General features: G+C 31.4%; 41 protein-coding genes, 3 tRNA genes and 1 riboswitch. Of the genes, 37 read left to right on the forward strand and 7 right to left on the reverse strand.

Translation table 11 applies throughout. The features are described from left to right. Positions 1 to 163: 163 nt before the first annotated feature. Positions 164 to 418, forward strand: a complete 255-nt coding sequence (locus ACREVU_RS02290) for a hypothetical protein (protein ID WP_431550010.1) — start codon at positions 164 to 166, stop codon at positions 416 to 418. A gap of 423 nt (positions 419 to 841) precedes the next feature. Further along, positions 842 to 1303 (forward strand): hypothetical protein, encoded by a 462-nt coding sequence (locus ACREVU_RS02295; protein ID WP_431550011.1) that lies wholly within the window; start codon positions 842 to 844, stop codon positions 1301 to 1303. A gap of 304 nt (positions 1304 to 1607) precedes the next feature. Here ACREVU_RS02295 and ACREVU_RS02300 read toward each other — a convergent pair whose 3' ends face one another. Both ACREVU_RS02300 and ACREVU_RS02305 read right to left on the reverse strand, forming a co-directional pair. Then, on the reverse strand, positions 1608 to 1865 hold the full coding sequence (locus ACREVU_RS02300; protein ID WP_431550012.1) for a Txe/YoeB family addiction module toxin: 258 nt from the start codon (positions 1863 to 1865) through the stop codon (positions 1608 to 1610). After that, a complete protein-coding gene (locus tag ACREVU_RS02305; protein WP_431550013.1) occupies positions 1858 to 2112 on the reverse strand; it encodes a type II toxin-antitoxin system Phd/YefM family antitoxin in 255 nt (84 codons plus the stop codon). The genes ACREVU_RS02300 and ACREVU_RS02305 overlap by 8 nt, the downstream gene beginning before the upstream one ends. A 44-nt stretch (positions 2113 to 2156) precedes the next feature. Between ACREVU_RS02305 and ACREVU_RS02310 the strand changes: the two genes are divergently transcribed. From ACREVU_RS02310 to ligA, 27 genes are all read left to right on the forward strand, one after another. Beyond that, positions 2157 to 2423, forward strand: a complete 267-nt coding sequence (locus ACREVU_RS02310; protein WP_431550014.1) for a hypothetical protein — start codon at positions 2157 to 2159, stop codon at positions 2421 to 2423. A 363-nt stretch (positions 2424 to 2786) separates the two neighbouring features. After that, positions 2787 to 3029 (forward strand): type II toxin-antitoxin system prevent-host-death family antitoxin, encoded by a 243-nt coding sequence (locus ACREVU_RS02315; RefSeq protein ID WP_431550015.1) that lies wholly within the window; start codon positions 2787 to 2789, stop codon positions 3027 to 3029. Between the two features lie 262 nt (positions 3030 to 3291). Then, positions 3292 to 4806 carry a MutS-related protein gene (locus ACREVU_RS02320; protein ID WP_431550047.1) on the forward strand — a complete coding sequence of 505 codons (1515 nt, stop codon included), beginning with the start codon at positions 3292 to 3294 and terminating at the stop codon, positions 4804 to 4806. A 134-nt stretch (positions 4807 to 4940) separates the two neighbouring features. Continuing rightward, positions 4941 to 5408, forward strand: coding sequence for a tRNA (cytidine(34)-2'-O)-methyltransferase (locus ACREVU_RS02325; protein WP_431550016.1), 468 nt, complete (start codon positions 4941 to 4943; stop codon positions 5406 to 5408). Positions 5409 to 5786: 378 nt separating this feature from the next. Beyond that, positions 5787 to 5856: riboswitch (glycine riboswitch) on the forward strand. Positions 5857 to 5962: 106 nt separating this feature from the next. Continuing rightward, entirely contained in the window at positions 5963 to 6340 is a 378-nt protein-coding gene (locus ACREVU_RS02330) for a GrdX family protein (RefSeq protein ID WP_431550017.1), read from the forward strand. A gap of 45 nt (positions 6341 to 6385) precedes the next feature. Next, positions 6386 to 7312 carry a thioredoxin-disulfide reductase gene (trxB, locus tag ACREVU_RS02335; protein WP_431550018.1) on the forward strand — a complete coding sequence of 309 codons (927 nt, stop codon included), beginning with the start codon at positions 6386 to 6388 and terminating at the stop codon, positions 7310 to 7312. Positions 7313 to 7457: 145 nt separating this feature from the next. Then, the gene (locus tag ACREVU_RS02340) at positions 7458 to 7787 is read left to right on the forward strand and encodes a thioredoxin family protein (protein WP_431550019.1); all 330 of its coding nucleotides are present in this window, start codon (positions 7458 to 7460) and stop codon (positions 7785 to 7787) included. A 76-nt stretch (positions 7788 to 7863) separates the two neighbouring features. Next, the gene (locus tag ACREVU_RS02345; RefSeq protein WP_431550020.1) at positions 7864 to 9150 is read left to right on the forward strand and encodes a glycine/sarcosine/betaine reductase component B subunit; all 1287 of its coding nucleotides are present in this window, start codon (positions 7864 to 7866) and stop codon (positions 9148 to 9150) included. A gap of 94 nt (positions 9151 to 9244) precedes the next feature. Beyond that, on the forward strand, positions 9245 to 9721 hold the full coding sequence (gene grdA / locus ACREVU_RS02350; RefSeq protein ID WP_431550021.1) for a glycine/sarcosine/betaine reductase complex selenoprotein A: 477 nt from the start codon (positions 9245 to 9247) through the stop codon (positions 9719 to 9721). A gap of 126 nt (positions 9722 to 9847) precedes the next feature. Then, positions 9848 to 11155, forward strand: coding sequence for a glycine reductase complex selenoprotein B (grdB, locus tag ACREVU_RS02355; protein ID WP_431550022.1), 1308 nt, complete (start codon positions 9848 to 9850; stop codon positions 11153 to 11155). A 256-nt stretch (positions 11156 to 11411) separates the two neighbouring features. Then, a complete protein-coding gene (grdC, locus tag ACREVU_RS02360) occupies positions 11412 to 12950 on the forward strand; it encodes a glycine/sarcosine/betaine reductase complex component C subunit beta (RefSeq protein ID WP_431550023.1) in 1539 nt (512 codons plus the stop codon). A 93-nt stretch (positions 12951 to 13043) separates the two neighbouring features. Beyond that, the gene (grdD, locus tag ACREVU_RS02365; RefSeq protein ID WP_431550024.1) at positions 13044 to 14207 is read left to right on the forward strand and encodes a glycine/sarcosine/betaine reductase complex component C subunit alpha; all 1164 of its coding nucleotides are present in this window, start codon (positions 13044 to 13046) and stop codon (positions 14205 to 14207) included. 541 nt (positions 14208 to 14748) lie between these two features. Next, complete coding sequence (locus ACREVU_RS02370; RefSeq protein WP_431550025.1) at positions 14749 to 15849, forward strand: BMP family lipoprotein; 1101 nt, start codon at positions 14749 to 14751, stop codon at positions 15847 to 15849. A 150-nt stretch (positions 15850 to 15999) separates the two neighbouring features. Next, positions 16000 to 17541 (forward strand): ABC transporter ATP-binding protein, encoded by a 1542-nt coding sequence (locus ACREVU_RS02375; protein WP_431550026.1) that lies wholly within the window; start codon positions 16000 to 16002, stop codon positions 17539 to 17541. Further along, positions 17534 to 18640, forward strand: a complete 1107-nt coding sequence (locus ACREVU_RS02380; protein WP_431550027.1) for an ABC transporter permease — start codon at positions 17534 to 17536, stop codon at positions 18638 to 18640. Before ACREVU_RS02375 ends, ACREVU_RS02380 begins: the two co-directional genes overlap by 8 nt. Continuing rightward, positions 18633 to 19565, forward strand: coding sequence for an ABC transporter permease (locus ACREVU_RS02385; protein WP_431550028.1), 933 nt, complete (start codon positions 18633 to 18635; stop codon positions 19563 to 19565). The genes ACREVU_RS02380 and ACREVU_RS02385 overlap by 8 nt, the downstream gene beginning before the upstream one ends. Before the next feature lie 141 nt (positions 19566 to 19706). Next, the gene (gene rpoN / locus ACREVU_RS02390; RefSeq protein ID WP_431550048.1) at positions 19707 to 21077 is read left to right on the forward strand and encodes an RNA polymerase factor sigma-54; all 1371 of its coding nucleotides are present in this window, start codon (positions 19707 to 19709) and stop codon (positions 21075 to 21077) included. A gap of 147 nt (positions 21078 to 21224) precedes the next feature. Continuing rightward, positions 21225 to 22259 carry a sugar-binding transcriptional regulator gene (locus tag ACREVU_RS02395; RefSeq protein WP_431550029.1) on the forward strand — a complete coding sequence of 345 codons (1035 nt, stop codon included), beginning with the start codon at positions 21225 to 21227 and terminating at the stop codon, positions 22257 to 22259. Between the two features lie 79 nt (positions 22260 to 22338). Beyond that, entirely contained in the window at positions 22339 to 23346 is a 1008-nt protein-coding gene (gene gap, locus ACREVU_RS02400) for a type I glyceraldehyde-3-phosphate dehydrogenase (RefSeq protein WP_431550030.1), read from the forward strand. A 164-nt stretch (positions 23347 to 23510) separates the two neighbouring features. Further along, positions 23511 to 24707 (forward strand): phosphoglycerate kinase, encoded by a 1197-nt coding sequence (locus ACREVU_RS02405; protein WP_431550031.1) that lies wholly within the window; start codon positions 23511 to 23513, stop codon positions 24705 to 24707. 153 nt (positions 24708 to 24860) lie between these two features. Next, a complete protein-coding gene (gene tpiA / locus ACREVU_RS02410; protein WP_431550032.1) occupies positions 24861 to 25607 on the forward strand; it encodes a triose-phosphate isomerase in 747 nt (248 codons plus the stop codon). A 63-nt stretch (positions 25608 to 25670) separates the two neighbouring features. Next, the gene (gene gpmI, locus ACREVU_RS02415; RefSeq protein ID WP_431550033.1) at positions 25671 to 27203 is read left to right on the forward strand and encodes a 2,3-bisphosphoglycerate-independent phosphoglycerate mutase; all 1533 of its coding nucleotides are present in this window, start codon (positions 25671 to 25673) and stop codon (positions 27201 to 27203) included. An 83-nt stretch (positions 27204 to 27286) separates the two neighbouring features. After that, positions 27287 to 28582: a phosphopyruvate hydratase gene (gene eno / locus ACREVU_RS02420; RefSeq protein ID WP_431550034.1), complete on the forward strand. Its 1296-nt coding sequence runs from the start codon at positions 27287 to 27289 to the stop codon at positions 28580 to 28582. A 214-nt stretch (positions 28583 to 28796) separates the two neighbouring features. Further along, positions 28797 to 29027, forward strand: coding sequence for a preprotein translocase subunit SecG (gene secG / locus ACREVU_RS02425; protein WP_431550035.1), 231 nt, complete (start codon positions 28797 to 28799; stop codon positions 29025 to 29027). Positions 29028 to 29337: 310 nt separating this feature from the next. Further along, positions 29338 to 29640: a YerC/YecD family TrpR-related protein gene (locus tag ACREVU_RS02430; protein ID WP_431550049.1), complete on the forward strand. Its 303-nt coding sequence runs from the start codon at positions 29338 to 29340 to the stop codon at positions 29638 to 29640. 297 nt (positions 29641 to 29937) lie between these two features. Further along, entirely contained in the window at positions 29938 to 32205 is a 2268-nt protein-coding gene (gene pcrA / locus ACREVU_RS02435; RefSeq protein ID WP_431550036.1) for a DNA helicase PcrA, read from the forward strand. Positions 32206 to 32353: 148 nt separating this feature from the next. Next, on the forward strand, positions 32354 to 34348 hold the full coding sequence (gene ligA, locus ACREVU_RS02440; protein ID WP_431550050.1) for an NAD-dependent DNA ligase LigA: 1995 nt from the start codon (positions 32354 to 32356) through the stop codon (positions 34346 to 34348). Between the two features lie 34 nt (positions 34349 to 34382). Here ligA and ACREVU_RS02445 read toward each other — a convergent pair whose 3' ends face one another. Continuing rightward, the gene (locus ACREVU_RS02445) at positions 34383 to 34652 is read right to left on the reverse strand and encodes a hypothetical protein (RefSeq protein WP_431550037.1); all 270 of its coding nucleotides are present in this window, start codon (positions 34650 to 34652) and stop codon (positions 34383 to 34385) included. 352 nt (positions 34653 to 35004) lie between these two features. Here ACREVU_RS02445 and ACREVU_RS02450 point away from each other — a divergent pair, with 352 nt between their 5' ends. After that, the gene (locus ACREVU_RS02450) at positions 35005 to 36669 is read left to right on the forward strand and encodes a peptide ABC transporter substrate-binding protein (protein ID WP_431550038.1); all 1665 of its coding nucleotides are present in this window, start codon (positions 35005 to 35007) and stop codon (positions 36667 to 36669) included. 280 nt (positions 36670 to 36949) lie between these two features. On the opposite strand, the gene ACREVU_RS02455 is transcribed toward ACREVU_RS02450, so the two are convergent. The 3 genes from ACREVU_RS02455 to ACREVU_RS02465 all read right to left on the reverse strand — a co-directional run bounded on the left by ACREVU_RS02455 (position 36950) and on the right by ACREVU_RS02465 (position 38593). After that, on the reverse strand, positions 36950 to 37135 hold the full coding sequence (locus ACREVU_RS02455; protein ID WP_431550039.1) for a DUF6897 domain-containing protein: 186 nt from the start codon (positions 37133 to 37135) through the stop codon (positions 36950 to 36952). A 197-nt stretch (positions 37136 to 37332) separates the two neighbouring features. Then, on the reverse strand, positions 37333 to 37860 hold the full coding sequence (locus tag ACREVU_RS02460) for a flavodoxin domain-containing protein (protein ID WP_431550040.1): 528 nt from the start codon (positions 37858 to 37860) through the stop codon (positions 37333 to 37335). Between the two features lie 181 nt (positions 37861 to 38041). Then, the gene (locus tag ACREVU_RS02465; RefSeq protein ID WP_431550041.1) at positions 38042 to 38593 is read right to left on the reverse strand and encodes a Uma2 family endonuclease; all 552 of its coding nucleotides are present in this window, start codon (positions 38591 to 38593) and stop codon (positions 38042 to 38044) included. A gap of 266 nt (positions 38594 to 38859) precedes the next feature. Here ACREVU_RS02465 and ACREVU_RS02470 point away from each other — a divergent pair, with 266 nt between their 5' ends. Continuing rightward, positions 38860 to 39372, forward strand: a complete 513-nt coding sequence (locus tag ACREVU_RS02470; protein ID WP_431550042.1) for a hypothetical protein — start codon at positions 38860 to 38862, stop codon at positions 39370 to 39372. Between the two features lie 352 nt (positions 39373 to 39724). On the opposite strand, the gene ACREVU_RS02475 is transcribed toward ACREVU_RS02470, so the two are convergent. Continuing rightward, complete coding sequence (locus tag ACREVU_RS02475; RefSeq protein WP_431550043.1) at positions 39725 to 41104, reverse strand: hypothetical protein; 1380 nt, start codon at positions 41102 to 41104, stop codon at positions 39725 to 39727. Between the two features lie 93 nt (positions 41105 to 41197). Here ACREVU_RS02475 and ACREVU_RS02480 point away from each other — a divergent pair, with 93 nt between their 5' ends. The 6 genes from ACREVU_RS02480 to ACREVU_RS02505 all read left to right on the forward strand — a co-directional run bounded on the left by ACREVU_RS02480 (position 41198) and on the right by ACREVU_RS02505 (position 43865). Further along, on the forward strand, positions 41198 to 42172 hold the full coding sequence (locus ACREVU_RS02480; protein WP_431550044.1) for an AIR synthase family protein: 975 nt from the start codon (positions 41198 to 41200) through the stop codon (positions 42170 to 42172). A gap of 34 nt (positions 42173 to 42206) precedes the next feature. Then, positions 42207 to 42803 (forward strand): XTP/dITP diphosphatase, encoded by a 597-nt coding sequence (locus ACREVU_RS02485; protein WP_431550045.1) that lies wholly within the window; start codon positions 42207 to 42209, stop codon positions 42801 to 42803. A 95-nt stretch (positions 42804 to 42898) separates the two neighbouring features. Continuing rightward, entirely contained in the window at positions 42899 to 43369 is a 471-nt protein-coding gene (locus ACREVU_RS02490) for a metallophosphoesterase (protein ID WP_431550046.1), read from the forward strand. Between the two features lie 215 nt (positions 43370 to 43584). Next, positions 43585 to 43660, forward strand: a tRNA-Pro gene (locus tag ACREVU_RS02495). A gap of 19 nt (positions 43661 to 43679) precedes the next feature. After that, positions 43680 to 43753, forward strand: a tRNA-Gly gene (locus ACREVU_RS02500). Between the two features lie 35 nt (positions 43754 to 43788). Next, positions 43789 to 43865, forward strand: a tRNA-Arg gene (locus ACREVU_RS02505). Positions 43866 to 43915: the final 50 nt, after the last annotated feature.

Here is a 43915-nt window from a genome sequence, read left to right on the forward strand (position 1 = left end):
GGTAGTAAAAGTCTTAGAGAAGTTATTTAGTTCTTATATGTTGTAATTTATAGTTTTTATATAAATGAGAGTATAGGAGAAGATAATGTATTTAAGAACCCCATGCCTTTAGGCATGGGAGTATCAGGCCGTTAGCTGTATTAATAGCGGTTCAGGATGGGTTATGAACCATACTATGTTTTCAAATGTAGCCATATGTATTAATTTTGAAATAGAAGCTAAAGATGTAGGTAAATTATTAAAACGACTTAATACTAATGGACTTAGTCTGATTAAGGAAAGCATTGAACTAGCAGAAAATTTTCCGCAAAATATTGAAGAAAAATATAGAGAAAAAGAAATAATTGGAGCAATAAATATTACTTTTGTCCATAATGATCCAGATTTAATAATTAAAGCGCCTGCTGTTCCAGGGTAATAATATTTACGTAGATATTCATAAATGGAGTATACATTCCCTATGGCTATTAATGATACAAATATGCAATATTATTTTGTGTTAATAGGTGTTATAGTTATTCCAATAATGAAGAATTACATTTAAAAACACTATTTAATAAAGATGGAAGTAGAAAGAAATAAAATAATTCGTCTCTTTCGTATATGTTGACACAAGTAAACCCATATAATTAAATCTGGGTTTACTTTGTTAAGCTCGACCTGAAAGTAACACAATACCAATTGAGTTACTTTCACTTTGAGGCTATTAAACATTTTTAAACCATTGTAAATATATTCAATTTATAGTAATTATGTTATAGTTAAATATATATTATTAGTTGTAATTGTAATATAGGATGAATCAATATGAAAATAAGATTGAATGAAAGGGGGAATTATTTTGAAAAGACATTCTTTATTAATAATAGCTCTGATAATTAGTATCCTGTTTGGAACTTACACCTTTATTACTCAACAAATACAAAGAAAAAAATCAAATGAGATATTTATAAATTGTATTTATAAAGCTACTGGTCCCTTTGCGATTGATTACAGTAAAGTTAGTGAGGAAGATAAAATATCTTACTATATGGAGGCATCTGCATATTTGCATACAGCTATATCTATATTACCTTTTACGTCCTATGCTAACGTTGAAAATAAAACTGGTGCTTCAAATGCACTCTCTAAACTTTATCTGTCTATTTCACTATATGCTACACCCCAATCTAATAACAGAACGATAGCTTTTACTGAAAAAGAAAAAGCTATCAATAAGTATTTGTATTTTATAAGCATTAATCCTAATGATAAGGAGAATTGGGACTCACTTTCAAGAATTGCAGTGGATATAGGATATTAAAAGAGCGCAAAATAAAGTTATATCTTTAATCAATGGGGCAGTTAATACGTCATATTCTTATATGTCGTCGCAAGTAACCCCATATCTTTGGATGTGGGGTTTAATATATTTAGATTATATTAATATTCTGAAAGTAACACAATGGTAATTGTGTTACTTTCACATTGTGGCTATTGCCTATTCCTTAAAAATTTCGTTTTGAATGTACATAATTAGGTGACTCTTTACTTTAAATGTATTATAACGGTCAAATTTCATTCCATAAAAAAAAGAAGGCGATGACCCTCTTTTTTGTTTTTTAAAATTAATGATAATGTCCTTTGCAGCTTGCAACATAGATATTTTCATCATCAATACTATATATAAGTCTATGCACATCTGTTATTCTTCGACTCCAATAGCCGAACAACTCATGCTTTAGTGGTTCTGGCTTTCCTAGTCCTTCATTCCCGTTTCTTTCAATGTCTTTTATAAGTTCATTTATTTTTCTTAATATTTTTTTATCCTCTGACTGCCAATATAAATAATGCTCCCAGGATACCTCTGAAAAAATCTTATTCATCAAGAAGTTCCTTTCTAATTCCCTTTCCCATTTTTAATTGGTCAATAGATTTCAATAGCTCATTATAATAGGTAGGATCACTTCTAACATACAAATTTTCCAAAAGGTTATTATATGCTGATTCAGATAACATAACCACATTTTCGCCACGCTCACGAGTAATAATAATGGTTTCAAAATCTTTTGTAGTTTTGTCGCAGTAATTTTTAAAATTCTGCCTTACGTTTGAATAACCTATAGCGATCATAAAATCACCTCCATGCATATATTGTACACTACTTTGTACAATATATGCAACAAATACTAATTGGGAATATAATTTTTATAAAAGTAGTGCTTTCACATTCAAAAAAGAGATTGGTAGAGCTCCTTTTCTTTGAGTTTTATACTAAAATCAAATTTATTGAAAATGGTCTTAACATTTCTAGAAGAACTGCTTCAGATTATTTGATAGAATTGGAGAAAGAAGGTTTTTTATCATCGCAAATTATGGGTAAGGAAAAAATTCATCTTAATAATAGGCTATTTGAAATTGTAAAAAAATCCAATGAAATATAATTAATAATTTAACAGAAAATATTAATTATAATAATAGAAAATATAAAATATGAAGCTAGTTCAAACAATTTGGAGTTCCAAAACAAGTCTCAAAAACGTTCGTTTTTGAGACTTGTTTTAGTTTTAAATGAATTTTAATAAAAGGGCATCAAAACTGTATCAAAACTTATCTCAAAATCAAAGTATTAATACTTACCATTAAGTTAAGTTAAGTTATAAGTTAAAGCTGCAAGAGCTAGAGGAGGAATTAGTGGAAGAGCAAAGTTAATGGATACCAAAAATATTTTATAATTCTAGGATGTATTTATCCTAAATATGATATAATGAGTATAGGATAATAAAAAATTATTGGGAGGGATAAATATGTTAGTAAACACTAAAAAGATAGTCTCCATATCTGAAGCTAATCAAAATTTTTCTAAAATAGCAAAATTAGTTGATGCGGATAAATCTGTTGTTATAATGAAAAACAACAAACCTAAATATATTCTTTTGGATTTTGATGAATTTAGTAAAGAAGCAACATCAGAAGATGAAAAATTAGATGAAATTGCAAATAGAATATTGTTTGAAAATTTAGAAGCATTTAAGGAATTAGCTAAATGAAATATTTATCCATTGACTATATTCTTAAATTGGATAAAAAATCATAAAAACCTTTGTTAACATCAAGTCCCATTATTTACTTAATAATGGGACGATTTTTATGTCAAAACTCTATATTATGCTATAATTGCAATAGCGAATGCGAAGAAAGGTACAAAGGGGGAAATTAAACTTGAATATAGGGAGAAGTATTTTAAACACCCTAGGGGAATTTAAAAATAAAAGGATTTTAGGGTTAATAAGAAATGATAATAAGTATGATATGGATAAGACAAGAAACTTTGAGAAGATTAGAAAGTTTTTTGATATGAAAGAAAAAAATGACTATACCTTAGATGATCAAACATGGTCAGATTTAGATATGAATAAGGTATATGAAAAATTAGATAGAGCCTATAGCAGTTCTGGGGAAGCAGCACTATACTCAATGCTCAGAAATCCATTGATGGAAGAAGAGAAGTTAAAAGAAAGAGGAAGATTAATTGGATTATTTAAAGAAGATACTAAGTTGAGGGAGAGTCTTCAGTGCGTTTTATTCAATTTAAATAATGATTTTAAAAATGGTTTTTTAGATATGATAGAGAATAATCTAACTATAAATAAAACGAAATATTATATTTATATTTTTATGGGTAAAATAGTACCACTAACTATAATTCTCCTTTCAATTTTTGTAAATGTTAAATTTATGATAGCCCTATTTGTATTAAGTTATATTAATATAAATATTAACAGTAGGGAAGTAAAAGCTATTAAGACTAATGGTATATTCTATTTAAGAAAAAATATTATTGCAGCTAAAAAAATTGTAAGTATAAATAATAGTGATATTATTTATTATAAAGATAAAATAGCTGGTATGCTTAAATCCATAAAGGCCATAGATAGGGGCACGAGATTAATAGGATTTATAAATATGTGGGCAGGATTATTTGAACCGCTTTCTGTACTATTTCTTTTAGAGGAAACTGCTTATTATTCTATATCTGATAAAATAAAAGAAGAAAAAGATGTTTTAATGGATCTTTATTACATAGTTGGGGAATTAGAAGCACTAATTTCTATTTCATGGTATGAACATGAAATCGGAGAAGTTTATGTAAAACCTGAGTTTATAAGTGAAGTTACATTGAGTATAAAGGAAGGAATACATCCCCTTATTGAGGATGCTGTGGGGAATTCGATTAGCATAGAAAAAGGCGGTATTGTACTTACAGGCACAAATATGGCTGGAAAGTCTACCTTCTTAAGAATGCTTGGAGTAAATATAATTTTGGCTCAAAGCTTTTATTTTGTTTTAGCTAAAGAGTACAAAGCTCCTTTTTTCAATATAGTTTCATCCATTAGTCCCAGTGACGATTTAACAAAGGGGAAAAGTTTCTTTATGGCAGAGGTAGAATCAATTCTTAGAATAATCAAAGCACTAGAAAAAGATGTGCCTGTGTTCTGTCCTATAGATGAGATATTTAGGGGTACAAATCCAATAGAGAGAATTTCTATGTCAGCAGAGATATTAAATTATATAAATCATGGCAAAAGTATTTCTATTGTAGCTACTCATGATAGAGAACTGGCAGATATTTTAAAAGAAAATTATGAGTTTTATTACTTTAGTGAAAAGGTTGATACACATAAGGGGTTAAGCTTTGATTATAAGATTAAAAAAGGAATTTCTCAAACAAGAAATGCCATTAAACTTTTAGAATACATGTGTTATCCAAAAGAAATAACAGATAGAGCTTATAAAAGAGCGGAAATCATTGAGAAGTTATTATAGTTTAGTGGAATATTAATTCGCTATAGCTTTACTACTTAATTGAATTAGAGTAATATGACATTATGCGCTTAAATAATTTGAGTAAAATGATTAACAATATTTTTATTGCCTACAAGGGCAAGGAGGAGCAATTTATGAATTTAAATATAGTTTTATTTCAACCTGAAATTCCACAGAATACTGGTAATATAGGAAGAACTTGCGTGCTTACTGATTGTAAACTTCATCTTATTAAACCTTTAGGATTTAGTTTAGAAGAGAAACAACTTAAAAGAGCAGGACTAGATTATTGGCCTTTTCTAGAACTTGAGATACATGAGTCCTACGAGGCGCTTAGAGAAAAATATAAAGATGCAACTTTTTACTATTCCACAACTAAGGGTTCAAACTTATATTCAGATGTAAAATATAAAAAAGGTGATTTTATAATCTTTGGACGGGAGTCATCAGGACTTCCAGATAGTGTTCGAGATAGCGACCCTGAAAGATGTATAAGAGTACCTATGATAAATACAACAACAAGGTCACTTAATCTTTCCAATACTGTTGCTATTACCGCATATGAAGCTCTTAAACAAATAGGGTTTCCAGGGATGAAATAAGCAATTACAACATTTTACATATCAATCCATTCTTGAAAATATTTAATGTGATTCGGTAATGACAAAAAAATAACAAACTATTTGATATATGAATCACTGCTATAGATAATTTAAATAGGTAATATTCGAAATGTTGTGGTTACATCAAAAAAAATAGTGTATAATGTAAATAAATGATAGATATATATTAAAAGATAAATAAAAAATAAACAAAATTAAATATTGAAGTGGATGATATTTTAGGGAGATGATCTTAAATAATAATAGGATAAATCTTTATAATTATAAAATAAAGAGATTTAACCTTTTTAAGATAGCCGAAGGAGTAAGTATTGCAGCCTATGCAACATGAATCTCTCAGGCAAAAGTACCAAAAATGGACATACCTCTGGAAAGCGAATAGCACCGACGGAGTAAACCTCTCAGGTTAAAAGACAGAGTATAAGGGCACAAGGGGCTTTTATATCTGTCTTTTTTGTGTTGGCCAATATAGCTTAGGTGTATATAAGTAAAAGAATTATTTAGTTTCCTAGAGGAAAGTAAGGAGGAATTAGTTGATAGAACCTTTAATTATTATTACAAATAATCCAATGTCAAAGCAGCTGTTTGAAAGCAAATATAAGGTGGCTTTTATTGAAGGAACTATGATGGATATTTTGAAAGAAGTTAGGGATAATATTCATGTAGGTCATAAATTGTTAACTCATCCTTTGATGAGCAGTGTAAAACCAAATGAAACACCTTATAGAACCATTTGTATATCAAAAGAAAAACTATTAAAAGTTGACTTGCAATCGTTATCTATAATAGAAGAGAGCATTATGACCACAGAAAAATTTTTGAAGGATTTTGATACACCACAGTGGAATGAAAAGATATTGCTAGATTTTCAACTTATAGATTCTGATTTAATAGATCATGCAATAAATTAGACATAATAAAAAGTAGAGTTATAAAAAAATTAGGAGGAGCAATTTATGGAACATATTTACGATACTATAATTATCGGTGGAGGTCCTGCGGGATTATCTGCTGGACTTTATGCTTCAAGATCAAGAATGGATACTTTAATAATAGAAAGAGCAAAGTATGGTGGACAAGCGACTACAACGGATGAATTAGATAATTACCCAGGGTCTGGTGAAAATTGCACAGGAACATCACTAAGCAAAAGAATGAAACAACAAGCAGAAGAATTTGGAACAAAATTTGTTAAAGAAGAAGTTGTAGAAGTTGAGCTTCAAGGCGACATTAAGTCAATAAAATGTAAAAAAGAAACTTATAAAGCTAAAACAATCATAATTGCAACAGGAGCTTACCCAAGACTTGGTGGATTTAAAAATGAAATAGAACTTAGAGGAAAAGGTGTTTCTTATTGTGCAACTTGTGATGCTGATTTCTTTACAGATTTAGATATTGCAGTACTAGGAGGCGGAGATTCAGCTATATCTGAAGCTATATATTTAGCTAAATTTGGCGAAACTGTTACAGTAATACACAGAAGAGATGAACTCAGGGCTGCTAAGTCGCTTCAAGAAAAAGCTTTTAAGAATCCTAAAATAAAGTTTATTTGGGATGCAGTAGTTGTAGAAGCTAAGGGCGAAGAAATTTTAGAAGGCTTAGTTGTAAAGAATGTTAAAACTAATGAACTTAGTGATTTAAAGGTAGATGGATGTTTTGTATTTGTAGGATATCTTCCGATTTCAGAATTATTCAAAGGAATGATTACTATGAACGATAGAGGCGATGTTATAACTGATGAAGAGATGAGAACTAATATACCAGGAGTATATGCCGCAGGAGATATAAGAGAAAAATTATTAAGACAAGTAATTACAGCAGCTGCAGATGGTGCAATAGCAGCTACTCATGCTGAACATTACATTGAAGATAAATTTAATTAGTTTATATTAAAGAAAATTTCCTTTTAGATAAAAGGAATAATCTTTTTAGATAAAAGGAATAATCTTTTTAGATATATATAAAATAAGTTATTTTATTGTAATATAAATTAAATAACTATAACTAAAATTTTAGGAGGTATTTGTAATGGTAGAATTAAATAAAGAAAATTTTGAGGCAGAAGTGTTAAAATCAGAAATGCCAGTTTTCGTTGATTTTTGGGGCGATAAATGTGAAATATGTATAGAACTTATGCCAGGAGTACATGCACTTGAAGAAAAATATTCAGATAAAATCAAATTTGCATCTTTAAATATTGGTGGAGCAAGAAGAACAGCTATAGCTCAAAGAGTTTTAGGACTTCCAACAATGATTTTATACAAGGGTGGAGAAAAAGTTGCTACAATAACACCTGATAAAATTGCTTCATTAGACGATGTAGAAAACTTTATAAAAGATTACTATACTACATTATAATTTGATACTAAAGCTTACAGCTTATAAAGCTATAAGCTATTAGATATATATTTATATATCATAGGAGGTGAATGTTTTGCGTCTAGAAATAGGAAACATATTTATTAAAGACATTCAGTTTGGACCAGAAACAAAGGTTCAGGGTGGAGTGCTCTATGTTAATCAAGAGGAATTATTAAAAGAAGTTGGTGGAGACGAAAGATTAGATAGTATCACTTTGGATATAGCAAGACCAGGTGAAGAAGTTAGAATAATACCAGTAAAAGACGTAATAGAACCAAGAGTTAAAGTTAGTGGCGGAGGTGGAATATTCCCAGGATTTATCAATAAAGTTGATACAGTAGGTTCAGGAAGGACTCACGTTCTTAAGGGAGCAGCTGTTGTAACTACTGGTAAAATCGTTGGATTCCAAGAAGGAATAATTGATATGTGTGGAGAGGGAGCTAAATTTACACCTTTCTCAAAAACAAACAACTTAGTAATCACTTGCGATCCAAAAGAGGGAATACTACAACATGATCACGAAGAAGCAGTAAGAATGGTAGGATTTAAAGCTGCAGTTTATCTTGGTCTGGCTGGAAAGAATGTTGAGCCAGATGAAGTGAAAACCTTCGAAACATTACCACTACTTCAGCAGATTAAATTATACCCTGAATTACCAAAAGTAGTATATGTATATATGCTTCAAACACAGGGATTACTACATGATACTTATGTTTATGGAGTAGATGCTAAAAAGATAATACCTACTTTTATATATCCAACAGAAATATTTGATGGAGCTATAGTAAGTGGTAACTGTGTTTCAGCTTGTGACAAAAACCCAAGTTATGTTCATATGAACCATCCAATAATTGAAGATTTATATGAAAGACATGGTAAGGATATTAACTTTATGGGATGTATTATAACAAATGAAAATGTATACCTAGCAGATAAAGAAAGATCTTCAAATATGGTGGCAAAATTAGTTGAATTCATAGGAGCAGATGCTGCTATAATTTCAGAAGAGGGTTTTGGTAATCCAGATGCTGATCTTGTTATGAATTGTAATAAGATAACTGCAAAAGGAGTTAAAACTGTATTACTAACTGATGAATATGCTGGCCAAGATGGAAGCTCTCAATCTCTTGCTGACTCAACACCACATGGTGATGCAGTTGTAACTGCTGGAAATGCTAATGAAGTAATTAAACTTCCTCCAATGAAGAAAATTATTGGACATATGGAAGCGGCAGATATAATAGCTGGTGGACACATGGGCAGTCTAGGAGAAGATGGTTCTATTTATGCTGAAATTCAAGTTATAACTGGTGCAACTAGTGAAGTAGGATTTAATACTTTAACAGCTAAAGGATACTAATTCTCTTATAGATGAAATTATTTGATAAATAGATAGTTATGGCATTAATTTAAAAGAATTAGGAAATAATAAGAAATATAAACATGGGAGGAAGATGAAAATGTTAAAAGGAAAAAAAGTTATAGCAATTGGAGATAGAGACGGAATACCTGGTCCAGCAATAGAAGCTTGCGTAATATCTGGTGGGGGAGAAATAGTTTTTGCATCTACAGAATGCTTTGTCTGAACAGCCGCAGGAGCTATGGATCTGGAGATCCAACAAAGAGTTAAAGACCTTACTGAAAAGTATGGCGCAGAGAATATGGTAGTAATTATTGGAGGAGCTGAAGCTGAAGCCTCAGGTCTTTCAGCAGAAACGGTTGCAGCAGGGGACCCAACATATGCTGGCCCACTAGCAGGGATTGCATTAGGCCTTGCAGTATATCACATAGTTGAACCAGAAATTAAAGAGCAATGTGATGAAGCTGTTTACGAAGAACAATGTGGAATGATGGAAATGGTTTTAGATGTAGATGAAATAATCGGAGAAGTAAAACCAATTAGAGAAGAATTCTCTAAATATACTGTTTAATACTATAAAATAAAAGTAGTCAATGTATATTAGTATAAATACCATAAGATTGATAATTATAAGATAGCTTATATTAAGATATCTAAGAAAAAATTGTCAATTCCCATTAGAAGGGGGGAGAAATACTTGTTAAAAATAGTTCATTATATAAACCAATTTTATGCTGGAATAGGCGGAGAAGAAAAAGCAAATATTAAACCAGAGGTTAGAGAAGGCGTTGTAGGACCAGGTATGGGACTCAATGGTTTACTAAAAAAAGGTGGAGCTGAAATAGTTGCTACCGTAATCTGTGGAGATTCATACTTTGCTGAAAACATAGATGAAGCTCAAGCTGAAATAATAGAGATGGTGAAAAAATACAGTCCTGATTTATTTATAGCTGGACCAGCCTTTAATGCAGGAAGATATGGTATTGCATGTGGCGCCGTAGCTACAGCAGTAAAAGAAAAATTAAATATACCAGTAATGTCTGGAATGTATGTAGAAAATCCAGGTGCTGATATGTATAAGAAACAAGTGTATCTAGTATCAACTAGAAACAGTGCAGTTGGTATGAGAGATGCATTGCCTAAAATGGTAAATTTAGCATTGAAACTTGCTAAAGGTGAAGAAATAGGAACACCTACTGAAGATAATTATATTGAAAGAGGTATTAGAAAGAACTACTTCGCTAAGGAAAGAGGATCTAAAAGAGCAGTTGATATGCTTGTTAAGAAGCTAAAGGGAGAAGAATTTGTAACAGAATTCAAAATGCCCACTTTTGATAGAGTGCAGCCCAATGATCCTATAAAAGATATAACTAAAGCTAAGATAGCAATAGTTACGTCTGGTGGTATAGTTCCTAAAGGAAACCCAGATCATATAGAGTCTTCAAGTGCTTCTAAGATATGTAAATATGATATACAAGGAATAGATGATTTAACGTCTGAAACTCATGAAACAGCACATGGTGGACACGATCCAGTATATGCTAATGAAGATCCAGATAGAGTTATTCCAGTAGATGTATTAAGAGTCTTAGAAAAAGAAGGCAAAATCGGATCATTACACAGATATTACTATTCAACAGTAGGTAATGGTACAGCAGTTGCATCATCTAAGAAATTTGGTGAAGATACTGCTAGAGAATTAATTGCGGACGGTGTAGATGCAGTTATAGTAACATCTACATGAGGAACTTGTACGCGTTGCGGTGCAACGCTTGTAAAAGAAATAGAAAGAGCTGGACTTCCAGTAGTTCATATGTGTACTATTACTCCAGTTTCAGTAACTGTAGGTGCTAATAGAATTATACCTACAATTGCTATTCCTCACCCACTTGGAAACCCTGCACTTAGCAAGGAAGACGAGTTTAAATTAAGAAGAAAATTAGTAGAAAGAGCATTAGTGGCATTGCAGACTCCTGTAGATGGCCAAAGAGTATTTGAAGACTAATTTTTAATTGTAATTAATAAATAAGTTAGGGGACTTTAAGGTTCCCTAATTATTTATGTGATTTACATTTATTTGCACAATGTACCTGCACAATGCACAATGTACAATTTAACTTGATTTTATAGAAATATAAAATTGAATTTTATTAGAAAAATTTATATTGTGGATTGTGCATTATAATTTTATAAGTTAAATTAATGTACATAAATTAAATTAAAATTTGTACTTGAAAAACAAATAAGGAGGATGAATAATTATGAATTTTCCAGTTATAAAAAAAGCATCTTATATTTTAGTTAATACTCCAGATATGGTAATTCACAATGGAACTACACAAACATTAGAAAGAGAAACAAATCCAGATTCTGAATATTTAAGAGATATGAAGAGCCATTTAAGAGGATATGAAGAGGTTGTAGCATATGCGCCAAATCAGACATATATAGGAAACCTAACTCCAGAAGAACTTGCTGAAATGCCTAGGCCTTGGTATGGTAAAAATGTTGAAAATGCAGAAAGATTTGGTAAATTCGGTGAAATCATGCCACAGGATGAGTTCTATGGTTTAATGAAAATTTCAGATGTATTTGATCTTGTGTTATTAGAAAATTCTTTTGCAGAAAGCATAAAAGAAAAATTATTAAAACATCCATTAATAGCAGATAAAGTCGATAAAATAGTTGGTGAGGAAATAGAAAAAATAAAAAGTCTTGTTGAAGATAGTGGTGCAGAAGGTTTATATGATGGAACAGAATTAGTAGGCTGTGTAAGACGAGCTCATGAATTTGATCCAAATCTTGCAGCTCATTTTATGCTAGAAAATATAGCTGTTAAAGCTTCAGGTATTCTTGCAGGACTACACCTAGTAAACAACTTAGATATACCAATAGAGGATATTGGATATATATTAGAGTGCTCTGAAGAGGCTGTAGGAGATATGAATCAAAGAGGTGGCGGTAATTTAGCTAAATCTATTGGAGAAGTAGTAGGACTTGTTGGCGCTACAGGTGCTGATATAAGAGGATTTTGTGCTGCTCCAACTCATGCATTGGTAAATGCTGCATCTTTAGTTAAATCAGGTATATTTAAAAATGTACTTGTTATTGCTGGAGGAGCTACCGCAAAACTTGGTATGAACGGTAAAGATCATGTTAAAAAGGGATTATCTATACTTGAAGATTGTTTAGGCGGTTTTGCTATTCTTGTTTCAGAAAATGACGGAGTTAGTCCGATACTTCGAACAGACGTAATAGGAAAACATACTATAGGCCATGGCGCTGCACCTCAAGCGGTACTGGAAGCATTAGTACTTGACCCATTAACTGCTGTTGGAATGAAAATAACAGATGTGGATAAATATGCACCAGAAATGCAAACACCAGATATAACTGAACCTGCAGGAGCTGGGGATGTACCTACACAAAACTATAAAATGATTGGAGCTCTCGCAGTTAAAAAAGGACAATTGGAAAGAAAAGAATTACCTAACTTTATAAAACAACATGGATATCCAGGATTTGCACCAACACAAGGACATATACCATCAGGAGCACCTATTATTGGACATGGAATAGATCACATAAAATCAGGAGTTTTAAAGAACTTTATGGTAATTGGTAAAGGAAGTTTATTTCTAGGAAGAATGACTAACTTATTTGATGGAATTTCTATTTTAGTGGAAAAAAATCCAGGTAAAGTGGAAGATGAGTCAGGAGTTAGTAAAGAAGAAGTTAAAGCTATGGTTGGAGATGCAATGAAAGACTTTGCTGAATATTTGATGAAAAAGAGTGAATAAATGCATAATGAATAAAAAACGGATAAATGCATAATAAATAATGAATAATAAATGGATAATGATTAATTCGTCGCTTAGAAAAGGGGTGTAGATATGAGTGAGAATGCAACTAAAAAAATGATTGCTGAAGTATTTAGTGATATTGCTAGCGGTATACAAAGTGGGAAATTCAAAAAGAATGTTAGAATAGGATTAACTACATTAGGATCAGAACATGGTGTAAAAGAAATGGTTAAAGCTGCAGAAATAGCTAAAAATAAATTTAATGATTTTGATATTGTATTGATTGGACCAAAGGTAGAGGCTGACTTCGAAATTGTAGAAGTTGCTACTGCAGAGGAAGGTCATAAAAAGATGACGCAGTTATTAGAATGTGGCAGTTTGGACGGATGTGTAACTCAACATTTTGATTTTCCAATAGGTGTATCTACAGTTGGAAGGATAGTAACACCAGGAAAAGGTACTGATATGATACTAGCTACCACTACTGGAACTACATCTACCAACAGAGTTGAAGGTATGGTTCTTAATGCAATTTCTGGTATTGCTACAGCTAAAGCTATAGGCATCAAAAACCCAACTGTTGGGATACTTAATTTAGATGGAGCAAGACAAGTTGAAAGAATATTAAAAGAAGTACAGAGCAATGGATATGAGTTTACATTTGCAGACTCTTTAAGAGCAGATGGTGGAGCAGTTATGAGAGGAAATGATCTTCTTGCAGGAACACCAGATATTATGGTTTGTGATTCATTAACAGGCAACCTTTTAGTTAAAACTTTCGCTTCTTTCACAACTGGTGGCAACTACGAAACAGTAGGTGCTGGATATGGTCCTGGTATTGGATCAAATTACGATAAACTTGTAAATATAGTTTCAAGATCTTCCGGCGCACCATTAATAGCGCAAGCACTAAAATATTGCGCTAATTGTGCAGAAAACAATGTTTTGGACATTGCAAGAGCTGAATTTGCTAAGGCTAATAAGGCAGGACTTTCAGAAGCTATAAACAAGGTTACTAAAAAGGTGGAAAAAACAGATACGCAGGAAGAAGTGAAAATTCCAAAGAAAAGAGTTGTTACATTTCCTATCCTTGGAATAGACATACTAGAATTAGAAGACGCATGTAAATGTTTATGGAAACAAGATGTATATTCAGAAAGTGGAATGGGATGTACTGGACCAGTAGTTTTAGTTCCAGAAGATGAGTCAGACAAGGCTATTGAAATTCTTAAAAAAGCCGAATTTATGAGTTAATAAAATTCCAAAAGCAAAGTTTCTTATTTCTTATTTTTGTAAGTTGGAATCAATTGCTCTAGCAAAGATAAAACTTTAGGGGGGGAGATAACAATTGAGAATTGTTATCTACACAAGAGAACTACAAAGGGGTAAAGCTCCTTCTAAAGTCATTAATATTTAGCTTTGCTGGAGATGATTAAGGCATACTTGAATTAAAAGTTATACTTTCATTAAACTATTTAGTTAGAGTTTTCCTTTTATTTTACAAAAAAAAAGAAAGAAAAAAACAATTCAAATATTATAAACAATAATTAGTTGCTATTAATAAAAATTTCATATATAATCTAATTTATAACCTATATAAAATGTATCAGCATATATTTTATATAGGAATGTTATTTGAAAATTAAGTAACCGTTAACATGTGTAGAAATTGTATTGCATCTGTATAAAAATTTAAAAAAATTTTTAAATATAAAGGATTTTTTTAACTTTTATAGAATATTTCAATCTAAGAAACAAATTTGATTAATTAATTACTTATGGGGAGGGAATTATTATGAATAAGAAAAAGGTAGTTGCAATACTTACAGTTGTAGCTGTGGTTGCAACATTATTTGTGGGTTGTGGAACTAAGAAGGTAGCAGATACAAAAACTACTGAAACAAAAGAGGCAGCAAAATCAACTGTTAGTATAGGACTTTCTACTGATGAAGGTGGATTAAACGATAAATCATTTAATCAATCAGCAGATGAAGGGGTTAAAAAGGCTAAGGCTGAGGATAAATTTGTGTATAGTGCTTTAGAATCTAAAAAGAAAGAAGATTATACAGCTAATTTAGAAGCATTAATTGAAAATGGATCAAATTTAATATTTGCTGTTGGTTATCAAATGTCAGATGCTATGAAAGAGGTTGCTAAAGCTCATACTGATAAACATTTTGCAATTGTAGACTCAGTTGTTGATCTTCCAAACGTAACATCAATTACATTTAAAGAACAAGAAGGTTCTTTCTTAATGGGAATCATTGCTGGAAAAATGACTAAAACTAATAAGATTGGATTTATCGGTGGACAAGATGGTGAGTTAATAAATAGATTTGAAGCTGGTTTTGCAGCAGGTGTTAAAGAAGTTAACCCAGAAGCTGCTAAAGGCTTATTAAGCTCAGATGGAAAGAGTCCAGGAACAACAGTAAGATATGCAGCTAGTTTTGATGATTCAGCAAAAGGATATGAACTTGCTAAATCATTATATCAAGATGGTTGCGATGTAGTATATCATGCAGCAGGCGGAGTTGGTCTTGGTTTATTTAAAGCAGCTCAAGAATTAAAAGATAGTGGAAAAGTAGTTTGGGCTATTGGTGTTGATAAAGACCAAGCAGGTATATTAACAGATTATGCTGATATTATACTCTCAAGTATGATGAAAAGAGTTGATACTGCAACTTACAATGAAGCTAAAGCTGAAGTAGGTGGCAAATTTAAAGGTGGTACAGTTGTTAATCTTGGATTAAAAGAGGACGGTGTAGGAATAGCTCCAACATCAGATAAAAATGTACCAGCAGATATTTTAGCTATAGTTAAAACATATAAAGAAAAAGTTATAGCTGGAGAAATTGTTGTTCCAGCAAATAGACAACAAGCAAAGGATTTTAAATAAATATATTGGTTATTGATTTTTGACTTTTATTATTAAATAAGAGCTAGATGTTATACATCTAGCTCTTTCTAAGAATAATCGTAGTGGCACATATACAGGGCATAACATAATCGTGAGTGCTGATTAATCTTTTTAAAAGGAGGAAAGCAAATGGAAAAAGTAATCGAAATGAAAGGCATAACCAAAGTTTTTCCAGGAACTATTGCCAATGACAATGTGGATTTTGAATTATTAAGAGGAGAAACACATGTTCTTCTTGGTGAAAATGGTGCAGGTAAAACGACTCTTATGAATGTTCTATATGGTATATATAAGCAAGAAAAAGGAGAGGTCTATGTAAGCGGTAACCTAGTGAATATATCTACTCCAAATGATGCTATAAAACTTGGAATAGGAATGGTTCATCAACATTTTATGCTTGTACATAATTTTACAGTGACACAAAATATAATTTTAGGTGTTGAACCTAAAAAAGGTCTAAAGATTGATATGAGCAAGGCAATCAAAGACGTTAAAGAGATTTCAGAAAGATATGGTTTTGCAATAAATCCAAATTCTATTATAGAAGACATTTCTGTAGGGCAGCAGCAAAAGGTAGAAATACTAAAGGCACTATATAGAGGTGCTGAGATTTTAATATTAGACGAGCCTACAGCAGTTTTAACACCTCAAGAAATTGAGGAACTGGGAACTATAATTAGAAATCTTGAAAAGGAAGGAAAATCGGTAATACTTATAACTCATAAATTAAAAGAAGTTATGAGTATGAGTGATAGGGTTACTATAATAAGGCGAGGAAAAGTAACTGGTACAGTAAAAACTAAAGAAACAAGTATAGATGAATTAGCTGAACTTATGGTAGGCAGAAAAGTTAACTTAACTGTAGACAAGCAGCCTGCTGTGATTCGCGGAGAAATATTAAAAATTGAAAATCTTTGTGCCAATGATCAAAGAAAATTACCGGCGGTAGATAATTTGAATTTAACAATATATGGTGGAGAAATTCTTGGTATAGCTGGTGTAGATGGTAATGGTCAATCTGAATTTATAGAGGTTCTAACAGGGCTTAGAAAGCCTAAGAGCGGAAGCATTACCATTAATGGTAAAAGTATATATGGTAAGTCACCAAGAACTATTAGCTCTGCAGGTGTTGGCCATATACCAGAGGATAGACAAAAGAGAGGACTTATATTAGATTATTCTCTATTTGAAAACTCAGTGCTTGGAATACATAGGAATTCACCTTTTAGTAGAGGGATAGTTATGAATTACGGTGAAATTAGAAAACATTGTGATGAGCTTATTCGCGAATTTGATGTTAGAACTCCAAATGCTGATGTAAATGCGCAGTCGCTATCGGGTGGTAATCAACAAAAACTTGTAGCTGCCAGAGAGATTTCTAAAGATCCAGAACTATTAATAGCAGCACAACCTACAAGAGGTCTTGACGTTGGTGCAATTGAATATATTCACAAAAGGTTAGTTAGGGAACGAGATAAGGGTAAGGCAGTACTTTTAGTATCTTTGGAACTTGATGAAATTCTTGCATTATCAGATAGAATAGCTGTAATGTATGATGGAAAAATTGTAGATATATTAGATAGAGAAGATGCTACAGAGAAAAAACTTGGTATACTTATGGCTGGTGGTACTCTTCTTGAAAAACCGAAAGGAGTTAAAAATAATGAATAAAGCTGAAAACAAAGAAAATAAATTCGTTGATATAGCAAAGAATGCCCTTAAAGCGCTGGCATTTCCTTTCTTTGCTATAATTGTTTCTATTTTTGTTGCTGTGTTCTTTGTAATGTGGGCAAAAGGATATTCTATTTTACAATATTTTTCAGCTCTGGGAGATTTATTTGGACTTATATATAAGGGCGGTTTTGGCAATGAAAGAGTAACTTTTGTTACTATTTCAGAAGTTACTCCGTTAATATTTACAGGAGTTGCAAATGCAGTAGCATTTAAATGTGGATTATTTAATATTGGTGTTGCTGGTCAATTTATACTTGGAATGCTAGCAGCGGGGTTTGTAGGAACTATCCCAGGAATAAATCCAGTAATTCATATAGTTTTAATAATTTTAGCAGGTTTTGTAGCTGGTGGATTATGGGGAGCTATTCCAGGATATTTAAAGGCTAAAGTAGGTACTCATGAAGTTATTAATACAATTATGATGAATTATATATCCATGGCCTTGGCTAACTTCTTTATACTAAGAACTAGCTTTGGGGTGGCAGGTAAAGCAAGCACTGCAACTATACAAGAGAGTGCACAACTTCCTAGGTTTGTTTCTGGTAGTGGAGCAAATATTAGTATATTCCTTGCTATAGCAGTAGCTATATTTATATTTTGGTTATTATGGAAGACAACAGTTGGCTATGAAATAAGAGCAGTTGGCATAAATCCATATGCTGCAGAGTATGGTGGAATTAATGTAGCAAAAAATACGATACTTGCAATGGTGATTTCCGGTGGAATAGCAGGAGTTGGTGGAGCCACACAGGTTGCAGGTGTTCTTCACAATGTAAAAAACTTTATGGCACTTCCCTCTTATGGGTTTGATGGGATAGCAGTTGCACTACTTGCAAAGAGTAATCCTATTGGCTGCATAGCCTCTGCGTTATTATTTGGAACCTTAAATAGTAGTGCTAGAACTCTTCAATTAAATGGAATACCAAAAGATATAGTTTATTTAATTCAAGCTATAATTATTATATTCGTAGCTACAGATTATATTGTTAAATACTTCTCTGAAAAGAAAAAAAAGGGGGCGATTACAAATGAGTAGTGTTATTTTAATAAATTTGTTTGCGCAAACTTTAAGAATAGCAACACCTCTAATTTTTGCTGCACTTGGCGGTATATTTTCTGAAAAATCTGGTGTAGTTAATATAGGCCTGGAAGGTATGATGGTAATAGGCGCTTTCTTTGGTATATGGGGAAGTTATGTCACTGGAAACCCAGTAATAGGAATAGTTTTTGGTGTGTTAGCTGGTGGGGTTTTGGGTTTGATACACGCAGTGCTCAGCATACATTTGCGTGCAGATCAAGTAATCTCAGGTACAGCTATAAATCTTTTTGCTACGGCCCTTGCTAGCTTTTTAATATTTAAGCTATTTGATGGTAAAGGTGGTCAAACAGATATAGTAACAGGGCTTTCCTATAATATACCAAATTGGATTAAAAACATACCAATACTAGGTAAATTTATAGGCCAGTTAAACTGGTTTGTTATATTGGCACTTATATTAGTATTGGTTTCACAATATGTGTTATATAAAACACCGCTTGGACTTCGAATTAGAGCTGTAGGAGAACATCCAAAGGCTGCTGATACATTAGGAATAAATGTTTATAAAATAAGATATTTTTGTGTTATTTTATCAGGAATGCTTGCTGGACTTGGTGGAGCGGCATTATCTCTTGGAATAACTCCACTTTACAGAGAAGGAATGGTTGCAGGACGTGGATTTATTGCCTTAGCTGCTGTTATTTTTGGTAATTGGAAACCTTTTGGAGCCTTTGGAGCTAGTTTATTATTTGCCTTTGGTTCAGCGTTTAATATTTTTGCGCAAGGACTTAGTTGGAATTTACCTTCGGAAGTATATGATGTTATACCATATGTACTTACAATGCTTGCACTTGCAGGATTTGTTGGGAAAACCACAGGACCTTTGGCCAGTGGCAAGCCTTACGATAAAGGATCTAGATAATATTATGAAAATGGAAAATCTTAGCAATTGCTGAGGTTTTTTATTTTTTCATGGTGCATTAAGTCACAATATATATTTATATCCTAGGCTATGTTATAATATTTATAATGTGATTTAAACGAGGTGATAGATAATATGAACATTAATTTTGGGTTGAATTTAATCCAAGAACAAAAATTAATAATGACCCAAGAGATGCAGATGTCGGTTAAACTTCTTCAAATGTCTGCATATGAGCTAGGGCAATATGTGAATAAAGAGATGCAAGAAAATCCAGTGCTAGAAGAAAAAGCTTCACAAGAATCTAAAAATAATAACAACGATACAAAAGATTATAAAGAAATAATTAAATACCTGGAGAAAGATGATTATAAAGTAAAGAATTATGCTGTGAAAGCTGAAAATGAAGAAGTTTCTCCCTTTTATTATATTGCCCAGGAAAAATCACTTAAAGATTATCTTGTGGAGCAAATCGGTGAATTAACTGAAAGCCATGAAATTCTAGAGGTAAGCAAATATATGGTAGAGTGCATAGATGCAAAAGGCTATTTATCTGTAGGCTTACCTGATATATGTAAGGAACTGGAAATATCTAATGAAAAAGCTGAAACTGCACTTAAAATTCTTCAATCGTTAGACCCACAAGGAATTGGTGCCAGGAATTTAAAAGAATGCTTAAAGATTCAATTATATAATCTTGCACTAGATGATGATAATATCTATAAAATCATTGACGAATATTTAGAATTATTAGCAGAAAATAAATATAATGTAATAGCTAAAGAATTAAAACTTACAATTTCTGAGGTTCAAAAATATGTAGATATAATAAAGAATTTAGAGCCTAAGCCATCAAGAGGATTTTTTACTGGGGAGACTGTTAAATTTATAGTTCCAGATGCATATATTAATAAAATTCAAAATCAATACTTTATTTCCATGAATGAAGATGTACTTCCAAAATTAAATATAAATTCATTGTATAAGGAAATTATTAATAATGGAAAAGACGCAGAAGCAGTAGAATATGTAAAAGAAAAAATTAATAGTGCCATGTTTCTTATTAAAAGTATTGAACAAAGAAAGAATACAGTGCACCGAGTTTTAGAACAGATTTTGGTTGTCCAAAGAGAATATTTTGATAATGGCGCCCAATATTTAAAACCAATGACACTTAAAAAAATTGCTAATAACTTAGAAATGCATGAATCTACTATAAGTCGTGCAATTAGAGAAAAATATGTTAGTGTAAATAATGGAAAAGTTATTAAAATAAAAGATTTATTTACTAATGGCATTGCTTCAGTGGTTGGTGGAGAGGATATATCCACAATTAATATTAAAAGGACTATCAAAGAAATGGTGGATAACGAGGAGCAAAAGAAACCGTTGTCTGACCAAATTATTTGTAATCGATTAAATATTGAAGGGATGAATATTTCAAGAAGAACTGTAGCAAAATATAGAGAGGAACTGCAAATTAAGAGTTCTAGTAAACGTAAAAGATTTTAGGCTTATTATTACCTTTAATCTTGTTGTTTACAAAATGTTAACATTATTTCTTAAATACTAACTTTAAAAATGTTAGTATTTAATCTATAATGTTAGTGGGAGCAAAAAATATATGCTGGGACTTATGAAGTCCAGAGAGGTGTTTAAGTGCAGAATATATTAAAATTACAACAAAAAATAGTGCCTGAATTAATTGAACTTCTCCAAAAGAGATATGATATACTAAGGATAATATATTATAATGGTCCCATAGGAAGAAGAATACTAGCAAATGATATGTGCATAAGTGAGAGAATAGTAAGAAATGAAATAAATTTCTTGAAATCTCAGAATTTAATTGAGGTAAATGCATCAGGGATGTTTATAACAAATGATGGAGAAGAAATCGTGAATAGATTAAAAGAATATATTCATGAAATTAAAGGACTTTCGAAAATTGAGAAATCTATTGAAAAATATTTGAAACTGCAGCAAGTTATAGTTGTTCCTGGTGATGTAGACTTAGATAAAAGTGTACTTAAAGAACTTGGAAAGATAGCAGCCAGCTATGCCATGGGTATTATTAAAGATAATAGTATAATAGCATTAACAGGTGGATCAACGGTTAAAGAAGTTGTAGAAGGTTTTCCCAAAAACAAAAAATATAGTAATATTTTAGTACTTCCTGCTAGAGGTGGTATGGCGAGAAACGTAGATATTCAAGCTAATACCTTAGTGTCAAGACTTGCAGAGAAAATTGGTGGAGATTATGAATTACTTCATGCATCTGATAATTTAAGTGATTTGGCTTTGGAGACTATATTAAATGAAAAAGAGATAAAGAATATAATCGACAAAATCAGAAGAGCGGAAGTTCTTATTTATGGAATAGGCATAGCCAGTGATATGGCTAAAAAAAGAGGACTAACTGAATATGAGATAAAGAACCTAGAGGGCCTTGGTGCAGTAGGAGAGACTTTTGGTCATTACTACAATGAAGCAGGAAAAATAGTTCATTCTACACCTACTATTGGGGTGAAAAATGAAGATGTTAAAAATATTAAAACATTAATTGCGGTGGCGGCTGGAAAAAATAAAGCTAGAGCTATTATAGCTACTGAAATCAATCGTTCAAGCACTGTTTTAATAATTGACGAGGCAGCTGCAAAAGAAATTGTAAATATTATAGAGAAAAGAGAGTAAACTATATAATGCTTTTATTAAAAGGAGGATTATGTATTTACATATAATTAGTTTTAAAAATTTAGGAGGTTTTGTCAAAATGATAAAAGTAGGAATTAATGGATTTGGAAGAATAGGAAGAAATGTATTTAATGCACTAGTTAAAAATTATTCAGAAGAATTAGAAGTAGTAGGAATTAATGATTTAACAGATGCTGCAACACTTGCTCATCTTTTAAAATATGATTCACTTTACGGAAAATTTAACGGAACTGTTGAAGCTAAAGAAAATTCAATAGTTGTTAACGGAAAAGAAATTAGAATATTTGCAGAAAGAGAACCAAAAAACATAGATTGGAATTCACTAGGAGCAGAAATAATATTAGAATCTACAGGATTCTTTACAGATGCTACTAAAGCAAACGCTCATTTAGGTGGATCAGTTAAAAAAGTTCTTATATCTGCACCAGCTAAAAATGAAGATATAACAATAGTTATGGGAGTTAACGAAGAAAAATATGATGCTAAAAAACATAACATAATATCTAATGCATCATGTACTACAAACTGTTTAGCACCATTTGCTAAAGTTTTAGATGCAGAATTTAAAATAGTTAAAGGTTTAATGACTACAATTCATTCATATACTGGAGACCAAAGATTACTAGATGCTCCTCATAGTGATATGAGACGTGCAAGAGCAGCTACATTATCAATGATTCCAACTACAACTGGAGCTGCTAAAGCAGTAGCATTAGTTTTACCACAATTAAAAGGAAAACTAAACGGATTCTCATTAAGAGTTCCAACTCCAACAGTTTCATGTGTTGATTTAGTAGCTGAACTTTCAAGAGATGTTACTATAGAAGAAGTAAATGCAGCATTTAAGAAAGCTTCTGAAACTACTATGAAGGGTATCCTTGGATACTGTGAAGAACCATTAGTTTCTATAGATTACAAAGGAGACGAAAGATCTTCAATAGTTGATGCAATGTCAACAATGGTTATCGAAGGAAACATGGTTAAAGTCGTTTCTTGGTATGATAATGAAGCAGGATATTCAAACAGACTCGCAGACTTAACTAAATTTGTTGCAGACAAATTATAGAAATAAGTTTATAATAAAACTATAGACTAACTGTAAGCTAACTGTAGGCATGCAGTGTGCATAATATTAAGGTTTGGTTTTATAGTTAATCTATAAAACCAAGCCTTTTATAAATACAATTTACAAGAGTTTTGTATAATAAACAATATGGGAGGGTAATGTGTATGAAATTTAATAAAAAAACCGTAGAAGATATTGAAGTTAAAGGTAAAAGGGTTTTAGTAAGATGTGATTTCAATGTACCATTAAAAGATGGAGAAATTACAGATACAAATAGGCTATCCGGTGCAATGCCAACAATAAACTATTTGGTTAAAAAGGGAGCGAAAGTTATTTTATGCTCACATCTTGGAAAACCAGCTGGAGAAGCAAAACCTGAACTTTCACTGGCACCAGTTGCTAAGAAATTAAGTGAGATGCTCGGGGAAGTAGTAGTTTTTGCAGCGGATCCAAATGTAGTTAGTGATAAAGTAAAATCTGCCGTATCAGAAATGCAAAACGGAGATATTATACTATTAGAAAATACAAGATATAGAAAAGAAGAAACCAAAAACAGTGAGAATTTTTCAAAGGAACTCGCATCTCTTGCAGATATATTTGTAAATGATGCCTTTGGAACAGCTCATAGAGCACATTGCTCTACAGTTGGAGTTACACAGTTCCTTGAGACTTCTGTATGTGGATATTTAATTCAAAAGGAATTAAAATTCCTAGGAGAAGCAGTAGAAAATCCAGTTAGACCTTTTGTTGCAATTTTAGGTGGAGCTAAGGTTTCAGATAAAATAAATGTTATTGCTAATTTACTTGAAAAAGTAGATACTCTAATAATCGGTGGAGGAATGGCTTATACATTCTTAAAAGCTGGTGGTTATTCTATAGGAAGTTCACTAGTTGAAGAAGATAAAGTAGAATATGCTAAGGATATGATGCAAACAGCAGAGGCTAAAGGAGTTAAATTCTTATTACCAGTGGATCATGTTGTAGCAGATAAATTTTCAGCTGATGCAAAACCTGTAGTTACTGAAGATCAAAATATTCCAGAGGGATATATGGGACTAGATATCGGGCCTAAGACTGCAGAAATGTATGCATCAGCTATAAGTATAGGTAAAACTATAATTTGGAACGGACCAATGGGCGTATTTGAATTTGCAAATTTTGCAAAGGGAACTATAGCAGTAGCGAAGGCTATGTCAGAAGTCGATGGAACTACCGTAATAGGTGGTGGAGATAGTGCAGCTGCAGTTAACCAATTAGGATTCGGAGATAAAATGACTCACATTTCTACAGGTGGTGGAGCATCACTTGAATTTTTAGAGGGTAAGTTATTACCAGGAATTGAAGCTCTTACAGATAAATAATAAATGAAAATCTTATTGTAAATTTAATAACAAACATTAGTTGTCATCTTTCAAATAATGTTTTTTAAAGCAAATAATGTTTTTAAAATATATGAGGAAGATGACAATTGATAGTTAATATCTATAAGAAAGTAATATTAGGAGGTTTTTTTTATGAGAAAAGGTATAATTGCAGGAAATTGGAAAATGAATATAACGGTGGCTGAAGCTACCAATTTAATCGAGAAAATAAAGCCATTAGTTAAAAATGCACAATGTGATGTTGTAGTTTGCCCTACATTTCTATGTTTAGATGCAGTAATAAAAGCGACTAAGGGATCAAATATAAAGGTTGGAGCTCAAAACATGCATTATGAAGATAAGGGTGCTTTCACAGGCGAAGTTTCACCAAGCATGTTAAAAGATATAGGGATTGATTATGTTATAATTGGTCATAGTGAGAGAAGACAGTATTTCAATGAGACAGATGAAACTGTTAATAAAAAGCTTAAAGCTGCTTATAATCATAATATTTTACCTATACTTTGTATGGGAGAAACTCTTGCACAAAGAGAAGCAAATATTACAGAAAAAGTATTAGATAATCAAATAAAATTAGGCTTAAGTGGGCTTACAAAAGCACAAGTGGAAAAATTAGTAATAGCTTATGAACCAATATGGGCTATAGGTACAGGAAAGACTGCAACTGCAGATGAAGCTAATGAAACAATTGGATTTATAAGAAAGACTGTTGGAGCTATGTTTGGATCAGATGTTTCAGAAAAACTTAGAATCCAATATGGCGGTTCTGTTAAACCATCGACTATAAGTGAACAAATGGGTAAATCAGATATAGATGGTGGGTTAATCGGTGGAGCTAGTCTTAAAGCAGAAGATTTTGCAGGAATAGTAAACTATTAAAACATAAATGTATAGATAGTCATATTTATTCATTTTTAGAAACAACGGGTGGGAGGAACAAAAATGTCAAAGAAACCAGTAATGCTGATGATTTTAGATGGGTTTGGATTAACAAATCATGCAGATGGGAATGCAGTATTATCAGCAAATAAACCAAACTATGATAGGATTTTAAAGAAATATCCAAGCACAAAATTAAATGCCAGTGGACCTTACGTTGGACTACCAGAGGGCCAAATGGGAAATTCAGAAGTAGGTCATTTAAACATAGGTGCTGGTAGAATTATATATCAGGAACTTACAAGAATAACAAAGGAAATTAAAGATGGAGACTTCTTTAAAAACCCTGCTTTTAATAGTGCAATAGATAAAGCTATTGAGAATAATTCTTCGTTGCATCTTTTAGGATTATTATCTGATGGAGGAGTTCATTCCCATATTGATCATTTAAAAGCACTATTAAAGTTAGCTAAAGATAAAGGTGCTAAAAAAGTTTACGTTCATGCTTTTTTAGATGGTAGGGATGTTCAACCAGGTTCAGCATTAGATTATATAGCAGAGATTGAAGATTATATGAAGGAAATTGGTGTAGGAAAAATAGCTACTGTAAGTGGTAGATATTATGCTATGGATAGGGATACCAGATGGGAAAGAGTCCAGCTTGCATATAATGCTATGGTTTTGTCTAAAGGTGAAGAAAATACTTCAGCAATAGAGGCAGTTAAATCTGCTTTCCATGATAACAAGACAGATGAATTTGTTCTTCCAACTGTTATAATGGAGAATAATAAGCCAGTAGCTGCTATAAAAAATAAGGATAGTGTAATATTCTTTAATTTTAGACCAGATAGAGCTCGTGAAATTACCAGAGCAATAAATGACAAAGTATTTCTTGGATTTGAAAGAGAAACACTAGACCTTAACTATGTATGTACTACTCAATATGATATATCACTGCAAAACGTTGATGTGGCATATACACCAGAAAGTTATACAAATACCTTGGGAGAATATGTTAGTAAAATGGGTAAAAAACAGTTAAGAATAGCTGAAACTGAAAAATATGCTCATGTTACATTCTTCTTCAATGGTGGAGTGGAAGCTCCAAATGAAGGTGAAGATAGAGCATTGATTCCATCACCTAAAGTAGCTACTTATGATTTAAAACCGGAAATGAGTGCTTATGAAGTTACAGAAGAATTATTAAAAAGATTAGATATGGACGAATACGACATGATTATCCTTAACTATGCTAATCCAGATATGGTAGGGCATACCGGAGATTTTGAAGCTGCTAAAAAGGCTATAGAAGCTGTAGATGAATGCCTAGGGAAAGTTGTTAAGAGTGTTTTGGATCTTGATGGTACAGTATTTATAACGGCAGATCACGGAAATTCTGAGCAAATGATTGACTACTCTACAGGAAAGCCTATGACAGCACATACTACTAACTTAGTTCCATTTACTTGCGTAACAAATCATCGTAATGAGCTAAGAGATAGTGGTATATTGGCTGATATAGCACCTACTATGCTTCAGGTTATGGGTCTTACTGCACCTAAAGAAATGACAGGAAAATCATTAATCACACTTTAATATTAGTTCTCACTAAAAAATAGGATTATCTTGTTTTAATTGGGAAACAATAAAATAGAAAAAAAATTTGGAGGTAAGAATATATGAAAAACTTTATTGAAATTATTGATGTTTATGCAAGACAGATTTTGGATTCAAGGGCATTTCCAACAATTGAAGTTGAAATAACACTTGAAGATGGAACAATAGCTAGAGCTTCAGTACCATCAGGTGCGTCTACTGGCATATTTGAAGCCGTAGAACTTAGAGATGGAGACAAAGATATATACAATGGTAAAGGCGTTTTAAAGGCTGTAGACAATGTAAATAACCTAATAGCTGAAGAAGTAATTGGAATGAATGTATATGATCAAATAGCTATAGATAAAACAATGATAGCTCTTGATGGAACAGATAATAAGGGAAAACTTGGTGCTAATGCAATGCTTGGAGTATCACTTGCTTGCGCACGAGCTGCTGCAGAATCATTAGGTCTTGGATTATACCAATATCTTGGCGGAGTTAATGCTAAAGTTTTACCAGTTCCAATGATGAACATAATGAATGGTGGAAGCCATGCTGATAACAATGTAGATTTACAAGAGTTTATGGTTATGGCAGTTGGAGCAACATCATTTAAAGAAGCATTAAGAATGAGTGCAGAAGTTTATCATACATTAAAATCATTATTAAAAGCTAAAGGTTTATCAACTGGTGTAGGTGATGAAGGCGGATTTGCTCCAGATTTATCATCAAATGAAGAGGCTATTAAAATCATAGTAGAAGCTATAGAAAAAGCTGGATATGTTCCAGGTAAAGATATATTTATAGCGCTTGATCCAGCAGCTTCTGAATTCTTTGAAGATGGCACATACAACTTAGCTTCAGAAGGAAGAATATTAACTCCAGAACAAATGGCTGACTACTATGTAGAACTAGTTAATAAATATCCAATTATATCTATTGAAGATGGAATGGCTGAAGAAGATTGGGCTGGTTGGAAATACTTAACTGATAAAATTGGAGATAAGATTCAATTAGTTGGAGACGATTTATATGTAACTAACACTAGCAGAATAAAAATGGGAATTGAGAAAAAGGTTACAAATTCAGTTCTTATAAAATTAAACCAAATAGGAACACTTACTGAAACATTTAATGCTATAGAAATGGCTGAAAGAGCAGGATTTACTGCAGTAGTTTCTCATAGATCAGGAGAAACTGAAGATTCATTTATAGCAGATCTTGTTGTAGCTGTTAATGCAGGACAAATTAAAACTGGTGCTCCAGCTAGAGGAGAACGAGTTGCTAAATATAATCAGTTACTAAGAATAGAAGAAGAATTAGAAGGTGCAGCTGAATTTAGGGGAATGAATGCATTTTATAATATCAAAAGGTAATTAGCTTTAGATAAAGGTATAGTCGGTATAGACTATACCTTTATCTTTCACTTTAATTGTATGGATATTTAAGTGGAGTTGTGTTAAACTTATGGAAAAAGTACAATGATTTTAATATGTAATTTATAGGGTGCGTATGTTAATTATAATCCATTGCAAGCTATCCTAGAGTATGCTAAAATAATCATGTATTCCATGAATGGGGGGTGTTCACATGCATAATTTTTTAATGGTTTTAGAGGTTATAACTTCAATTGTTATAATTGTTACAGTTATGATGCAACCTAGTAAATCTGATGGATTAAGTGGTCTTATATCAGGAAGTTCTGACACTTTTTTTGCAAAAAACAAAACAAAAACTGCGGAATCAGTTTTAGCACGAATTACAGCAGTTTCAGCATTTATTTTTATTTTAACTGCAGTTATGTTAAATATAGTTAAATAATATAATATCTATATGATGATTAGGTATACTGAAATAAATATTTTAATCTTGCAGCAGCAGTTTATTTAAAAAAATTTAATAAACTGCATTTTTTTATTACATAAAATTATTTAACAAAATATACAAAGTAAAAACATCTGCTTTAATAGAGAGGCTGGAATAGCCTTGATAGCTTGGGTAAACTTGCTACAGTAGTAGTATTGACCAAGAAGCTCCCACCCTCTTAGGTGGTGAGTAGTTCGCTAGCATAAATGTATTATAAATGATAGAATTATCTAAAGTAATCTATGATTATTAGAGGTGAAGGATGATGAGTGAATACAGTTCTAAATTAGAAAGTAAAGATATGGATTTTCTTTTTGATGGTATTTTAAGTCTTCAAAATAAGGAAGAGTGTTATAGATTTTTTGAGGATATATGTACTATAAATGAAATTAAAGCATTTGAGCAAAGACTTCAGGTAGCAAAAATGTTAGCAGAAAAAAGGACATATTTGGATATAGCTAGTACTACAGGGGCAAGTACTGCAACAATAAGTAGAATAAATAGATCGTTAAATTATGGTAGTGATGGATATAAACTTATATTAGAGCGTTTGAAATTAAAAAAATAAGTATATTTATTTTTATGTGCCTTATACAGATACAACAGATTAAACAGATTGAGATACAAAGAGACGGTTAACATATATTCACTCAATTTAACTAACATTAAAAGAGTGAAGATAAATTAACTGTCTCTATTTTTAAAGATGTTTAAGTTTATACACAATGTGATATAATTATAGGTATCTTTGTCACAAATATATAAATAGCATAATGACTTGTTGTTTGTTTGTGCCTTTAGCGAAATATAAGTAATGCTAGATGTAACTAGTATTATTATAATATAATATATAAGGAGTGTTTTTATGGATTTAGAAAATTTATTAAACAGTGAACAATGCGAAGCGGCAATAACAGTGGATGGTCCACTGCTCATATTGGCAGGTGCCGGTTCTGGAAAAACAAGAGTTTTAACTTATAGAATTGCACATATGATTCAAGATTTAAATATATATCCCTCACAAATTTTAGCCATAACCTTTACTAATAAAGCTGCTGGCGAAATGAAGGACAGAGTGCGCTCGCTTGTAGGTGATATAGCAGATAACATGTGGATTTCTACCTTCCACTCTAGTTGTGTTAGGATACTTCGTCGGGAAATAGACAAGCTGGGATATAATAAAAATTTTACTATTTATGATAGTTATGATCAAAAGAGTTTAATTAAACAATGTATGAAGGAACTTGATATAAATGATAAAGATTTAACTGATTCGGAAATTTTAAATAAAATATCAGGCGCTAAAAATGAGCTCATTACACCAGAAAAATATAAAAAAGAAAATGAACATGATTTTAGAAAAGATAAAATTGCTAATATATATATTCTTTATCAAAAAAAATTAAAAGCAAACAATGCATTAGATTTTGATGATCTGATTTTTAAAGCTGTGGACTTACTTAGAAACAATAAGGAAGTTTTAGATTTTTATCATAATAAATTTAAATACATTATGGTAGATGAATATCAAGATACAAATAAGGCCCAGTATATGCTTGTAAAACTTTTAGTAAATGAAAAGGAAAACATATGCGTAGTTGGAGATGATGACCAGTGCATATACGCATGGAGAGGCGCTGATGTCACAAATATCTTAGATTTTGAAAGTGATTATCCAAAGGCAAAAGTGGTTAAGCTTGAGCAAAATTACAGATCTTATGGGAATATACTAGCGGCTGCTAATGACGTCATAAAAAATAATTCTCAAAGAAAAGATAAGGCGCTTAGGACTGAAAAAGACTTAGGGGATAAAATTAATTTATATAGAGCTTTTTCAGATAGAGATGAGGCTAATTTTGTAGCAAATCAAATTAAGACAATTATGAAAGATGAAAATAAGAGTTATAAAGATTTTGCAATTTTATATAGGATGAATTCTCAATCTCGTATTTTTGAGGAAAGCTTTAGGAAAAATTTGATTCCCTATAAAATTGTAGGAGGATTAAAGTTCTATGATAGAAAAGAAATAAAGGATATAATGGCTTATTTAAAGCTTATGAATAATCCTCTTGATGATATAGCACTAAAAAGAATAATAAATGTGCCTAAAAGAAATATAGGCGACGCAACTATACAAAAAATACAAGAATTTGCAACGAGTATAGACCAATGTTTGTATAGTGCTATTCTAGATGTAGAGTATATACCAGCACTTACCACTAGAAATACCTCATCCATAAATAAGTTTGTTAGTCTTATGAATAATTTTATGGCTAAAAAAGAAGAGGTCACAGTAGCTGAACTAATTAAATCTATTTTAAGTGACACAGGGTATTTAAAGCAATTAGAAACATCTAAGGAACCAGAGGATGAGAGCAGGGTAGAAAATATAAAGGAATTAGTATCAGATGCTGTAGAATTTGAGAAAACTTCAGAAGATAAATCACTTTTAGCCTTCCTAGAAGGAGTAAGTTTAGGTTCAAGTACTGAAAATGCTGAGAATCCAGAGGAAATTGTAGATACTTCGGCAATGATGACAGTACATAGTGCAAAAGGCTTAGAATTTCCAGTAGTATTTATGGTTGGTATGGAAAATGGGATATTCCCAGGGATGTCTTCTTTAAACGACCCTACTGAAATGGAAGAATCAAGGCGTTTATGCTATGTTGCTATAACAAGAGCAGAAGAGAAACTTTATATAACTTCAGCAGAGAGTAGAATGATATTTGGAAGAACTGTTGGGTATGCACCTTCTGATTTTATAAGCGAAATATCTCCTAGTTTAAAAGAACTTATAGGAGGAGATAAAAATAGAACTGTTCAGGTACTTAGAAGGAATCACACTAAGGCGCCACAGGCTTATAATCCTCATGGGCTTATGAGTTCAAAGGGTGCAGAGGGTAGTTCCACAACGCAAGATTATTTGTCAATTACGGCGCAAGAAAGCACTTTAGCTCAGCAAACCATGAAGAGCGAGGCTACAGTGGGTAGAAAAGTCAGACACAGTAAATTTGGGGTAGGTACAATTGTATCAGTTTCAAATTCTGATAATGACACTCTGATATCAATAGCTTTTGATAATATGGGAATAAAAAAATTAGTATTAGATAAAGCTCCGTTGGAAATGCTATAAAGTATATATAACAAAATAACTAGTGAGTTTGCTAGTTATTTTGTTATATAGAAAACAGCTTGCGGAAAAAAATATATTGAGGCCTAGCTTTTTAGCAAAACACATCATATATATGTTCTAAATAAGGGTAAAGGAGAATAACGATATGGTGAATGTAGAAGATAGAATTAACGAAATTAAAAAGATAATTAAATACCATAGCGATAGATATTACAATGAAGATAACGCAGAAATATCAGATTATGAATACGATCAATTGATGCTTTCGCTTAAAGAAATAGAGAATGAGCATCCAGAACTTATCACCTTAGATTCACCAACACAAACAGTAGGGGGAAATGCTAAAAGAAAAGCTGGTGTACTGGTAAAACATAATGTGCCAATGCTCAGTTTGCAAGATGTGTTTACAAAAGAAGATGTCTATGCTTATGTAAATAAAATGATTGAAGACCTTGACGACCCAACATTTGTTGTTGAACTTAAAATAGATGGCTTGTCAATGGCACTACGTTATGTAGAGGGTAATTTAACAGTAGCTGTGACTAGGGGTGATGGAATCATTCAAGGTGAGGATGTTACCGAAAATGCCAAAGTAATTAGGGATGTTGTACGTAAACTTAAAGAGAAAGTTCCTTATCTGGAAATTCGTGGTGAGGTATATATGTCAACGCAAGCATTTGACAAGGTTAATGAGAAGCAAGAGTTATTAGAGAAAAAGGTATTTGCAAATCCAAGGAACTGTGCTGCAGGAACACTCAGACAGTTAGATAGTAAAATAACAAAGGAAAGAGAATTATCTCTATTTATTTTTAATGTTCAAGATATCAAAGGAATTGAATTTGAAACACACACAGAAAGTTATGAATGGTTAAAAAAACAAGGCATAAAAGTTATTGAAAATTATGTTAAATGTAAAACAGCTGATGAAGTGTGGAATGCCATCCAGGATATCGGAGAGGAAAGAGGCAACTTAGCATACGATATTGACGGAGTTGTTATTAAAATTAACAATTTGAAAGACAGGAAAGAACTTGGAAATACTTCAAAAGTTCCCAAATGGGCTATAGCTTACAAATTTCCTCCAGAAGAAAAAGAAACAAAATTAATAGATATTGAAGTATCAGTAGGAAGAACTGGTAGAATTACTCCAACAGCAATATTTGAACCTATTCGTTTATGCGGAACATCTGTATCTAGAGCAATCCTTCACAACCAAGATTTTATAGATGATTTAGACATAAGGATTGGAGATACAATTGTTGTATATAAATCAGGAGAGATTATTCCGAAAATTAAGGGCGTAGTGAAAGAAAAACGTACTGGTGAATTGAGTAGATTTAAGATTCCGGGCTTTTGTCCAGTATGTGGAACACCAACTGTGCGTGAAAAAGATACGGCTGACATCAAATGTATAAATCCTAATTGTTTGGCACAACTGGAAAGACACATTATTAATTTTGTTGGTCGCAGTGCTATGGACATAAAAGGTTTTGGCACCGCATATGTTAAGGAGCTTATTCGCACTGGATATATTAAAGATGTTGCTGATGTATATTCACTATTTAATTATCGAGAGGAGCTTATAGGGCAAGGCATAATAGGAAAAGAAAAGAATACAGATAAGTTACTAGAGGCTATAGAAAAGTCAAAGGAAAATGAGGCACAAAGACTGCTTACGGGTCTTGGTATTCCTAATATTGGTAAGGTAGCAGCAAAAAGTATAATGAAGCATTACAAATCTATTGAAGATTTGAAAGATACGTCTTTGGAAGATTTACAAAACGTTTCAGACATTGGCGAAATAAGCGCCTTATGTATACTTGAATTTTTTGAAGATAATAAAAATAGAGAGTTAATAGATAGATTAAAAGAGTATGGCGTTAATATGACCGCAGAGAACCCTGCTGAGGTGGACAATGTGTTTGATGGACTAACCTTCGTTGTAACTGGAACACTTACCTCTATGGGGCGAGATGAAGCTACAGTAATGATAGAGAAGCACGGAGGAAAAGTATCGGGTTCTGTTTCCAGTAAAACTAACTATCTGCTTGCAGGAGAGAATGCCGGAAGTAAGCGTGCTAAAGCAGAGGGACTAGGAATTACAGTTATATCTGAAGAGGAATTAGTAAATATGCTAAAATAGATAATAATTAAATATAGAGATAAATAAAAAGACGTCAAATGGCGTCTTTTTTTATGTTGTGGTCTAATATTTCTTTTTCAGTGGAAATTTTGGTTTTGTAAGGCTCTACATCATCCTTTTGATTGTCTTTGCTTTCATTATTTAAATTCAATCTATGTGTATTTTGTACAAGTTTTTCCATCAAATAATTTTTATATCTTAATTGGTCAAATATTTTAATTAATAAAATGAAGCCCCATATACATATAAATATAAAAGTTACCATGGCAAATATAGCAATTATTTTAATGGTTAAGGTTAACATAAAAAATTCCTCCTATATACCTTTTAAATACGTAAATTATGTAAACATATAAATAGATTATAGCATAATTATAGTACAAAAAGTTAACACATTGAGAAGTATAAAAACTAGAATTTTCATTGAGAGTTTTTTCTTAAATTATGCTTTAACGAAAAATATATATTGCTAGCATAATCCAAGAAAAAATATTTAATTTAAGAAAAAAATACCAAATTTCGAAATGACTATTATTTTATATTGCAGACCTTAATGAGATGGATCTTAATAAAAGTTGATAATTTTTATTATTTATTTGATTACTTCGCACATGATAGGTTAATACTTTTAATAAGTGAGGTGGTGGAGGTAAATTATGAAAAAGCTATTATGTATAACACTAATATTTATGATGATGTTAACTAGCGGATGTATTGAAAAAAAAGTAAAACCAGCAACATCTAGAAAATATTTAGTTTATAATTTGGGACAATTACCATCAGATTTACTAATGCTAAAAGATGATAATGTGAGGCAGAAAGATTTGTTACTAGTTTTATTTGAAGGCTTATTAAGAGAAGATAAAAATGGGAAAATAGTACCTGCAATGGCAGAAAAGTATGATGTTTCAGCGGATAAAATCGGGTATACCTTTAAATTAAGATCAGATATTCATTATAGCGATGGAACTGTTATAAAAGCTATAGATTTTGTAAGGTTTTTTCACAATATTTTATTAGAAAAAGATAATATATATGCTAAGCAGCTATATTGTATATTTGGAGCTAAGGATTTTAGCCAAGGTAAAGTAAGTTTTGATAAAGTGGCCATTGTAGCAAAGGATGATTTAACTTTAGAGATAAGGCTAAATAGTGCAAATGAATATTTTAAAAATATTCTTAGTAATCCAGTTTTCACTTTAAGGGAAACCGGTATGAATATGAAAAACTGGAAAGAAAGTTACGATAAAATTCAATATAGTGGGCCATTTATTATAAAAGATATAAACGAGGAGGGTGAAATATCTTTAATAAAGAATGAAAAGTATTGGAGGGCAAGTGAAATTGTCAGCACTGAAATGCTTTTTACAACTATAAAGGATGAAGAGAAAACACTAGCAGATTTTGAAACTACCGAGTCTAGTACTACATCAAAAATTGATGTATTTGTAAGCCCACCAATAAGCGAGGGGATTGCCCTTAGTATGGAAAAGAAAACTATAGCTGTACCATCACAAAGTATGTATTATCTAACGTTTAATTTAAATGCTAAATCACCCGTAAAAGACAATGATTTTAGAAATGCAATTAGTTCAACAATATCTAAAGAATTTATTATACAAAGTATTTCAAAAGATTTGGCCGTGCCAGCAATAAGTTACACAACCCTTAATACGGCTAATGGGGATGGGGGTAAAGTAATCTTTGATGTGTTTAGTAGTAAGGATAAAGGTATGCAATATTTACAAGAATACTTAAAGAACAAGAGCTATGAAAAAAAACAAGAATTAATTATAGTATATGAAAATAGAGATCTTGATGACAGGATAGTAAAGGAAATAGCTAAAAATATTAAAGGAAACTTAGATGAAATAACTAAAAATATTAAGGGCTATTTCGATGATAAGGATTATTTAAATATAAAGGTAGTTTGCAAGGGTTATGAAAAAGATGAACTTAATGAGGTATTAAAGCAAGGTAATTATGATATGTTATTTTCAAGAATTGATGAAGAGTATGGGGATATTTATAAATTTTTTTCAAGATGGACATCAAATTCAAGTTATAATATATATGGATATAAAAATTTAGAATATGATAAAACTATTCAAAGCGCACTTATGGAAAGTGATAGTAAAAAGAAAATAATAATATATAATGAAGCTCAAAACATATTAGCAAAAGACTTGCCTTGTATACCGGTATACATTGTTAATACGGTTATTTGTAAGAAAGAAAATGTTAAAGATATTTATACCACTAAGGGTGGAAATTTAATATTTGATTATGCTTATAAAGACAATGTAGTTATTGTAAAGTGATAATTAGAGGGTTTTCTTATATTCTGCTATAACGAAAAATATATATTGCTGGAATGTATTCGCGCCGCTGAGTAATTCTAAATTTATTTTATTTACAGCTGCTAAAAAATATAAACTCGCTATCGCTCAAACATATATTTTTCTTCACGCATCTATAAATAAAATAAATTTGAATTACTAACACTTGCTCAAATGCATTTTACGCAATATATACTTTTGTTAGCAGAATATAAGAAAACCTATTGTAATGTAATCAAAAATCTTGTTGTAGAGAGTATTATTAACTTGGATCTATTTTAATACTTTGTATAAACTCAGCATTTATAAGTTCATTGCCTTTTTTAGTTTGAACCTCAATCCAATTCTCATTTACATCAATTATTGTTCCTATGGCATTTGTACCAAATGATCCTGTGGATATTCTGCATTTTTTTCCTATATATTTTTTAATTACTTCGTTAGTCATTTTTATTAACCCCTTTCTTTTCTTCCTTTTTAGAATTATCAATTTTTGCATTTGACGTTGTTGCGGTAAAATTATAAAAAACAATATAAATAATGGCATGTATATAGCAATATATGTTGATGAATTCATGGAAATATCACCTCTTTACATCTAATTTTCAAATTTTTAAATGAAATATAATATTTAATTTAAGAATATTATGAAGTGACACAATTGATTATTTCATCTATATTCTTCTTTTTAGTAAAATCTACTGGATTATGGTATAGGGCAAGCATACCTCTTTCGTCAGTTGTTAATTTCTCCTCTTTTTTACTTTTAATTTTCCATTTTAGTAGGGTCATAAGTATTTTATCAAAAGGGGTAAGGTGATTATAATTAAATCCACCACGTAAATAAAAGAATTTAATATGTTTTTGTTGGACTGGGGTAAAGTTTTTATTTCTAACATCAATTATCCCATCTACAGTTAGTGGAGACACTCCTGTTGAGAAAACAATTACCTTTTTATCTTTAAGTTTTTCAATGTTATTTGTTATTAGTTTCACTCCGTTTATTCCTACTGCATATAAACTACCACCATAAATTATAGTATCGTATTTAATTAGATTCTTGATAGTAATTTTTGAAACATCAAAAATATCAGCTGACAAATCTTTTGCAATCCATTCTGCGTATTTCTTTGCAAAACCTGTTTTAGATTTGTATATCACTACGGTATTCATTATTTATGCCCCCTAATTTACTTCGTTTTTTATGGAGTATAGGAATTATTATCTGTTTACCATGTATTATATGTTGGTGTAAAAAAGATAAAAGTAAATATTGAGCTACTTACAAAAAAGTATATATTACTTATAATGCATTAATCGTATTGCAATACGTATAATATATACTTTTTCCTTTTCATTCAAATAATTCACTCATATTTATGGCTAAGCCGTCAAACACTTCTGATTTTATAATTTCAAAGGAATGATATCCTTCTACTTTAAATGGCATATTATTCTTAAATCTATAACAAATAGAATTCCTATTCATTGGGTTAATAATCCAGTATTCTTCTACACCAGCTTTAGCATATAAATCTAGCTTAGTTATATAATCATGACTGCTATTTGAAGGAGATACTACCTCAACTATTAATGTAGGAATACCTTCATATACTTTATTTTTAATATTCTCTTTATCACATATAACAAATATATCTGGCTGAACTACATTTTTGTTGCCTTTTTCATCCAGGAATGTAACGTCTAGGGGCGCTACATAAGGTTTGCATTGCTTACCTTTAAAATAATTTTTAAATTCAAATGCAATATTTAAAACAACATCTTGATGAACTGTACTTGGAGAAACCATCATAAATATTTCATTATTAACATATTCACATCTGTCATTCTCACTTATATCTAAATACTCTTGGTATGTATAAATTTTCTTTTCTTCAGCAAGCATTAGATTCACTCCTTTATTTTGCAATATTTAATAGATTAATAGAGAGGTTATCTTAACTCAAATATATATTATTGTTTAATTGTTGTTATATTTTAATTATATCATTACCGCTTATTTAGAACAATAGTAGCATTATTTATGCAGTGCATAGGCCAATAAAAAGTAAGTGTATAATAACCTTAAATTAAAAATAATGGTTCTGTATAAGGATATAGATTACAAAAATGTATTATACGGAGGTATACTATACTTAGGAAGGTGATTTTATGAGAAAAGGTATATACTTTTTATTATGTATTGTTGTAACAACCTTATTAATAGTAGGATGTAACGGTAATAAGGAAGCTAATCCCGAGGCTGTAGTAAAAGAATTTGTAACTAAAATGTATACACTGGAAGATTATAAAACAGTGGATATGGAAAAAGTGAATTTGGAATATCCTAAAGATCAATATACCAACGAAATTAAGACAATATCCACAGAAAGTGCTTTGGAAGAAATTATTGTAAATAGAACTAAACTCATATATATTGACTATTTATCTACTCTTCATATAAATTCAAAAATAACATCTATAACTATAGATAAACAGACTAGTGAAACCGATGGTTCAACACTATATTCTTATAAAGCAAAATTAAAACTTACTTTTGTAGATACAAAGGTAGAAAAAGAAGAAGAAGTTCTTGGTCAACTTACTTTAAATAAAGTTAAAAACAATTGGGTTATCACTAGATTCAATAAAGTGGAGATCCCTACTCATGCTATAAAAAAATAATGCCTGAGTAGCAACAGGTGGGCTAATTGGTTTATAAATATAGAAAAACACAGCCTAAAAGTTATATTTAACTCAGACTGTGTTTTTATTAAGTGAGTGTACATAAACTTTTTTTCTTAGATTATGCTAACAAAAGTATATATTGCGTAGAATGCATTCGAACAAGCCTTAGTAATTCAAATTTATTTTATTTGCAGTTGCGTGTAGAAAAATGCATGTTTGAGCGATAGCGAGTTTGCATTTTTTAGCAACTTCAGATAAAATAAATTTTAGAATTACTCGGTGATGTGAGTGCGTTTTAGCAATATATACTTTTCGTTATAGCATAATCTAAGAAAAAACTACCATACCCTTATTTATTCCTGAAAAATATTGTTAAGAAGAATATAAACATATTTTTGCTGCTATCAAAAGATGATTTTGTTTGTTTAAAGCTTTCTTTTCGTTTATTGTAAGTCACATTTTTAATGAAGATAGGAGCTAGTTCATTATTTTCAGGTGTTCCCATAGTAGGCATCCTGAAATCTTCTTCTTGGAGCAAGTCTTCTGATTTTAATGAGAAGCCTCTGTAATGCTCTGAATTATCTAGTGAAGGGGAATCAGGCCAACTTAAAACCATTCCAGAGTCTATTATTTGATGTTTGAAAATATCTTGAAGCATGAAAGAATCGTCTTCTAAATTATTAAAATCAGAATATAAAATTTGGCTATACATATATAGTAAGAGTTCATCACAAGTATAGGTTATTTCTTTGTCCGTAGTTTCTTTTAACAAAATGCCTCTATCACTTTCATATAATTTTGTAAGCTTTTCATATAAATCATCACTTGTACTTTGAAATTTTTGCATATCGGTTTTTTCATATAAAAGTGTAGAATTTATAAAAAGCATGCATGAGTAATCTAATTTAGCATTAATGATTATAGATGGTTTAGTGTTATACTGTTCTATAAGCAAATCAGAAAAATCTAGCAATAAATTTTGGCATTCTTCTAAGCCGGAATATTTATAAAAAATATTTAAGGCGAGGCATATCTTATTTAATTCCTCAAAAGAAACATTATAAATTTCTTCTTTATACTGAGTAAACATATTTAAGATATCTAGTGAAAATTTTTCATATTCATGTTCGTGTTTTCCTTCATCATAAGAGGAGAATTTGTAATAAGCAGCCATCATGAGTGCTTGATCAGAAAATTTAAACTTGTTGTTTTTATTTTCAAATTTAAATTCTTGATTCATTGGATCGGTTAAATCTACCTTATCAACAAACAGACCATCTTTATTTCGGAAATAAGAAGCATAAAATTCTAACTGTTCCTTGCATAGCTTAAGATATAAAGAGCTTAGAGCATATTTAGAATCATCAAGGTTCTTAAAGCTACTATAGTAGTCTACGAGCTCTAATAGGGATAAGGTCATGAAGGCATTACTATTAATTGTTATTTCTTTTTTTACTTTGTTTTCATTCCAAGTTAAAGTGCCTTCTTGCGATTTTAATTTAGCATCTGCTTTTTTGTAAACACATAAAAGTGGAGAATTTAAATTAGTTGTGTTAATATCAATCTTAGAAAAAGATTTAGATTTTAAATCTTTTAAAGGAATATATATTCCACATTTAGAGTCAAAAACTATATCTTTTAATGATTCTTTTGATAAGTAGAAGAATTGATTTTTTATGTTATTTCTATTTAATGAATTGATTCTTAAAAAAGGTCCAATAAATTTCAAAATATCACCACCATATATTAATCCTTATATAAATAATATGATTCGAATTGTTAAAATGTGCTAGTTTTATGAAAATAGAAAGGAAGAATTTATATGAAAGTTGGAAAACTAAATTGGGATGATCTAAAACAAATAATTGACAACAATAAAAGTGTAGTTCGGGATGATGTTAGAATTAGAAGTGGAATAGGAGAAGACTGTAGTGTCATAAATTTTGGAGAATATGAGTGCGTGGTTTCTACAGATCCAATAACGGGGGCAGATAAAAACATAGGTAAATTAGCAGTTAATATAAACTGTAATGATATAGCTTCTTGTGGGGTTGAGCCTGTGGGTATTCTAGTTACAATTCTAGTGCCACCAACAGCCACCATAGAAGATATAAAAAAAATCATGGGAGAAATTGATGAAGAAACAAAAAAATTAAACGTGGAAATACTGGGTGGCCACACTGAGGTTACAGAAGCAGTGAATAGAATAGTGGTTTCCTGTACGGCAATAGGTAAAGGAAAAGCTGGGGGCGCAGTGGCAACATCGGGAGCAAAAATAGGAGATGATATCATTGTTACCAAACTACTATGTATGGAGGGAACTTCAATTGTAGTAAATGATTATTTAGATAGGGTAAGAGATGTTTTAACCCATAATGAGATAGAAGAGGCAAAAGACTATGTGAGTGGCATTAGTGTGACTCTAGAGGGCCGTATAGCAGGAGAGTTTGGGGTTAATTCAATGCATGATATAACTGAAGGGGGAGTGCTTGGAGCATTGTGGGAGGTTGCACAGGCTAGTAATTTAGGATTTGAGGTATATTATGATAAAATGCCAATTAGTGAAATTACAATTAAGATCTGTAAAAAACTTAATATTGATCCTTTGAAATTTATATCCTCAGGGAGTATGCTAATAACAGCCACTGGTGGGCAAAAGCTAGTAGAAAAATTAATTAGGAATGGAATAGAAGCTACAGTAATAGGAAAGATAACAACAGATAGGGGTATACTAGTAATAGATGGAATTCGAAATGATGTTTTACCACCGACTAGGGATGAGTTATTTAGTATATAATTATTAATAAGTAGAATCAAAGAGGGGGATAAAAATGAGAAAATTAATAGTTGCTAGTAATAATGGCCACAAAATTAGAGAGATAAAGGAAATGCTATCACAATTTCCTTTTGAAGTTCTATCTTTAAAAGAAGCAAGTCTTAATATTGAAGTGGAGGAAACCGGGAGTACCTTCATGGATAATGCAGAGATAAAGGCTAGTGAAATCTTTAAAATAGCCAATGGGGATATGGTACTTGCAGATGACTCAGGATTATCGGTGGAATTCTTAGATGGAGCTCCAGGTGTTTTTTCAGCTAGATTCGCAGGTGTTCATGGAGATACTAGTGCAAATAATGAAAAATTATTATATCTCCTATCTGGTGAAAAAGAAGAAAACCGAAAAGCTAAATTTATTTGCGCCATGGTACTTATAGTTAATGAAGATAAGATAATAAAAGTGCAAGAAGAAGTTGAGGGGATAATTATAGGCGAATTTATAGGTGAAGAAGGTTTTGGATACGACCCACTATTTTATGTTCCAGAATACAACAAGACTTTTGCTCAGATGAGTAATAAAGAGAAAAATGCAATTAGTCATAGAGGAAGGGCACTAGATAAATTAAAAAGTGAACTTGAAAAACTAATATAGCAAGTATAATTATTATATTACAGTATATGAGAAGATAATGTACTTAAGAACCCCATGCCTTTTGGCATGGGAGTATCAGGAAGAGGTGATTTAAAATGCGCATAGGTGTTATTAGTGATACACATAGACATGTTAGCAGCATAGAGGCGCTAGCAGGTAAAATAAAGGGGCTAGATGTTCTGATTCACTTAGGTGATAATGTAGATGACGTAGCAATCCTAGAGAAGTATTACAAGGGAAGAATAATTAATGTGAAAGGCAATTGCGATTTTTCTGCAGGTACACCTAATGATAGATTGGAAGAAATCTCTGGAAAAAAGATTTTTTTAACTCATGGACATAGATATAGTGTAAAAGAGGGTATATTTCAATTAAAATATAAGGCATTAGAAACGGGGGCTGATATAGTTTTATATGGGCACACTCATATTGCAAAAATAGATTATGAAGAAGGAGTATGGTATATAAACCCTGGTAGTGCTGCAGAGCCAAGGGATGGATCACCAAGCTTTGTCATTATAGAAATCAGTGGAGAATCAATAGATCCAAATTTAATAAGACTTTAATTTTAACTAGAGTTTAAACCTGCGTTAACATAGAAGAAAATACTTTGAAAAATTTATTCTAATATTAAAAAAGAAAAGTTCGAAAAAGTGTTGACGTATTAATGTATATGGTGTAAAATAATCCATGTCGTCATAAAAAATCATTAATTTAAATCTTTATGGCATAGCAGTAAATTTAAGGCATTAAAATTTTTCTTATAAGATTTAATGCATATCGGGGTGTAGCGCAGCTGGGAGCGCGCGTGGTTTGGGACCATGAGGTCGCAGGTTCAATCCCTGTCACCCCGACCATTTTACTAAAATACAATATGCGGGTATAACTCAATGGTAGAGTGTTAGCCTTCCAAGCTAATTACGAGGGTTCGATTCCCTCTACCCGCTCCAAATATGTTAATGTACATAAATTCATTAATATACAGGTGTCTTTAGCTCAGTTGGATAGAGCAATGCCCTTCTAAGGCATGGGCCGGGGGTTCGAATCCCTTAAGACACACCATATGGTGGACGTAGTTCAGTTGGTAGAGCGCCAGATTGTGATTCTGGTTG

Origin of the sequence: Clostridium sp. (assembly GCF_050717535.1) — a bacterium.
Taxonomy (GTDB): Bacteria; Bacillota; Clostridia; order Clostridiales; family Clostridiaceae; genus Clostridium_AD.

What these genes read in the sequence shown, in the direction of transcription:
- ACREVU_RS02290 (WP_431550010.1), top strand. Translation starts at nt 164, where the DNA reads ATGAACCATACTATGTTTTCAAATGTAGCCATATGTATTAATTTTGAA.
- ACREVU_RS02300 (WP_431550012.1), bottom strand. Translation starts at nt 1,865, where the DNA reads ATGAATAAGATTTTTTCAGAGGTATCCTGGGAGCATTATTTATATTGG.
- ACREVU_RS02305 (WP_431550013.1), bottom strand. Translation starts at nt 2,112, where the DNA reads ATGATCGCTATAGGTTATTCAAACGTAAGGCAGAATTTTAAAAATTAC.
- ACREVU_RS02310 (WP_431550014.1), top strand. Translation starts at nt 2,157, where the DNA reads ATGCAACAAATACTAATTGGGAATATAATTTTTATAAAAGTAGTGCTT.
- ACREVU_RS02315 (WP_431550015.1), top strand. Translation starts at nt 2,787, where the DNA reads ATGTTAGTAAACACTAAAAAGATAGTCTCCATATCTGAAGCTAATCAA.
- ACREVU_RS02320 (WP_431550047.1), top strand. Translation starts at nt 3,292, where the DNA reads ATGGATAAGACAAGAAACTTTGAGAAGATTAGAAAGTTTTTTGATATG.
- ACREVU_RS02325 (WP_431550016.1), top strand. Translation starts at nt 4,941, where the DNA reads ATGAATTTAAATATAGTTTTATTTCAACCTGAAATTCCACAGAATACT.
- trxB (WP_431550018.1), top strand. Translation starts at nt 6,386, where the DNA reads ATGGAACATATTTACGATACTATAATTATCGGTGGAGGTCCTGCGGGA.
- ACREVU_RS02340 (WP_431550019.1), top strand. Translation starts at nt 7,458, where the DNA reads ATGGTAGAATTAAATAAAGAAAATTTTGAGGCAGAAGTGTTAAAATCA.
- grdC (WP_431550023.1), top strand. Translation starts at nt 11,412, where the DNA reads ATGAATTTTCCAGTTATAAAAAAAGCATCTTATATTTTAGTTAATACT.
- grdD (WP_431550024.1), top strand. Translation starts at nt 13,044, where the DNA reads ATGAGTGAGAATGCAACTAAAAAAATGATTGCTGAAGTATTTAGTGAT.
- ACREVU_RS02370 (WP_431550025.1), top strand. Translation starts at nt 14,749, where the DNA reads ATGAATAAGAAAAAGGTAGTTGCAATACTTACAGTTGTAGCTGTGGTT.
- ACREVU_RS02375 (WP_431550026.1), top strand. Translation starts at nt 16,000, where the DNA reads ATGGAAAAAGTAATCGAAATGAAAGGCATAACCAAAGTTTTTCCAGGA.
- ACREVU_RS02380 (WP_431550027.1), top strand. Translation starts at nt 17,534, where the DNA reads ATGAATAAAGCTGAAAACAAAGAAAATAAATTCGTTGATATAGCAAAG.
- ACREVU_RS02385 (WP_431550028.1), top strand. Translation starts at nt 18,633, where the DNA reads ATGAGTAGTGTTATTTTAATAAATTTGTTTGCGCAAACTTTAAGAATA.
- gap (WP_431550030.1), top strand. Translation starts at nt 22,339, where the DNA reads ATGATAAAAGTAGGAATTAATGGATTTGGAAGAATAGGAAGAAATGTA.
- ACREVU_RS02405 (WP_431550031.1), top strand. Translation starts at nt 23,511, where the DNA reads ATGAAATTTAATAAAAAAACCGTAGAAGATATTGAAGTTAAAGGTAAA.
- tpiA (WP_431550032.1), top strand. Translation starts at nt 24,861, where the DNA reads ATGAGAAAAGGTATAATTGCAGGAAATTGGAAAATGAATATAACGGTG.
- gpmI (WP_431550033.1), top strand. Translation starts at nt 25,671, where the DNA reads ATGTCAAAGAAACCAGTAATGCTGATGATTTTAGATGGGTTTGGATTA.
- eno (WP_431550034.1), top strand. Translation starts at nt 27,287, where the DNA reads ATGAAAAACTTTATTGAAATTATTGATGTTTATGCAAGACAGATTTTG.
- secG (WP_431550035.1), top strand. Translation starts at nt 28,797, where the DNA reads ATGCATAATTTTTTAATGGTTTTAGAGGTTATAACTTCAATTGTTATA.
- ACREVU_RS02430 (WP_431550049.1), top strand. Translation starts at nt 29,338, where the DNA reads ATGAGTGAATACAGTTCTAAATTAGAAAGTAAAGATATGGATTTTCTT.
- pcrA (WP_431550036.1), top strand. Translation starts at nt 29,938, where the DNA reads ATGGATTTAGAAAATTTATTAAACAGTGAACAATGCGAAGCGGCAATA.
- ACREVU_RS02445 (WP_431550037.1), bottom strand. Translation starts at nt 34,652, where the DNA reads ATGTTAACCTTAACCATTAAAATAATTGCTATATTTGCCATGGTAACT.
- ACREVU_RS02450 (WP_431550038.1), top strand. Translation starts at nt 35,005, where the DNA reads ATGAAAAAGCTATTATGTATAACACTAATATTTATGATGATGTTAACT.
- ACREVU_RS02455 (WP_431550039.1), bottom strand. Translation starts at nt 37,135, where the DNA reads ATGACTAACGAAGTAATTAAAAAATATATAGGAAAAAAATGCAGAATA.
- ACREVU_RS02460 (WP_431550040.1), bottom strand. Translation starts at nt 37,860, where the DNA reads ATGAATACCGTAGTGATATACAAATCTAAAACAGGTTTTGCAAAGAAA.
- ACREVU_RS02465 (WP_431550041.1), bottom strand. Translation starts at nt 38,593, where the DNA reads ATGCTTGCTGAAGAAAAGAAAATTTATACATACCAAGAGTATTTAGAT.
- ACREVU_RS02470 (WP_431550042.1), top strand. Translation starts at nt 38,860, where the DNA reads ATGAGAAAAGGTATATACTTTTTATTATGTATTGTTGTAACAACCTTA.
- ACREVU_RS02480 (WP_431550044.1), top strand. Translation starts at nt 41,198, where the DNA reads ATGAAAGTTGGAAAACTAAATTGGGATGATCTAAAACAAATAATTGAC.
- ACREVU_RS02485 (WP_431550045.1), top strand. Translation starts at nt 42,207, where the DNA reads ATGAGAAAATTAATAGTTGCTAGTAATAATGGCCACAAAATTAGAGAG.
- ACREVU_RS02490 (WP_431550046.1), top strand. Translation starts at nt 42,899, where the DNA reads ATGCGCATAGGTGTTATTAGTGATACACATAGACATGTTAGCAGCATA.